We start from the raw sequence: 57,362 nt of genomic DNA on the forward strand, positions 1-57,362 counted from the left end.
GCGGCACGACAGTCACCCGCGACGCATTGAAATCCATGGCCTATTCCCGTGGCGCATCGGCGCTGGGTGTGGCGGTGGCCCTCGGCGAACTGGATCCGGACACGATTTCGGACAGTGATATCTGCACCCGGCTCGACCTCTTCTCCGGCCGTGCCTCGACATCCGCCGGCGTCGAACTCGATGACCACGAAATCATCGTGCTCGGCATGAGTCCGCGCTGGTCCGGCCCGCTCGCCATCGACCACGCCATCATGGGCGATGCGATCGACACAGCCGGTGTAAAGGAAGCACGCGACCGCCTCGGCGACGCCACTCTCGTGGCGGTACTCGCCAAGGCCGAAGCGGACCCTTCCGGTTCTGTCCGCGGTCGCCGGCATACCATGCTTGACGACAGCGATATCTCCTCCACCCGGCATGCGCGCGCCTTCGTCGGCGGCGTCCTTGCCGGACTGTTCGGGGCGACGGACCTCTATGTCTCCGGCGGCGCTGAACACCAGGGGCCTCCCGGCGGCGGACCCGTTGCCGTCATCGTTGAAAGGCAGGAACTGACATGATCCAGATCCGCGACACACCACTTCCGGCCCGTGGCAAGGCCGTCGGCATCCAGACGCACGACATGACCATGCGCTTCGGCAGCTTTACCGCGCTCGACCACGTCTCCATCGACGTTCCTGCCGGCTCCTTTCACGCGCTGCTCGGCGAAAACGGCGCCGGCAAATCGACACTCGTGAAATGCATCATGGGCTTTTACCACCAGACATCCGGCTCGCTGTCCGTCGGGGACAGGGAGGTCGCCATTGGCTCGCCCAAGGATGCGGCAAGCTACGGGCTCGGCATGGTCTACCAGCACTTCACGCTGGTGCCATCGCTGACGGGGGCGGAAAATCTGGTGATCAGCCGCGCCCACGTGCCGGCCGTGATCAATTGGGCCAGGGAGAACCGGGATCTGGCAGAGTTCATGGAGACAATGCCTTTCAAGATCCCCCTCGACCGTCCGGTTCAGGAACTGGCCGCCGGCGAGAAGCAGAAGCTGGAAATCGTCAAGCAACTCTATCTCGGCCGCTCCTTCCTGGTGCTCGATGAACCGACATCGGTGCTGACACCGGCAGAAGCCGATGAGATGCTCGCCGTCGTGCGCGGCATGACGGAGCGCGGCGAACTCACCGTGCTGATGATCAGCCACAAATTTCACGAGGTAACCAAGTTTGCCGATTCCGTCACCGTCCTCAGGCGCGGCAAGATGGCAGGGGGCGGCAAGGTGGCAGATCTTACCACACAGGACATGGCTGCGATGATGATCGGCGACGTCAAGCTGGTTGAACTCGACTCGCGATTGCCGGTCGCCGATACGGCAGACCCGGTTCTGGCCGTCAGCGGCATCCGGGCACGGGATCGCTCCGGGTTGAAGAGCATCGACATCGAAAATCTCGACGTTCGCGCCGGGGAGATCGTCGGCATCGCTGGCATCTCAGGGAACGGACAGAAGGAACTGGCCGAAGTGCTCGCCGGACAAAGACCGCTCGAGGCCGGCACGATCACAGTCAAGGGGAGGCCATACGGTGCCACGCGGAAGGAAGCGCGCGCCAACAATGTCCGCTTCATTCCCGAGGAACCGCTGACGAATGCCTGCGCGCCCAGAATGACAGTGACGGAAAACCTCGCGTTCCGCACGTTCGATGTCAAGCAGAAGACCGGGCGCAAGGTCTCTTGGCTCGACAAGACATCGATGCGCCGGCGCGCTGAGGCGCTGATCGCCGATTTCAAGGTGAAAACCGCCTCGGCTTCCTCGCCGATCGCCTCGCTCTCCGGTGGAAATATCCAGCGCGCGGTGCTCGCCCGCGAACTGACGGGCGAGGTCGATCTGCTGATCGTCTCCAATCCCTGCTTTGGCCTCGACTTCTCGGCTGTCGCCGAAATCCGGGCACGGATCATGAGGGCGCGCAACGCTGGCACCGCCGTGTTGCTGCTGTCCGAGGATCTCGACGAACTCCTGGAGATGTCGGACCGCATCATGGTGATGTCAGACGGCAAGCTCGTCTACGAAACACCGATCCGCAACGCGGATGTCGGCGTCATCGGCGCGCATATGGCGGGACACCACTGATGGCCGGGATCAAAGCACAGCCATTCGCCTTTCCACTCAAACGAGACAGGATTGCGCTCGTCGTCATCGACATGCAGCGTGATTTTGCAGAGCCCGGCGGCTTCGGCGAGAGCCTTGGCAACGATGTCGGCCGCATCACCCGCATCGTCCCCGATGTCGCAAGGCTGATCGCGGGCTTCCGCGCGGCCGGGCTGCCTGTCGTTCACACCATGGAATGTCATCGGCCTGATCTCTCCGATCTGCCGGCTGCCAAGCGCAATCGCGGTAATCCGGCACTGCGTATCGGCGACGAAGGACCGATGGGACGGGTTCTTATATCGGGCGAACCCGGCACTGCGATCCTCGAGGCGGTCGCGCCGGTGGCCGGTGAGGTGGTGATCGAAAAGCCCGGCAAAGGCGCTTTTTACGCCACGCCCCTCGGCGACATCCTGAAGAGCAGGGGCATCGAGCAGCTGGTGTTTGCCGGCGTAACGACAGAGGTTTGCGTCCAGACGACGATGCGCGAGGCAAACGATCGCGGCTACGAATGTCTTCTCTGCGAAGAAGCGACGGAAAGCTATTTCGAGGACTTCAAGCGCGCAGCCATTGCCATGATCCGCGCGCAAGGGGCGATCGTCGGCTGGACCGCGCATCTCGACGATATTCTGGAGGGACTGGCCGATGCCTGAGACGACGCGCGAAAACCTGACATCGGGAGGCTGGAAGAGCCTCGAATTCGGCCCTTTCCGGCCCGGCGTCACCCTACACTGGCTCCAGAATTTCGAAGACGACCAGCCGGGCGTCGCCCTGCTGAAATACGAACCCGGCGCCGCCGTGCCCCGCCATCGGCATATGGGGCTCGAAACCATCCTCGTGCTCGATGGCGTCCAGTCGGACGAGGCCGGAGACTATGGTCCGGGCACCGTGGTGATCAACAGGATAGGGTCCGAGCACTCCGTCTGGACAAAAACAGGGTGTGTCGTTCTCATCCAGTGGGACCGGCCGGTAATGATTTTGGAAGAGAGTAACAATGACTGACGGACAAACATTCGACATCGCCTCCCTGCACCGGGCCTACGCTGGCGGCTGGACCGTCGCCGAGATGGTCGACACGGTTTTTGCCCGCATTGCCGATGTCGACGACCCCGGCATTTTCCTGCATCTGGCGGACCGTATTGCGCTGCTGGCGCAGGCGGCAACCCTCGGGCCATTCGACCCGGTGGCAAAGCCGCTCTGGGGCATCCCCTTCGCCGTCAAGGACAACATCGATGTCGCCGGCATGCCGACCACGGCGGCCTGCCCGGATTTTGCCTTCCACCCGGATGTAGACGCAACCGTCGTTCGCCTGTTAAAGGAGGCCGGCGCACTGGTTATCGGCAAGACCAATCTCGACCAGTTCGCCACCGGCCTCGTCGGCGTCCGCACACCCTTTCCAGTGCCCCGTAATGCCATCGATCCGACACTCGTGCCGGGCGGATCGAGCTCCGGTTCGGCCGTTGTTACGTCACACGGCATCGTTAGCTTTGCACTCGGGACCGATACCGCTGGTTCCGGCCGCATCCCGGCCGGCCTCAACAACATCGTTGGCCTGAAGCCGAGCGTCGGTGCGCTTTCGACAACCGGCGTGCTGCCGGCCTGCCGCACGCTCGACTGTGTTTCGATCTTCGCCCTGACGGCTGACGACGCCTTCAAGGTATTTTCGGTCGCCGCCAGATACGATGCAGCGGACGCCTATTCGCGAGCGATCCAGGTCACAGGATACGGCCCACTGCCGCCGGTGCTCACCATCGGTGTGCTTGCACCGGAAGACAGAAAATTCTTCGGCGATGCGGCAATGGAGGCATCCTATGAGGATGCGCTTTCGATGCTGTCAGCGCTCGGGCACAAGCTTGTCCAAGTGCCGTTTGCAGACTTCTACAAGACGGCCGATCTTCTCTACGAGGGTGCCTGGGTGGCGGAACGCTATGCTGCCGTGAAGGATTTCTTCGATGCCCACCTGGAGAGTTTCCACCCCGTGACTGCCAAGATCTACGGTGGCGCCAAATCGCTGTCGGCGGCGGATGCCTTCAACGGGCTCTACGCATTGCAGGCTCTGAAGAGATCGGTCGCACCGCTGATCGCATCGGTAGATCTTATCTGTGTCCCAACAGCGCCGCGTCACTATACCCGCACCGAGCTTGAGGCAGAGCCGATCCGGGAGAACAGCCGGCTTGGAACCTACACCAACTTCGTTAATTTGCTAGACATGTGCGGCGTCGCGGTGCCGACAGGCACCCGGAGCGATGGCTTGCCGGCTAGCATCACGCTGCTGGCGCCAGCCGGAAAGGACGGGTTGACCGCAGCACTGGCGGCCGTCCTCCACGAGCGGAGCGGATCGACACTCGGGGCAACCGGCTGGAAACAGCCAGCGCCACCTTTGCTGCCGGAGACAGACGAACCCGGCCAGATCGACCTCGTCGTTGTCGGCGCCCACCTATCGGGCATGCCTTTGAACATCCAGCTTCGCGATCTCGACGCACGTTTTGTTCGCGCCACGACCACGGCCGCCGACTACCAGCTGTTCAGCCTTGCCAACCAGACACCAGCTAAGCCCGGTCTGATCCGATGCGCGGAAAATACCGGCGCCAGGATCGAGGTGGAAGTCTGGCGTCTCTCTGCCGCCGGCTTTGGAAAATTCGTCGCCGCCATTCCCCCCCCGCTCGGCATCGGGACCATCATGCTGAGCGACGGCAGCCGGGCAAAAGGCTTTCTGGCCGAGCCGGTGGGTCTCGAAGGCGCAGAGGATATATCCTCCTTCGGCGGATGGCGGGCTTTCGTCAACAGGTCGACGACGACTTGAAAAATTGCCGTCCTTCCGGCTGCTTGCCTAATCTTCGGCAGGCTTGACGGGTGGCATCGATTTCACGTCACCGCAAAACTGGGTTTCCCAGAAGGAGGTGGCGTGAAACCTCCAGTCGAACTGCGGGGAGAAACGACGATCCGGCGTCCCGATCACCCTGTCGATGAGGCGCAGGGCATCCTGAAGCTTGGGATTGACGGCATTGGCACGCAAATGCGCCAAGACCGTTGACGCTCTTTCGACATCCGAAATGGCGTCCCGCACCAGCTGCCGATAGGTCCTATTTTTGAAGAAGGTCTCCTCGGCAGTCCTTTGCAGGCGGGCTTCCTCCTCGAGCGTGACGAGGGCCAGATGCCGGCACTGCGCAAGTGTCGCCCTCGCATTGACGAGTGGGACACTGAGCGGCAGGTAACCGAGATCGGCCGGCGCGTGCGATTGCGCCACGTCAGCATCCTCCTCCAGCAGGCCGCTGGCATATCCCTCGTAGATTTTGCCGATGCCGACCATGCCGAATGGCGCACACTCGGCCGCCCTCAGCGCGCCGATGCTTGCGGCACCGAACATGTGAACGCCCTGAGACAGGCCATACAGGATTTCTTTATGCCATACTGCGGGGACGGCATCATAGACACCGTCGATCAGCCCGATCACCGTGGCGCCGTCTTCCACAGCCCTGTGGACATCGCCTTGGCCGGCAGGTGGCCGAAGCTCGTAAGCACCGTCCGTTCGCAGATCTGCACCGTGGACCGTGGGGCCCGCAAAAATCACCCGCATCTCGATCTCGCCTTTTGCCACTGGCACTGTGCATTGCCGACGGCGTGGCGCCTGCGCTCTTTTGGCATCGAAGCACCGCTTGCAACCCATGACAGATGGCGTAGATTTACAACAGTGCCTGGACATCATTCCTTCCGCCCTATCTTCGTTCTTCCCCGATCTAAAGGATGAGCAGATGTTTCGCGACCTCAATGCCTATCAGCCGAGACGAGAGCCTCCGCCCGAAAGAAAATACAAGCAGCTCACGCCGAAGCAGGAGCGTATCCTCCTCATGGCCATTGCCTTCAATCTCGTAATGGCGCTGTTCGCGCCGTTTTGTGGCTCGACGCTTTTAGACGGCGTCGTTTCCCTCTTCCGTCTTCTCTAGCGCCAGCAGCTCTAGGCCGACCTAAAGTCGGTGTTCAATTGATACGACTGGTTTGCGCCAATTGCAGCGATTGACCCTGTTCATTCGGTAAAGTCGCCGGTCCATTCGGCATGATCATCGCGCAGTCCGATTGACGCCCACCTATCCAGGGATGCGTAAACGGCAGTCTCAGGCCATCGTGCATCACCTTCCTCCGCTTGCGTCCACGTGAGATGAACTTTTGCCATGCTTCGTCAGACAGCTGAATAAGAGCATCGTCGCAGTCATAGCGGCGGGCAATGAGCCTCACTCTCAGACCATATAGCTCAGGGGCCGGTACCGGCTCCTTGTGCAACTCCATCTCCCAGCCTTGCCAAAAAGAAGCCGTGCCGTCTTCGATTTCCTCTAGCGGTTCCCCAAGGCTCAAGCCAATTCATGGATAACACCCTGCCATCAATGGGACGCACACCGGGCCCATTGTCGCTAAACCGATGTCGACAAGTGGTAGCAAACGAATTCGAACCGATGATTCTCCTTTTTGCCCGGCAGCGCTGTTTTCCTTGCTCATTGTGCAAGTGTGACAGACGGCCCTGAAAGCGACTGCCGTCACCTTAATGGCAATGCACGAGCCACCAAGGCGGCTATGTGGGTGTCGCAGCACTAACCTCTGCTTTGAGCGGCGTGACTTCCTGGTGAGACATCCTGCGACCCGCAAACGTATACACCATCGGTACGACGAAAAGCGTCAGCAACGTGCCCAGCGTCATGCCGCCGACGATGACATAGCCGATTTGGTGGCGACTTTCGGCACCGGCGCCCTGGGCGATGGCGAGCGGCACGGCACCCAGCACCATGGCACCTGTCGTCATCAGGATCGGCCGCAGGCGCATGACAGCGGCATCGATCACTGCCGAAAGCCGGTCGTGCCCTGCCTCCTGCCGCTGGTTTGCAAATTCGACGATGAGAATGCCGTGCTTGGTGATGAGGCCGACCAGCGTGACAAGTCCGATCTGCGAATAAACGTTCAACGAGCCGCCGCCGAGCGAAAGCGCGGCCAGCGCGCCGGTCATCGACAGCGGTACCGTCACCATGATGATCAGCGGATCGCGGAAGCTTTCGAACTGTGCGGCAAGCGCTAGGTAGATGAAGCCGAGCGCGAGGACGAACACCACGAGCAGGCTCTGGCCGGAAGCGCGGAATTCGCGGCTTGGGCCGGATACGTCGGTCTGTACTGTGTCCGGCAGGACCTCCCTGGCTGCCGTCTCCATGAAGAAAAGCGCTTCGCCGGTGGATACGCCAGCGGCAAGGTTTGCCGACACCGTCACCGACCGCAGCTGGTTGAAACGCTTCAGCTCCTGCGGCGCGACGGTTTCCTTGACGCCCACGAGGTTCGACAATTGCACCATCTGGTCGGTCGGCGACTTCAGGAAGATCGTCGAGAGGGTCGATGGTGCAGTGCGGTCCTCCGCTGCCAGCTGGACATAGACATCGTACTGCTCACCGTCATTTTCGAAACGGGTAACCTGCCTGCCGCCGAGCAACGTCTCGAGGGTCCTGCCGATCACAGATATGTCGATACCTAGGTCGGACGCCTTTTCGCGATCGATATTAATGGTCATTTCCGGCTTGTTGAGCTTCAGGTCGCTATCGATGTTGGTGAGACCGGGAAATTCAGAGATTCGCTCCATGAAACGACGGGTCACCTGGTCGAGCTCCTCATAGGTGCCTGAACTCTGCAACACGAATTCGATCGGGCGGGCATTGTTGGAGGTGCCGAGCGAGGGGGGATTGCTGGCAAAAGCAGTGACGCCGGCGATGCGGCGCAGGGCCGGGAGCAACTCTGCCACCAGCTCTTGCTGGCGACGGTCGCGGGCATCCCAATCGCTGAGGCGGCCGATAACCTGGAAGCGGTTCACCTCGGGCATGCCGTTGATCGTCTGGACGCTGCCGACTTCAGAGATCGGCTTGAGAAGGGCTTCCACCTGCTTGGAATAGCGTTCGGTATAGGCAAGCGTCGAGCCCTCCGGCGCCGTGCCGACCACGCGGATGATGCCGCGGTCCTCAACGGGTGCCAGCTCCTGCGGCAAGCCGACATAGAGGAAGGCGCTGCAGGCGGCGACGACGACAGCCGCCAGCGCGACAAAGCGGCGCATGCCGAGCGAGGTCGCCAGCAGGCGACGATAGCCGTTCTCAAGGCCGCTCAGCCCCCGCTCGATGAACGCCGATATTCGCCCCGGTTCCTTCTCGTGTTTCAGGAGCCTGGAGCACATCATCGGCGTCAGCGTCAGGGCGACGAAGCCCGACACGATCACCGCGCTTGCAAGCGTCAGCGAGAATTCGAGGAACAGCTTGCCCGTTCTGCCGGTGGCAAAGGCCACGGGCGCATAGACGGCGGCGAGCGTCAGCGTCATGGCGATCACCGCAAAGCCGATTTCCCGCGTTCCCTTGATGGCCGCCGGTATCGGCGCCATGCCGTCCTCGATGTGGCGGAAAATGTTCTCGAGCACGACGATGGCATCATCGACCACCAGACCGATGGCGAGAACGATGGCGAGCAAGGTCAGGGTGTTCACGCTGAAACCGAGCGCATACATGATCGCGAAGGTGGCGATCAGCGAAATCGGGATGGTAACGATCGGAATGATGGAGGCCCGCCACGAGCGCAGAAAGACGACGATGACGATCAGCACGAGGACGATGGCCTCGACGATTGTCGCGTAGACGGCCCCCAGCGCCCTGTCGATGAATACTGAGTTGTCGTTGCCGACAGCACCCGTCATGCCTTCCGGCAGATTGGCGTTGATGTCTGGTAGGATGGCATTGATGCCGGCGGAGACATCGAGCGGATTGGCGACCGCCTGCTTGATAATGCCGACCACGATGGCGTTTTCGCCGTTGAAGCGACCGGCGCGACGCTCGTCGGCAGCGCCGAGCTCAACCCGGGCAACCTCGCTCAGGCGCACCAGCACGCCATTGCCACGCTTGACGATGATGTTTTCGAACTCGCTGACCGTGCCGATCGCCGACTTGGAAAGGACCGTAAACTCGCGGTCGTTGCTCTCCAGTCGGCCGGCGGGGATCTCGACGTTCTGAGCCCGCAGCGAATCCTCGATTTCCTGCACCGTGAGGTTCAGGGCAGCAAGCCTCTGGCGATCGATCCAGATCCGCATGGCGTATCGCCGCTCGCCGTATATCTGCACGTCGGCAACGCCGGTCACATTCTTGAAGCGGTCGACGACATTGCGATCGACATAATCGGTGAGTTCGAGGGGGCTCATCCGGTCGTTGCGAAAGACAACGAAGACCACCGGCTGGGCATCGGCCTCGACCTTGGAAATAACCGGCTCGGTGATTTCGTCCGGCAGACGCTGACGCACCCGGCTTACCCGGTCGCGCACATCGCTTGCGGCCACGTCCGGCTGGATCTCCAGGCGGAAGCGGACGGTGATGCGGCTCGATTCCGAGCGGCTGGTCGATTCCAGCACGTCGATGCCTTCAATGCCGGCGATCGATCCTTCGAGAATCTGGGTGACCTGGCTTTCAATGATACTGGCGGAAGCACCGGGATAGGTCGTGACGACGGAAACCACGGGCTCGTCGATACTGGGATACTCGCGCACCGCCAGTCGGTCATAGGAGACGATACCGACCAGCAGCATCAGCAGGCTGAGGACGGTCGCAAACACCGGCCGGCGGATGCACAGTTCCGAAAAACCCATCAGCCTCTCCTCATATCGCCGGCTCGGCTGCCGCGCTTTCAACGATATCGACGACAGATCCGTTTCGCAGGCGATTGTGTCCGGCGGTCACCACCGTCATGTCGCCGGAGATTCCTTCGAGTTCGGCCATGCCTGCCTTGCGCGCTCCAAGGCTCACCTTGGTTTCCTGGGCCTTGCCGTCGACCACGGTCCAAACAAACCGCTCCTGGCCGCGCGCCACGATCGCAGCCTCCGGCACGGTGACAACCTGGCGCTCCTTTAGACCCTTGACGACGACGCGGGCAAAAAGGCCCGGCCGCAACACAAGATCGGCGTTCGGAAGCGTGGCCCGGATACTGATCGCCCGCCCGTTGACGTCGAGCCTCGGATCGATCGCATAGATCGTGCCCGTGAATTGCCGGCCGGGGATGGCATCGACGACAACCTCGATATTCTGTCCGACGCGGACCTTCTGCAGGTTTGCCTCAGGGATTTTGAAGTCGACCTTGAGCACGTCGATCTTTTCGAGATTGACCAGCGTCGTACCGGCACCGACATAGCTGCCGGTCGAGATGCGGCGAAGGCCGACCGTTCCGGTAAAGGGTGCCAGGATATCGAGCTTGGCAAGCTGGGCGCGCTGGGAATTCAACAACGCCTCGGCCGTGCTCCGCTCGGCAAGCGCGACGTCGAGTTCGCGGCCGGTGCCGCTTCCCGTTCCGGCGAGACGTTTCGCACGATCGTAGCTGGTTGTCGCAAGGTCGAGGCGAACCCTCATTTCCTCTTCGGCTGCTCTGGCCAGTGTATCGTCAAGCCGGACGAGGACCTCGCCAGCCTTGACCGGCCTGCCTTCCTCGAATTTGATTTCGACGATGCGCCCTGCAATTTCGGGGGCAAGCTGGACGGACTCGTCGGATTGCAGCGTGCCAATCGCGTTGATGTCGCTGGTCGACAGGACCTGTTTGGCCTTCGCCACTTCCACGGCTACAGGCCCTGCCGCGCGGGCAACGGGTTTGTTTTCGGATCGTTGGATAAAAGCCAGACCGGGTGGTGCATCAATCCACCGCCAGTTTATCGCCGCCACACCGACTGCGGCGACGGCGACAACCCCCAATGCTGCTGCTGCAAACTTGTTCATGACATGCCCCACCAATCTCTGTCGCGCCAGGAGACCCCGTCTAGCCTTACGTCTCGATCGGTCGAACGGATGTTTTCCAGCCGATGCCGGTTTGGGACGGCGGATAGTCGGCAGAGACCATCGGTCCGTCATGAGACCGGCCTGCAGGGTGCGGTGGGAAAAGAGACATGTCCCTCGGTCCTAGTCCGGCATCGTCTGTCGGGAGGGTCCGACATCACAGACGCGCCGGAAGCGACTGCCAGAGGGGCCCGGACCATGGGTTGATCCTTATATGAGGCAGTGCTCACCAAGCTTCAAGGGCGTGGCATTGCGTTCTTGCACCTCTTTTTACGACCGATGGCGCGCGCGCCCTCGCATGCCGGCGCACACTCAGTCGATCAACCTTGGGGGGACACCAGCATCAGACTGCCGCGACGTCTCGGTCTCGGCGGTCCCCGTCCCCGGTGCAGGCAGCCTTGGTCAGGGCTCCTCCAGCACAATCAGGAGGTCTCCGGCCTTCACCGTACGCCCCGGAGCCGCCCGGAGTTCACGCACCCGCCCAGCCACGTGGGACGTGACGTTGATCTCCATCTTCATCGACTCGATGATAGCAACGGTATCGCCCGCCGACACATGGGAACCGGGCTCTACCAGCAGTTTCCAGATATTGCCGGGTACACTGCTGGCAACGCCGAAGCAGCCCTCGGGCACATCTCCATCGAAGCTCTCTCTGCCGCCATCGTCTGTCACGAAGCTGTCGAGACCTTCGGCTTTCCAGCGCTGCCTCTCGGTCTCGAATGCCGCCTGCTGCCGGTGCTTGAATGCTTCGATGGACTGGGCGTTCTTGCTCAGTTCGAGCGCGTAGTCGGCATAGGAGAATTCGGTCTCCTCAATGCGGATCGGGTAGCCGCCGTGAGGGAAGGCGGCTCTCGCCTCGGCCAGTTCCTCGTGGCTGACGGGGAAGAAGCGGATCTGGTCGAAGAAGTTCAGAAGCCATGGCTTGCCCGTGTCAAAGACAGGCGTCTGCCGCCAGGTATTCCAGACCTGTATCGTGCGGCCGAAGAGCTGGTAGCCGCCCGGCCCCTCCATGCCGTAGATGCACATGTAGGCGCCGCCGATGCCGACGGCATTTTCCGGCGTCCAGGTGCGCGCCGGATTGTACTTTGTGGTCACGAGGCGGTGCCTTGGATCGACCGGCGTTGCCACCGGCGCGCCGAGATAGACATCGCCCAGCCCCAGTACGAGATAGCTGGCATCGAAGACGATGTCCTTGACCGCCTGCTCGTCCGCCAGCCCATTTATCCGGCGAATGAACTCGATGTTGGAGGGGCACCAGGGCGCATCCGGCCGCACGAGCTCCTGATATTTGCGCATCGCCAGCTCGGCGTCCGGGTCATTCCACGAAAGTGGCAGATGGACGATCCGGCTTGGAACCGTGACCTGTTCGGCCGGAAGAAGCCCGGCTTCGAGATTCGCCAGCAGGCCCAGCAATCGTCGACGCGTCAGCGTCGAGCCGTCATAATGGATCTGCAGGGATCGAATGCCCGGCGTGAGATCGATCAGGCCGGGAAGGCGCGCGTCCCTGACGGCGTTGATCAACAGATGGACGCGCAGGCGAAGCGCGATGTCCAGCTCCATGGGCCCGTATTCGACAAGGAGATTGTCGTCCCCCTGCCGGCGATAGACGACCGTCACCGGCGCTTTGTCGAACGTACCGACGATGGCCGATCCCCTTTCGGTCGCGCCGGCCAGCGCGGCCGGTGCCGTCAGGGGATCGTCAGGACGCACCACCGGATGGAAACGGATGGTGTCGCCCGGCTTGAACTGGCCCATCTTCCATTGTTCGTCGCGCGCGATCACGGCGGGGCATACGAAGCCGCCGAGGCTCGGTCCATCCGGACCAAGGATGATCGGCATGTCGCCGGTAAAGTCTATGGCGCCGATAGCATAGGCGTTGTCATGCAGGTTGGAGGGATGCAACCCTGCCTGTCCGCCATCGGTCCGTGCCCATTTTGGCGTGGGGCCGAGGAGCCGGACCCCCGTTCTGGCGCTGTTGAAATGCACCTCGTAGGGCAGGGAAAAGAGCGCGTCGATATCGCCCGGCTGGAAGAAATCCGGCGCCCCGTGCGGGCCGTAGACCACCCCGACATTCCAGGCGTTCGTCAGCTCCGCCGGCGCCTCCGCACGCTTGGGCGCCTGCGTCTTTTCATGGCGGGCGAGATGCAGGACATGCCCGGTCTTCAGCGCGCCGGTCGCATTGCCACCGAACTGGCCGAGCGTGAAGGTTGCGCGCGAGCCAAGCACTGTGGGCGCCGCAAAGCCTCCGGCGACGGCCAGGTAGGCGCGCTGACCGGGGCCGCTGATGTTGCCGACGGTCAGGACGGCGCCTGCAGGAATGACGACCCGCTCACCATGCGGCAAGGGCGTGCCGTCGCAGCTCATGGCCATTTCTGCACCGGCCAGGGCTATCGACGTCTGCGTAAAAAAGCGCAATGTCGGTCCCGAGACCGTCAACTCCAGCGCGGCCGTGTCGTTATGGTTGCCGACAAGCCGGTTTGCATGCCGGAACGAGCGCTCGTCCATCGGTCCGCTCGGCGGCACCCCGACATGCCAGAGGCCAAGGCGGCCCGGCAATTCTTGAATACTGGACTGGGCGCCGGGCACCAGCACCTCGATGATATCGGGGATGAAGGCGAAGTCACGCAATGCGGTTGTCGCGACATTGCCGCTGGCCAGCAATTCGGAGGCGGCGATTTTTCGCAGATAGTCGAGATTGGTCTCGATGCCCCAAATCGCGGTTTCCGAAAGCGCGGCCTTGAGCTTTTCGATGGCCGTCTCCCTGTCATCGGCGGCAATGATGAGTTTTGCCAGCATTGGGTCGTAGAAGGGGGTGACGTCCGTTCCGGTCTCGATCCAGCTGTCAACGCGCGCATTGGCGGGGAATGCCACCTCGGTCAAAAGGCCGGCGCTCGGGCGGAAATCCGCATGCGGCATTTCGGCGTAGATCCGCACCTCGATGGCCGCCCCCTTCGGGCGCAGATCCATCGCCTTTGACAGAACATCTTCGCCGGCTGCCTGCCGGATCATCCATTCGACGAGGTCGATGCCGAAGACGGCTTCGGTCACGGGATGTTCCACCTGCAGGCGGGTGTTCACCTCGAGAAAATAGAATTCCTGGCGGCGTGGATCGTAGATGAACTCCACGGTGCCGGCGGAAGAATAGGAAATGGAAGCACCGAGGTCGACAGCGGCCTTGTGGAGGCGCGCGCGGACATCTGCGGAAATGCCGGGGGCAGGGGTCTCCTCGACGACCTTCTGGTTTCGCCGCTGCAAAGAGCAATCGCGCTCTCCGAGAGCGACGACGTTCCCCTTGCCGTCGCCGAAGATCTGCACCTCGATATGTCGAGCGTTGGCAACGAAGCGTTCGATATAGACGCGGGCATCGCCAAAGCTGGCATTGGCGGTACGACGCACCCCTTCGAAGGCTGCCTTCAGTGCGGCCTCGTCGTGGCAGAGCTGCATGCCGATACCGCCGCCACCCGCCGTGCTTTTCAGCATGACGGGATAGCCGATCTCGGCTGCCTTGGCGCATGCCTCTTGCAGGCTTTCCAGCAATCCGCTGCCGGGCAGCAGCGGGACCCCGCTTGCCTGCGCGAGCGCTCTTGCCGTGTGTTTCAGGCCAAAAGCCGACAGGTGCTCCGGCCTCGGCCCGATAAACGCGATGCCTTCTGCTGCCAAGCGCTCGGCAAAGCCGATATTCTCCGAGAGAAAGCCGTAGCCCGGGTGGACAGCCTCAGCACCGGTCTGCCTGCAGGCCGCAATGACGGCGTCGATGTTGAGGTAGCTGTCCGTGGCCACGGCCGGCCCGAGCCTGACGGCTTCGTCGGCGACACGCGCGGCCAGGGAGAACCTGTCCGCATCGGAATAAACGGCGACGGATGCTATTCCCATTTGCTTGAGTGTCCGGATGATCCGGACGGCGATTTCGCCCCTGTTGGCGATCAGGACTTTCTTGAACATGCGTCAGACCTCGGGATCCCAGACGAGGACACGGATGGGCGTCGGGTCGAAGCCGTTGCAGGGATTGTTGACCTGAGGGCAGTTTGAGATGACGCAAAGGACGTCCATCTCGGCCACTAGCTCGACATAATCCCCTGGCGCCGAAATGCCGTCGACGATGGTCATCTTGCCATCGGGCGATATCGGCACGTTCATGAAGAAGTTGATGTTCGGGACGATGTCGCGCTTGTCCATGCCATGCTTCGTCACCTCCAGAATGAAGTTGTCGCGGCAGGCGTGGAGGTATTTGGTGCCGTGACCGAAACGGACCGTATTGCTTTCGCAGGAACACGCACCGGCGGACGTATCGTGACGACCACAGCTGTCAGCCGTCATCGTCAGCATCACGTTGCCTTCGCTGGAAACGATCCGGGTTCCGACGCTGACATAGGCGGCACCCTGGGTGCGCATCGTATCCTGGTTGGAATAGCGCTCAGAAAAATCATCGGCACGATAGAACAGGGTGTCGATGGCCTGCTGCCCGTAGCTGTCCTCGATGCGAATTGTCTGTCCCTTGCGCACGATGCCCGACCAGGGTGCCTCGGCGGGGATGCGATGATCGGCGACGGCGTTGTCGATCGTGCGGGCGATGGAGGTCTGGATAAAGTCTGTCATGGTCGCGCTCCCTCAAGCCTGCATCATGGCGTTGTTCTCGAAGCCACGGATGGCCTCGGCAGTTGCCGTTCTTGCCAGAACCTCACCGGCCGGTGCGGGGGCGCGAAACCGGGTGATGGTCACGGGTGTGGGCGCATAGGTGGGGTTTGGGTCGAGCGGATGGGGGCAGTTGGAAAAGCCGACGAGAAGGTCCATTTCCGCCCGCAACTCGGCATAGTCGCCGCTGTTTGAAAGCTTCTTCTGCCAATGGACCCCCCCGTCCTCGTCGAGCCTGACCGGTGCGAACAGGTTCAGCATGCCGGGAATGTCGCGGCGCTGGAGGCCGAGCTTGCCAGCCAGCAGAACGAGGTTGTCTCTGGTGTTGCGTGTCTTGACGCCCGAATATTTCATCGCATTCGAGGCGGCGTTCGAGCCGCCCATCAGGCAATCATGGGTACCGGCGCTATCTTCGGTGATCGAAAACATCACACGGCCCATGTCGGAAAACAGCACGCGGCCTTTGCTAAGTGCCGTCGTCCACTGGATTTTGGCTGTGTCGACAAGGTTCAGGCGCTCGCTGGTGTCGGCAGCATTCCAGGCAACGAGGGCGACTGTCGACGTGCCCTCCTTCTGGTCGATCCTCAGCCCCTCACCACGCTTGAGCAACGTGGACCAGTACCATCCGCCCGGAATGACCTCCTGATGGATGATCGTGTTAGCGGGAATTTCCGGGGCCGGCACCGGGCTTGGCGCCGGCAGGGTCTTTGGCGCAAAGTCGAGGCCGCGGCGCTGGTGCTCTTCGTAGCGCGCCCGGTCTGCTGCTATCTCGTCAGTCGTGCGATGGATGTGCATGGCTATTTCTCCTCTGTCTCACGGATTGCCAGGTCGTCCTGGCGAGGGCCCAGAGAGGGAACCGGGCCGTCCCGGTCAGGGCTGGATGCTATCGATGATCCGGCGCGCCGCGGCGGCCAGATCGAGATGTCGTTGGTGATCGTCGCGCCGTAGCGGATTTTCTCCTCCGGCCGATCGCGCGGCCGCTCGAAGGCAATGACTCGCGTGGCGAGCGTGAAGGCCTCCCGCATGTCGTGGGTCACCATGACGACGGTCATCTGCGTCTCATGCCAGAGGCGCTTCATCAGCGTGTGGATTTCCGCGCGGATGCCGGGATCGAGCGCGCCGAAGGGCTCGTCGAGAAGCAGCACCTTCGGTGTCATGATCAGCGCCTGCGCAAGGGCGAGGCGTTGCTGCATGCCGCCGGACAGCTGGGCTGGATATTTGGTTTCCGATGTGGAAAGCCCGACTTCCGCGATCAGCGCCCGTGCCTCCTCTATCGCCCGCCGGCGCGAGGCGCCCCTGAGCTTTGCCGTGAGCGGCGAGGCGGTCATTTCCTTGCCGAGGAGCACGTTTCCGAGCACGGTTAGATGCGGGAAGACCGAATAGCGCTGGAAGACGACGCCGCGATCGCGTCCGGGTTCAGACGGCAGCGGCGTTCCATCCAGCAAGATGCGTCCGCGCGTCGGCTGCTCCTGTCCGAGCAGCATGCGCAGGAACGTGCTCTTGCCGCAGCCGGACGGGCCGACAAGGGCCACGAAGGCGCGCGGCTCGACCGTCAGCGAGACGTTCTCCAGGACGATCTGATCGCCGTATTCTTTCCAGACGTTTTCGATGACCAGTGCGCTCATCCCTGTTTCTCCAGTGCGGACCAGGGAAAGACGGCGATGCGGATCTGATCGAGCAGGACATTGGCGATGACGGCCAAAAGCGTGATCCAGACGACATAGGGAAAGATCACGTCCATCGAGAGATAACGGCGCACCAGAAATATCCGGTAGCCGAGCCCGGCATCGGACGAAATCGCCTCGGCAGCGATGAGGAACAGCCAGGCCGGGCCGAGCTGCAGCCTGATGCTGATGATCAGGCGTGGCAGGATCTGCGGCAGCACGACGCGCAGGGCGATCTGCCAGGACGAGCCCCCGAGCGTCTCCGCCTTGACGATCTGCTCGCGGGGCAGCTCGAGCGCATGGAGGGCGAGGTCACGGATCATCGTCGGCGCGATCCCGATCACGATGAGGGCAATCTTCGACGTTTCGCCAAGCCCCAGCACAATAAACAGGATCGGAAGCAGCGCCAATGGCGGCACCATGGAGATGACGGCGACGAAGGGCGAAAGCAATGCGCGGAGATAAGGCAGCATGCCGATCGCCATGCCGATTGCTAGCGCAATCCCCGTCGCGATCCCCAGGCCGGCCAGAAGACGCTCAAGGCTTGCGGCGGTATCGCCCCAGAAGAGATAGTCGCCGGTGCGCGTATCCGGCAGAAAGGCGATCCGGTTTATCGCATCGGCAAATTGCGTAAGGCCGGGCAAGAGCTTGTCATTGGCATTCTCGGCGAGCCGCGTAACCGACCCTACGGTATAGGCGACCGCAAGCAGGGCGAATGGCAGCAGTGTCAATGCCAGCCGGGCACCCGGGCTGGGCTTGGTGTTGATCCATCGCAAGGCGTTGGCTCCGCGTTTCGAGTGGACGGGAGCGGCACGGGCGCGCCGCTCCTGCATGGCGGTCAGAGCGCGCCGTCGGCCGCGGCCTTCATGTAGGTTTCGGTGAAGCGGAGCTTGACGTTGCCCTTGTCGCCGAGCACCTTGCCGTCCGGCATTTCAATGCCGATGACATCGGCGGATGCCGCACCGCTGCCCAGCAGGCCCTTGGTGAAGAGGAAGTTGCGGACGAGATCCATGGTCTTCGGCAGGGTGGCCGAAGCCGTAAAGGTCACCGCGTCGGAAGGCTTGGAAAAGAGCTTGGTGGCGGCGAGTTGTGATTCGAAGCCCTTGAGATCGGTGCCGGACGCTGTTCCCATCGCGAGACGGGCTGCCTTTCCTTCGTCGTTTTCGGCCGTCATCAAGGCTGCCGTTTCGTACCAGATGCCAGCAAGAGCCTTGCCGAAATTCGGGTTTTCCTTCAGCACGGTGGAGTTGGCGACCATGAGATCCATGATCTCGCCCGGGATCTGCGAGCTGTCGAAAACCTTCTTGGCCGTCGGGTCTTCGAGAATGGTCGAGACCAGTGGGTTCCAGGTGACAACTGCCGAGACGTCGGCTGTCTTGTAGGCGGCAACCATATCGGCGTCGGAGGTGTTGACGACCTTGATGTCCGCTTCCGTCAGGTTGAGGCTCTGCAATGCGCGAGCCAGCAGATATTCGGAGACCGAGTACTGGACGAGATTGACGGGCTGCCCCTTGATGTCGGCGAGCTTGTCCTTGCTTTTGAGGATAACCGCGTCATTGCCGTTGGAGAAGTCGCCGACGATGACAGCCGTAGTGTCCACGCCGCCGGCGGCCGGGATCGACAGGCCGTCCATATTGGTGAGGGTGACCGCATCGAAGGCGCCTGCGGTGTACTGGTTCATCGATTCGACATAGTCGTTGAACTGCGTGACATCGATCTTGATGCGGTATTTGTCGGCCCATTTCTTGACAATGCCGTGATCTGCCGCATAGCCCCACGGCATCCAGCCGACATAGATCGACCAGGCGACCTTGAATTCTGTTTTCGGAGCGGCAGCCGCACCCTGTGCAAGGCCGATGGCCAGAGAGGCAGCCAAGGCCGCGACGGAAAATGCTTTCGAAATGCTCTGCATGACAATTCCCCTTTTGCTTTAACTCAAAAAGGGATTGGCACAGACTCACGCAGCCAATCCCTTGGCTAACGAGGTCTCCCGGGCTTTTCTCCCGCCGTGCACCCGGCGGGATTTCTCTCCCGACCGGTGGTAGCTCTCGGACCAGCACGCCATGATAGCGCCGGAACCCTAGCCACCAACTCTGAAATAAGACAAGCAAACCCCGTGCCAGTTTTTTGGGGTTGAAATCTCTGGGTTATTTGGATCAGCAGTCAAAACTGCACACAGTTTCGGTGGCAGATGACGATTATATGGGCAGGCGAGACGATCAGGCGTCAGCCGAGGGCATTGAAGGCTTGGAAGGATCGAACGATCAGAGAAGGGTCGATGCCGTCGACGATGAAGACAACGGCCGAATGACGGTCCTGCGAGGGCCAGGCCTGCATATGTGTTGGCGGATGCACGAGATACTGGACGCCGTGGATGGCGACGGGCCGGGGCTCGCCGGCGACATTGAGGATGCCTTTTACCCGGAGGATCCTGTCCCCATGGCGATTGAGCAGCATCGTCAGCCATATGCCGAAGGCGGTCCAATCGACTGCGGTCTCTGCCTTAAGAACGAAGGATTGGATTTTTCCCGTGTGGATCGAACCATCGCCGACCAGCGGCTCGTCGCAGCGGAACAGGCTCATCTCTCCGCTGGCATCATCGACCAGCAGACGTCGTAGATCGAGATCGTCACCAGCGCCGCGCAGGATCGTCGCATCCGGATTGAGCGCGCGGATGGCCGCAACCGCACTGTCTTCCTGTGACAGTGATGAAAGGTCGGTCTTGGTGAGCACGATACGGTCGGCAACCGACACTTGGCGCGCGAATTCCGCACGGCTGCGCTGCACAGTCGCGTTAACGGCATCGACCGTTGCGATGGTGGTCGCTGCCTTGAAGTGATGGCGCAGAACCGGGTCGGCCTTCAGAGTCGACAATACGGGAAAGGGATCGGCAAGGCCGGTGCTTTCGATGACGACGCGGTCGAAGGCGGGCACGAGACCCTCGTCTCGCTTGGCGTGGAGGTCGCGCAGTGCCTCGGCCAGTTCGCCGCGCACGGTGCAGCAGAGACAGCCCGATTGCAGCAGCACCATGGTCTCGTCGATCCGCTCGAGCAGGTGATGATCAAGGCCGATTTCCCCGAATTCGTTGATCAAAACGGCGGTGTTGGCCATGGCCGGATCCCCCAGCATACGGCGAAGCAGTGTGGTCTTGCCCGAGCCCAGAAAGCCGGTCAGGAGATTGACCGGCGTGAAGGCGGGGTAATCATCAGCCATTCGCCTCCGCCTCCAGCCTGTCGAGCAACGGTAGCGCCAGCGGATCGAGCGGCCTGCCCGCCAGCGTCTCGGCTGCCGGCCACAAATGGCCGAGATCCTCGATGATCTCGGTTTTGCCGGTCCGGGTGGACAGCAGAAACGATGTGCCCTGCCAGTCCGAGAGGGAAAGGCCGAAGGCCGCCAGCACGCGGTTGGCGATGCGCACGCGCGCCGCCCTTTCCCGCCGCCGATCGATGCGCTCGGTGTTGCGCGTGTAGACGCCGGGACGGGCAATGGCATCGGCCCAATGCTCGTTGCCCCCGAGAATGCCGCAAAGCGAGCACATCGATCTGTCCGCCTTCTAGGATTTGCGCGGAAAGCGGGCCGCGAAATCGTCGGCGATCTCGTTCATGGTGACGAATTTGACGCCGGGGTGCTTGCTCATATGGGCAAACAGGCGCTCCAGCATCATCAGCACCTGAGGGCGCCCGGCGACATCGGGGTGAATGGTGATCGGAAAGACCGCATAGTCCATCTCGCGGTAGACCCAGTCGAACTGGTCGCGCCACATTTGCTCGATGTCGTGCGGGTTGACGAAGCCGTGGCTGTTGGGCGACTTCTTGATGAACATCATCGGCGGCAGGTCGTCGAGATACCAGGAGGCGGGGATCTCGATGAGGTCGGTTTCCTGGCCGCGCTTCAATGGTACCATCCACTCCGACGGCTTCTTCGAGTAATCGATCTTCGTCCAGCTGTCGCCGACGCGGACGCGATAGGGTGTAAAGTCGTTGTGCATCAGGGAGTGGTCATACTTGATACCGCGCTCCAGCAGCAATTCGTTGGTGACGTTGGAGAATTCCCACCATGGTGCGACATAGCCGGTCGGTCGCTTGCCGGAGAGCTTGGTAACGAGATCGATGCAGTGGTCGAGCACCTCGACCTCCTGCTCGCGCGTCATGGCGATCGGATTTTCATGGGTGTAGCCGTGGATGCCGATCTCGTGGCCGGCATCCGCGACGGCCTTCATCTGCTCTGGAAAGGTTTCGATGGAATGGCCGGGAATGAACCAGGTCGTCTTGATGCCGAACCGGTCGAACAGCTTCACAAGCCGTGGGCTGCCAACTTCACCGGCGAAAAGCCCGCGCGAAATATCGTCCGGCGAATCCTCGCCCCCGTAGGAGCCGAGCCAGCCGGCGACCGCATCGACATCGATGCCGAAGCTGCAGAAAATTTCCTTTGCCATTTTATAACTCCTTGTCTTCAGACTTTTACGGCGCGAGGCCATCGGGAATTGCCAGTCGCTCAGATGTTCACTCCGGCGCGGCTCACAGGGAGGCAAGCCATTCGGAGAGTTCCGTCTCTGCGCGCTCCAGGGCACTGTAGTTCAACAATTTGCGCAACATTGCGACGGTCACCGCCCTGGCCCTCAGATTGAAGCGACCGTCCTCATGATCCTCGGCGGAATTTTGGTAAACCTCAAGCTTTTCGTAGAGTTGCTGCAGCCTGTTCTGGACGCTGCGCAGCGATAGGTTTCGCCGGCGGGCGATCGTGCGGTCGGTCAGCCCCAAAGCTATGTCCACCAGGATTTCGTATTCCGTATCGCTGAACCCCTTTGCTTGGCCGAGGCTCTTCTGCTGCATGCCGCGAACCTCGCGGTCGATGACGCATTGCGCCTCGATGAAGATGCTGCGCAACGCCAGCCTCAGACGTTCGTCGGAGGCCGACTTGAGAACGTAGCCATAGGCGGCTCCATCCGGCACGATACGCGATACGCCGCGCACATAGGCCTCGTCGGAATAGTTCGACCAAAAGAGGATGCGCGTGTCCGGCCGCTCGTTCCAGATCGTTCGCGCGGCTTCGATGCCGTTGCGGTTGTTCATTTGCAGATCCATGACGACATGGGCGGATTTGTTTTCCCGCGCCAGCTTCTCGCCCTCCTTGCCGTTCTGCGCCTCCAGGATTGTTTCGCATTCCGGCAGGGAGGCGCCGATTGCCTCGTGGAGATAGGAGCGATGCAGGGGATCGTCCTCGACAATCAGAACTTTCATGCGTGCAGCCTCGATTTGCCGTCACGAGGGGACGGCTGTTCTGCGATGGGCAGGTGGATGGACACGACGGAGCCGCGGGCTTGGCGCCCGTCGCCGACGGAAAATCCAGCGGAAATCAGCTGCGCGCGCGTCTGCATATTGTCGATGCCGGCGCCACGGCGGCGGCCCGGCCTGTCGATACCGATGCCGTCATCGCGTACCTCGATGGAAATGCCGTCCGCCCGGCCCGTCAGCGTTACGGTGATGTGGTCGGCCTGCGCGTGACGCACAGCATTGTTGATGGCTTCCTGCACGATCCTGAACAGCGCTATGCTAACCGTCGGCTCCAGTCTGTCGATTACCCCGCCGGTGTTGTCGACGAGCTTTTGGGCTATTGACAACCCGCTATCCCGGATCGAACGATCCAGCTCGTTTTCGACTGCCTGCGCAAAACCGAACAGCTGCAGCACGGAGGGCTTGGCCTCCTCGATGATCTGGCGAAGGTCCTGCATGCAATGCTGCAGACTGCGGGCCAGCGGCTCCAGCGCCTCGCCGGAGATCTTCTGCTCGTGGGTCAACCTCTCCAGGCGCCGCGACAGTCGGGTCAGGTCCGCCAATGTCTGGTCGTGAAGATCCATGCCGATCCGCTGGCGCTCCAGTTCCAGCGCCTCGGTCAACTTGAGCGCGCCGAGCCGCAGGCCCTCTTCGCGGGCTCGCGCTTCCGCCTCGACGATCGCCCATTGCTGGGCCTGCTCGGCGGCGCGCAAGGCGAAAAAATAGGGCGACAGCAGGTCTGCGATCGACCGTGCATTGGCCACGTCGTCGAGGCCATAAAGTGCAACGGCGTGCGCCGAGCAGCTGAGCGCGCCGATCACGTCACCCTCGACCTTGAGCGGAACATGCAGGCGGCTGCGCAGGGCTTGGTCGAAGATTGGGCGCACGAAGGCACCGTCGAAGTTGAAGCGCGGATCGACGCAGGCATCGTCGGTCAGGAGGTAGCCGACCTCGCCCCAGAGAAGGCTGCGGATGGGGCTTCCCGACACCAGCGCCGGCGGGTTGTTGCCCCATGCGGTTTCAATGCCGGTCTCGTAGGCGGTGTGATACTTGCCGCCATGCATGATGATGCAGACGTCCAGATGATCGTGGGGAATGATATGGGAGATCTCCGCTGCCACCGCGCGAATGGCAGAGCGGAACTCCAGCTGTCCCGCCAGCACGCGGGAAATTCCGAGATAATGGTCGAGAAGCGCCGAGGGCGCCAACTTGAGCATGGTTCCTCCTCCAGCCGTTCCCTCCCAGGTCGCGGCTCAGTCCGTTCTGCCCAGTAAGCGCCAGGTGGTGGCACCCCGTCCTGCAGGATCCCGCAGCAATTACAGGAATTGCCGCAAATGCAATGCCGCATTGTTACTATACAACCCCGCCAATCTATAACATCCTGATGGGGTCGAGAGGAGGAACTCGACGTTTGACACAAACTATCCGCCCGGGAGGGGATTTCGGGTCAACAGGGAGAGAGACAATGAATTTCAGAAATCTGCTTCTGACGTCGGTAACGCTTGCCTGCGTGGCGCTGCCCGCAGCTGCCATGGCCGACACGTCCGCCAAGAAGATTGCGCTGTCCAACAATTACGCCGGAAACTCGTGGCGCCAGGCCATGCTGACCAGCTGGGAAAAGGTCACCGGCGAAGCCGTCAAGTCCGGCGTCGTCGCTGCCGCAGACCCATTCACCACGTCTGAAAACCAGGCGACCGAGCAGGCAGCCCAGATCCAGAACATGATCCTTCAGGGTTACAACGCCATCGTCATCGATGCGGCGTCGCCGACGGCGCTGAATGGCGCCATCAAGGAGGCCTGCGATGCCGGCATCGTCGTCGTCTCGTTCGACGGCATCGTGACCGAACCCTGTGCCTGGCGCATCGCCGTCGACTTCAACGGCATGGGCGAAAGCCAGGTCGACTACCTCGCCAAGAAGATCCCCGCCGGTGGTAACCTGCTTGAGATCCGCGGCCTTGCCGGCGTCTCCGTCGACGATGAAATCTCCGCCGGTATCCATGCGGGCGTCGCCAAATTTCCGCAGTTCAAGATCGTCGGCTCGGTTCACGGCGACTGGGCGCAGGATGTTGCGCAGAAGGCCGTTGCCGGCATCCTGCCGAGCCTGCCGGAAGTGGCAGCCGTCGTGACACAGGGTGGCGACGGTTATGGCGCGGCCCAGGCCTTCGAGGCGGCAAAACGTCCCATCCCGACCATCGTCATGGGCAATCGCCAGGATGAACTCGTCTGGTGGAAGAAGCAGAAGGACGCCACCAAGTACGAAACCATGTCGGTGTCCATCGCTCCCGGCGTTTCGACGCTGGCCTTCTGGGTCGCGCAACAGATCCTCGACGGAAAGACCGTGAAGAAGGACCTGGTGGTGCCGTTCCTGACAATCAACCAGGACAATCTCGAGGCCAACCTTGCGACCACCCCCTCGGGGGGTGTCGCCAATGTCGAGTACTCGCTGGCCGATACGCAGAAAGTCATCGCCGACAGCAAGTAAAACCCATCCTCCCACCGCCTTGCGCCGCCCGATTGACCTCGGGCGGCCGGTCCTTCAGAGGGAGATCCAGTCATGGACGTGAAAACGCACGGCCCGGCCGTCGTTGAGGTGAGCGACGCCAAGGTGCATTTCGGCGCAGTCAAGGCGCTGGACGGCGTAACCATCCGTATTGCCGCCGGCGAATGCGTCGGCCTCGTCGGTCACAACGGCGCGGGGAAATCGACAATCGTCAACATCATCAACGGCGGGCTGACACTGCATTCCGGTAGCGTCAGTTGCGGTGGCGAGAAGATCGAGCGCTACGGTATCGCTGCCGCGCGAAGCCACGGCGTGCGATGCGTTTTCCAGGAATTGTCGCTTTGTCCCAACCTGACCGTCATCGAGAACACCCGCGTCATGCATCGCGGCTTGACCGGCTGGGGTTGGCGCAGGCGTGCCGCCGCCATCATCAGCCAGTCTCTGGATGCGATTTTCCCAGGCCATGGCATCAAGCCGGAAGCCACCATCGGCGACCTCTCGATTGCCGAACGGCAGATGGTCGAGATCGCCACGGCATTCTCCACTATCTCCACTCCGGTCAAGCTGGTGATCCTCGATGAGCCCACCTCGTCACTGGACGCAAGCCTTGCGGCGCAATTGCTCGCCTATGTGCGTGTCTTCGTGAAAAACGGCGGGTCGATCATCCTGATCTCCCATATCCTCGGTGAAATCCTGTCGGCAACCGACCGGGTCATCGTCATGAAGGACGGCAAGGTCGTCGCCGAGAAACCGTCCGCTGCATTCGATCATCACAGCCTGGTGGCCGTCATGGGCAGTGTCGTCAAGGCACGCGACGCCGCGCCGGCGCGCGCCCGGGCACACCAAGCCCCGCCTCTGCTGTCAGCTCCCCCACGCAAAGGCAAGGGATTGCCGTTCAGCGCGTTCCCGGGCGAACTCGTCGGACTGGCAGGGCTCGGGGGCCATGGACAGACGGATATCCTCCTCGAGCTTTATCTGGCGCGCACCGGCAACTGGATGCGGCGGCGCGATGCCGAGGTGACCTTCGTTGCCGGCGACCGCGCTCTCAACGGTGTCTTTCCGCTATGGAGCATTCTGAAGAACCTCACCATTGCCAATCTCAACGACCTGTCTCCGGGCGGAATGCTGCGAGACGCTAAGGAAGAGACGCTCGGCATGTCGTGGAAGGAAAGGATCGAGATCCGCACCAAGGACATGGACAATCGCATTCTGTCGCTCTCAGGCGGCAACCAGCAGAAGGTGCTTTTCGCCCGCGCGCTGGCAACGACTGCGCCCGTCGTGCTCATGGACGATCCGATGCGCGGTGTCGATGTCGGCACCAAGCAGGAAGTCTACGCCATCATCAGGGCTGAAGCGGCCAAGGGACGGACCTTCGTGTGGTATTCGACGGAGATGGAAGAGGTCAGTCTTTGCGACCGCGTTTTCGTTTTTAACGAAGGCGTCATCGTCCGCGAACTCGTCGGCCCCGAAGTGACCGAGGAAAACATTCTATCAGCCTCCTTCACGGGAGTGGCGGCATGAAGCTTCGCCTGTCTTCGGATACCATCCGCCTCGTCATTCCCGCCCTGTCGCTGACAATCCTGCTCATTTCAGTCTTCTATCTGCAGCCACGTGCGATGAGCTACATCGGCCTGAACCTGCTGTTCAATCTGGCGGTTCCGATTGCACTCGCGACAATCGCCCAGATGCTGGTCATGACCGTCAACGATCTCGATCTCTCCATGGGCTCGTTCGTCAGCTTCATCGCCTGCGTCACGGCGACCTTCCTGCAATCCGATCCGGCACTGGGCATCGCCATTCTGCTGGCCGCCGTCGCTGTCTATGCCGGTCTCGGCGTGCTCATCCACATCCGCGACCTGCCATCCATCGTCGTCACGCTCGGCATGAGCTTCGTCTGGAGCGGACTGGCCATCCTGCTGCTGCCGGCACCGGGAGGGCATGCGCCGGACTGGGCGAGGGCGGTTATGACGTCAAAGCCGCCGCTGGTGCCGATGGCCATCGTCGCCAGCGTCATCATCGCGCTGTTCTCGCATTTCCTCATTATGCGCTCCTCGTTCGGCGTCATCCTGCGCGGCGTCGGCGGCAACGCACGTTCTGTCGAGCGCGCCGGCTGGTCGATCCTAGCGGCAAGGGCAGCGACCTATGCGCTGGCCGCCTTTTTCGCCATTCTGGCCGGAATTGCCCTTGTCGGCCTGGCGACGTCGGCCGATGCCAACATTGCGTTGCGCTACACGCTGTTGTCGATTGCCGGTGTCATCCTCGGCGGCGGGGAGTTCGTCGGCGGCCGCGTTTCGCCCATCGGTGCAGTCATCGGCGCGCTGACCTTGACACTTGCGGGCTCGTTCCTGTCGTTCCTGCGCATTTCGTCGGATTGGCAGATCGGCGCGCAGGGGGCGATCCTTATCGTCGTGCTCGGGCTGCGACTGCTGCTCAACCGCATGGAAAAAAGGGAGAAGCGCGCATGACAATCCTCACCTCGCTCATGCGCAAGCCATGGATCTGGTCCTTCGTCGCTGCCTTCGTCGTCTGGTTCGTCACCATCCTGTTTACCGGCGGCGCCAGCACATTGGGTCTCAGCCAGGCAGCGCTGACCTTCGCCGCGTTCTCGATCGTGGTCGGCGTCGGTCAGATGTTCGTCATCACCCTCGGCCCGGGCAATATCGATCTGTGCGTGCCCGCAACGATGACGCTGTCGGGCACAGTCGCGCTGAAATTCATGGCGGGCGAAAACGCGCTGATCGCCATGGGCCTGCTGGTGGCTGTCGCCGTCGGCCTAGCAGTGGGGCTCGGCAATTACGCGCTGATCAAGCTCCTAAGGATCCCGCCAATCATCGCCACCCTGTCAATGAGCTTCATCGTGCAGTCGACCGCCATCTGGACGAACCGCGGCCTGCGGATCAAACCGCCGGAGGCGCTGGCAAGCTTTTCGACAGGAACGACGCTGGGCCTGCCGAACGTCGCGCTCCTCGCGCTCGTTCTATCGCTCCTCGCTTATGTGCTGCTGCAAAGAACCGTCTATGGGCGCTGGGCCGCCGCAATCGGCCAGAGCATCAATGCTGCGCGCATGGCCGGCATACCGGTCGATGGCGTCCGGCTGACAACCTACGTGCTCTGTGCCGTGCTCGCCGCCGTCTGCGGCTATCTGCTGGCGAGCTTCTCCGGCGGTGCCGCGCTCAACATGGGCCAGGAATATCTTTTGATGTCGATTGCCGTCGTCGTCATTGGCGGCACGGCGGTTGCCGGTGGGGACAGCAATGTCGCCGGCATATGGGGCGCGTCGCTGTTCATGTTCCTCGTCGTCTCCATGCTCAACACCTACGGCTTTGGCGCGGGCATCCGCCTCGTCATGACCGGTCTCATCATCATCGGCGTCATCGTCGTCGCCGGTGGACGCAGTCTTCGAAATCACTGAACGCGGAATATCCTCATGACCGACGCATCCCCATTCGAAGTTCACGACCCACGCTTTACGGCGCTGTTTGTCGGCAGTGCCCGGCTGGAAGAGCTCTACAGTGGTTGCCGCTGGGCGGAAGGCCCGGTCTGGTTCGACGATGCGCAACATCTTCTGTGGAGCGATATTCCGAACCAGAAGATGATGCGCTGGGTGCCGGATGGCGGCGTCTCGGTTTTCCGTCACGCTTCGAACTTCAGCAACGGAAATACGCGCGACCGAGAGGGCCGGCTGATCTCCTGCGAGCACGGCACACGCCGCGTCACTCGCACGGAGGTGGATGGCAGCATCACTGTTCTTGCCCACAGCTTCGAAGGCAGACGCCTGAACTCCCCCAACGATGTGATCGTCCGCTCGGACGGGACGATCTGGTTCACCGACCCGACCTACGGGATCCTGTCGGACTACGAGGGCTACAAGTCCGATCCAGAGCAGGGCCAGCGCAACGTGTTTCGGCTGGATCCCGAAACCGGCGATCTCACCGCTGTCGTCAGCGACTTCCTGCAGCCAAATGGGCTCGCCTTTTCGCCGGATGAGACAAAGCTCTACATTGCCGATAGCGGGGCCAGCCACGAGCCGTCAGCGCCACGCCACATCCGGGTCTTCGACGTCGTCGACGGCCGCAGCCTTGCGAACCCGAAGGTGTTCTGCCACATCGATGCAGGCATACCGGATGGCATCCGGTTCGATAACCAGGGCAACCTTTGGTCGAGTGCTGCGGACGGTGTGCATTGCTTCTCGCCAGAGGGTGTCTTGTTCGGCAAGATCAAGGTGCCGCAAACCGTTGCCAACCTCACCTTCGGCGGACCACGCCGCAACCGCCTCTTCATAACAGCGACGACCTCTGTCTACGCCGTCTATCTCACGACAAACGGCGCGCAGCGCCCGTAGGGCGAGCCGCTGGCTGATCACCCAGCGGTCAGCCTGTCCAACCCGTCGACCCACACGGCCGAGACGTTTGCCCGTGAGGCCGTGTAGATGATCTTCTGGAGGATCTGCTCACCGTGGTCGAACTCGTCCCAAAGGCGCACCGTCCCGCCTTCGGCCTCGACATCGATGACGACGGCGTCGAATTTGTAGCCGGGCGTGAACTGGCCGATGGGCAGGTCGAGGGCCACCCCACCCCCTGTGGTCGCGATGTAGAATGCATCGCGAAAATCGATCTGTGCGGGACCGAAGGTCGATCGGACACCCGCAGCCAGTGTCGGATCCACACCGCTCTGCAACATGCGCGAGGCAAGGACGGCGCCTCGGCAATTTTCAAGCATCGACGCGCTCGGACCGCCGGAAATATCGGTGCCCAAGCCAACATGAACGCCTTTTTCGAGCGCTGCCAGGAGTGGGAAGACGGCGTTGGCGAAATAGGCGTTGGACAGAGGGCAATGGGCGATGGCGGCCTTGCGGACGCGGATTGTTTCGATGTCGTCGGCCGTCAGGAAATTGGCATGGGCGAGAACCGTCTTGCGCCCGAGCAGGCCGAACCGGTCGAGCATGTCGGTGTCGGTAGACCCGTAGCGGTCGAGCACGTAGCCATGCGCCCAGTCGCTCTCCGAACAATGGGTCTGGACATGGCAACCGCATTCACTGGCGATGGCACCGAGCCCCTCGAGCGTCGCATCCGTGCAGGACGGAATGAAGCGTGGCGTCACCACCGGCAGAACGCGATCGGCGCCATTGTCCGGATGGCTGCGGATATGGTCCACCAGCGCCCGCGTGCCCTCCAAAGCCGCCTCGGTCGATGCGTCGCGATAATAGTCCGGGCACTCGTCGGCATTGTCCATTGCGACTTTGCCGATCAATGCCCGCTGGCCTTTCTCGAGGCAGAGATCCACCAGCAGGCGCGTCGCCTCCTGGTGGACTGTCGCGAAATAGAGGGCGGTGGTCGTGCCGTTCGCCAGCAGGTCGTCGACCAGCAGTCCATAGCTGCGCCTTGCAAAGGCCAGGTTCTGGTAGCGGGCCTCGAGCGGGAAGGTATAGGTCTGTAACCAGACCTCGAGCGGCACGTCGAGCGCGCTTCCCAGTTGCGGGTATTGCGGCGCATGTACGTGCAGGTCGACGAAGCCCGGCAGGAGGTAGGCGGTGCGGGAAAGGGTGACGAGCCGCCCGTCGGTCTCGCGGACCCGGCGGATTTCGTCATAACTGGGTTCGCCTGGCCGGACTATGGCTTCGATCCGGCCGTCACCGTCGATGTCGATCAAGACGTCCTGCAGGATATCGATGGTGCCGCGTTCCGGCGTGTGAAAACCGCTGGCGCTCAGTGTCCGGTTGCAAAGATCCATGGGTTATGCGCTACGCTGCCATCGCGGAAGTGCCGTAGGTGATGCCCTTCTCCTTCAGCCAGCGACGATAGGCGATGGAGCTGGCATCGGCCCGCGTCGGGATCTCCGAGCGCGCCTCCATCGGCAACAGCACCGGGCGCTGGTTTTCGAGAATGATGCGGTCCTGCAAGAAGATCAGTTGCTGGAAATGCACCAGCTCGGTGGTCGTCGAGACATCGTCGATTAGGAACATGACGGGATGGGCGCGGCAGCGGCCGGGATCGAGCGGCTGGACGAACAGGCATATGACATCCCATCGGTTGGCCGCGTTCGGGCATGTCTTGTAGAGCAGCGTCGCAAACGGGGTCATGACGCGGTAGATATAGTCGGTCATGATGCCGCCAGTAGCGGATAGGGCGGCCTGCGGCTGGAAGAATTGGCAGTTCGTTGCCCAGACCTCGTCGACATCCCGGCGGATCTCGGCATTGTAGTGCATGACTTCGGTGTGGGGCTCGGCGCCCAGAATGTCGGTGTGCACAAACGGAAAATGCGCCATGTCGAGAAAGTTCTCGACAATCCGTAGCCCGGATGCGCGAACCATCACGGAACCGCAGTTGACGACACGACGGTCTTCCTCGTCAGCCTCCGGCAGCGCAAAGAGGCCGCCGGCCGGTTGCCCCAACGTCGTCCAGACAAGGCCGAAGCGTTTGATGATCTGAAGAGCACCCTCTTCTGCCGTAACCGCGATTGAACCGTCCGTCTCTCTCGTTACCACAAGATCGCTGCCAAGCAGGCGGCTCGACGATGTCCCGAAGGGAATCTCCGTCTCCGTATCGAGCGGATACCATTGATCAAGGGCTGCCTGGTCCGAACATCTGCTCATGGAGCGCTCCCGTTTCTCGATCGACTGCCTGCCGCCTCATCTTGATGATCTGCGGGCCATTGGTCCATCGCTAAATCGACAAATACCCGCGTAGCGCATGCCTCCTGCATCAGCGCACATCCCTGTAATAGGGCACGCCGATAGCCGCCGGTGCCGCCATGATCCGGCGCATCCGCTGCCAGGTGAGCACCGGCACGATGATGAAGGCCATGGTGCCGAGATAGGGCAGCATCGACAGAAAGGCCGGCGCAATCGGCCAGCCACGCGCCTGGCCGACGAAGCCGAGTGCCGTGATGAAGCCGAACAGGAGCCCGGACAGGACGGCTGGGATCGGCCGGTAGCCGGCAAAGATTACCAGTGCGACGGCAATCCAGCCGCGACCGGCGACGACGCCATCTGACCACGAGGGCACGAAGGTCAGCGTCAGATAGGCACCGGAACCGGCCGCCAGTGCAGAGCCGGCCGTCACGTAGACGAAGCGGATGAGATTGACGGAAATGCCCGCAGCATCTGCCGCAGCCGGATTTTCGCCGACAGCCCGCATGTTGAGGCCGTGGCGGGTCCGGAACATAAGGTAGCTGAGCCCGACCGGCAGGATGATATAGATGAGATAGACGAGGATGTTCTGCGAAAAGAAGGCCTTCCCGAAGATCGGGATGCTACTGAGAAGCGGTACCTCGATACCGGCAAACACCGCACGGGCGGGCATGCCGGAATAGGCGCGGCCGATCGTGGAGGCGAGACCATTGCCCATCAGTGTCAAGGCAAGGCCGCAGAGCACCTGATTTGCCCTGAGGATCACGGTGGCAAACGCGAACATCATGCCGAAGACAGCGCCGACGCCGAGCGCCGCGAGAAAACCGACCGTTGGCGACGGGAATGACGCGACGGTGGCAATTGCCGTCAGCGCCCCCATGGCCATCAGGCCTTCGACACCGAGATTGACGACGCCGACGCGTTCCGCCAGCACCTCGCCGAGGGCGGCTAGCGCCAGCACGCCGCCGGCAAGAAACGCCGTGGTGAAAAGCCCGGTCAGAAGGTCCATGCTCTGTCTCCTCAAGCCTTGTCGCGGGCGATGCGGTAATGGGCGAGTTCGTCGCCGATCGCGGTCAGAAACAGGATCAATCCGGTGATTGCCAGCACGGTCGACGTCGTCAGCCCCTGCGTCTGCAGGATAATTCCGGAATTGAGGATGAAGGCCATCAGCGCTGCGGAAAAAATGACGCCGATGGCCGAACTGCGGGCGAGAACCGCGACCATGATACCGAGATAGCCGTAATTGTTGGAGATGCCGCCTTGCAGGCGATGAACCGTGCCAGCGATCTCCAACATGCCGGCGAGACCGGCGATGGCACCGGAGAGCAGCATGACGGTAATCAGATGCCTGCGGACCGGCATGCCCGCATAGCGCGCCGCCGATGGGTTCGAGCCGACGAGGCGCACTTCATAGCCCCAGCGCGAGAACGCCAGCAAGGCCGCGACGGCCAGCGCGACGATCACGGCAATCGGCAGGCCCCAGTGGACTGAGCCCCAGAAGTCCGGGATTTCAGCGGAAAGTCGTTTGGTGGCGGAATTCGCCATCTTGTCGCGCCAGGCGTTCGTCGAGACATAGTAGACGAGCAGGATCGCGACGAAATTGAGCAGTAGCGTCGTGATCAGCTCGTTGACACCGGCATAGGCGCGCGCAAGCGTCGGCACGAGGATCCAGGCGGCGCCGCCGACAAGTCCGGCGACGAACATCATCGGCAGGATGATGACCGGCGGTCCTGGCACGAAGAGACCGACAGCGGCGGCACCGAAGGCCCCCGCGTAGAACTGGCCTTCCGCCCCGATATTCCAGGCGCCGATCTGCTGAGCGACAGCGACCGACAGCCCGGTGAGGATCAGGGGAATGAGCAGCAGCGCCAGATCCTCCAATCCAAAACTCGATCCGAAGCTGGCGCTCAGCACCTGCAGGCCGAGATTGAGAGGATCGGCCCCGGTGAGCGACAGGACGATACCGGCAAAGACGAGGGCAATGACAATGGCTGCGGCGCGCGCCGCAAAGGCTATGACGGGCGACGCGGACGGCAGACGCTGAAGGCGAAGTGATGCAGCCATCTCAGGCGGCCTCGTGGGTTGGTGCGCGGCCGCCCATGAGCAGGCCGATCTCGTCGAGGTCGGCGTTGTCGGTATCGACGATGCCCATGATCCGGCCTTCATAGAGAACGGCGATCCGGTCTGAGACGTTCAACAGTTCCTCAAGTTCTTCGGAAATGAGGATGATACCGGCGCCGGCGTCGCGCAGCTCGACGATATAGCGCAGCATCGTGTTGATGGCGCCGACGTCGAGGCCGCGGCTGGGATAGGCGGCCACTAGCACGCGGTGGGCGATCCGCATTTCGCGACGCGCCACCAGCCGCTGCTGGTTGCCGCCCGACAGGTTGCGGACCGGCATGGCGAAATCCGGAATGGCCACCTCGGCAGCGGCGGCAATTTCCTTGGCCAGCGCCGCTGCCGGGGCCGGGCGGTAGATGCCTCCTGCCGAGATCCGCGGTGTCTTGTATTCGCGCATGACGGCATTGACGGTGATGCTCAGCGCCGGCGCCAGGCCGCTGTGCAGTCGGTCTTCCGGAATGTGGCCGATGCCGCTATCTGCAAAAAATGCCGCATTGCCATTCTCCACCGTGCTGCCATCGATCAGGATGCGGCCTGCGCTGAGCGGGCGAATGCCTGTCAGCACCTGGCTAAACTCGCGCTGCCCATTGCCAGCGACGCCCGCAATGCCGACGATCTCGCCGGCCCGGACGTCGAGCGAGACATCGAACAATGCCTGATTGCCGTTGTCGCCCGAAGCCGAGACGTGCTCAAGGCTGAGCGCCGGTGTCGCCGACATGGCAGCCGCGGTCGGCGAGCGCTGGCGCATGTCGGCAAGCACGATATCGCGACCGACCATGAGCTTTGCAAGCATGCGCGGATTGCACTCGGCCGCCTCGACCGTCGCCATCTTGCGGCCGCCGCGCAGGATGCTGATGCGATCGGAGATTTCCAGCACTTCGTCGAGCTTATGGCTGATGAAGATGACGGCATTGCCGTTGGCGACGAAGTTGCGCAAGGCCTTGAAGAGCTCGCGGGCTTCGGCAGGAGTCAGCACTGCCGTCGGCTCGTCGAGGATCAGCACGCGCGCCTGGCGGGCAAGCACGCGCAGGATTTCGACGCGCTGCTGCTCACCCGTCGACAGGTCGCTCACCCGCGCGCCCGGTCGGGTCTGGAGATTGAATTTTTCGGCAAGCGCCTCAGTCCGGGCTTCCAGAACAGGCGCCGAGGCACGGCGGGGTGTCTCAGACCAGCCGAGATGGATGTTTTCGGCAACAGTGAACGCCTGCACGAGCTTGAAATGCTGATGCACCATGCCGATGCCCGCAGCGATGGCCTGCAGCGGGGTGGCGAACTGCTTGGCGTAGCCGTCGATAATAATTTCGCCCGCGTCTGGCTGGTAGATACCGGTCAGGATGTTCATCAGGGTCGACTTGCCGGCGCCGTTTTCGCCCAAGAGGGCGTGGATCTCACCGGGCATGACATCGAGGTCGACATTCTCGTTGGCGACGACGCCTGGAAAATACTTGGCGATACCCTTCAGCTGGACCAAAGGCGGCGCACCGGCAGGAGCTTTGAAACGGATCGCGTTTTCAGTCATCAATTATGCACCGGAAGGGAAGCAGCGAACCCGGCCGCAAGGCCGGGTCCCGGATTGGCGGTCGTCGACCGGGATCAGCCGGAAAGGCCCGAGACGCCCTCGACCGACCAGTCCCAGTTGTAGAGTTCCAGGTCGGTCATCGTCTGGCCGGCAGCAACCCGTACCTTTCCGCTTGCATCCTTGATCTCTCCGGTAAACGGCGACCAGCCGCCAACCATCTTCTGGCGGACTGCGTCGGCCGCCGCCGCGACGTCGGTCGGAACCTTTTCGCCCCATTTGTCGCGATCGACGCCAGCACCCATAGCAAACAGCTGCTCGGTCGGCGTCCAGGTGCCGGCGAGACGCTTGCCGACCTGGTCGACATAGAATTTGGTGAAGTCGATCAGCACGGACGAGACATAGGAGTTCGGGCCGTAGCGGCGGATGTCGGTGTTCCACATGGCCGCCCAGACGCCACGCTTTTCCGCGACCTGGAGATATCCGGCTTCGTCCATGATGCCGAAGAGGAAGTCGCAGCCGTTGTCGATCAATGCCGTGCCGGCCTGCGTCGCTGCCTGCGGGTCGAACCACGAGTTGATGACGATGGTCTGCAACACGGCGTTCGGGTTGACGCTGCGAGCGCCCATCAGGAACGCGTTGGTCGATGCATAGACGGAAGCGACCGGGAAAGAGGCGATGTAGCCGAGCTTGCCGGTTTTAGACAGATGGCCGGCGGCCACACCGATCACATAAGTCGGATACCAGTGAGCGAGGTAATACCAGCCGAGATTGTCCATCGTCACGCGGCCGTCGCATTCCATGAAGGCGACGTCGGTGGCGCGCTTGACCACCTCATGCAGGAAATCGCCGTTGGACGACGTATCGAAGATGATGTTGGCGCCCTCGCTGACGAACTGGCGATAGGTGCGTGTGGCGTCGGCCGAGTAGGGAATGTTCTCGACCTCGAGAACCTTCTTGAGTTTGGGATAGGCCTTCTTGACGGCCAGCAGACCCTGATGGTGGGACCAGGTCCATCCCTCGTCGGAGATCGGGCCGACATGGCCGAAACCGACGACAGCGTCTTCTTCCTTGATCGGGGGAAATGCCGAGGCGGCCAATGCCTGGCGGGCAAAGCCTGTCGGCAGCATCACCGAGGCGGCGCCAGCGGCACTCATGTTCAAAAATCCGCGCCTTGAAAGCGTACGCAAGTCCAGCATGGTATCCCCCTTTATAGCCGGCTTCGGCCAGCGTTGATTTATGCGACGCAACAACTGTGCCAGATGACGAGGACCAATTTCCCGGTCGAAAACGGCTCTGGAGCGGCGTAGATCTGCGCGGTTTCGTCCATCTCAAGCTTGCAAGAAGCTATCGGCAATCACAGTGTCAGACGGCATTTGTTCGGAATAGTGCCAATTTTTCGAAGGCACTCAGGCGCAAAAGGCAACAACTCCGTCACCAAACTGGCTTGAACTCTCCGGCAAAAACCGGATAGGATGCACAAAACTAAGGCGCGATTAAAATTTATGCAAAACGGGTCATTTTCATGCAGGTCAAGGCTACTGGGAGACCGCAGAACGGCACTTGCCCGAGCGAGGTTGAGCGATGATCGAAGCGGCTAGCTTTACCTTTCGCGGTCAGATGATCTGCGACAGCTTCACGGAGTTTGCCACGCATCGCGCCCGCAAGCTGGATCTGCAAATCGACTTCGGCGCCTGCGACAGTGCAGCTGCCAGCCTTTCGGTGCGCGGTCATGGCGATCTCGTCGATGCGTTCGAGATGGCCTGCAGCCTGGGCCCTTACGATTGTATCATCCTGGATATCGAGCGGCGTGCTGCGGCATGAAGAGGAGCGGATCATGAGACTGGAAGCAGGGTGGGTGCCGGTCGGGCTTTCGTCCTCGATCGAGCCCGGAACCTCGGCGGGTGCCGTCGTCGACGAGCAGGAGATCGTCGTCTGGCGCGACAGCAGCGGCATCGTCCATGTCTGGGAGGATCGCTGTCCGCATCGCGGCATGCGGATGAGCTTCGGCTTCGTGCGCGGCGACCATATTGCCTGCCTCTACCACGGCTGGCAGTATGATGCTGCCGGTCAGTGCCGCTACATCCCGGCCCATCCTGCGCTGGACGTGCCTTCGACGATCAAGGTGCCGACATATCTTGCGCGGGAGGACTACGGGATCATCTGGGCGACGGCATCCAGCGAGGCCGTTTTGCCAGATGCCGTGGGTGCCGCAGAATTCGCGCCCGTCCGCAGCCTCTATGTCGATTGTCCGATCAGCGATGTGCTCGCGGCGCTCGATCAGGCAGGAATGAAACATCTGGATGCCAACACCGGACTGCTGGCGGCGGATGGCGACCGGCTGCTCATGGCCGTCCAGCAAGTCTCCCCCGACAAGACCGCCATTCACGGTGTCATTCTCGGCCCTCATTCCCCGCAGGCAAGCGGCAGGCAGGCGCACCACGCCCGCCTGATGGAAAAGATGCGGTTCGAACTCGAGCAAACGGCGGAGATGGCCTGATGCCGGAAATCACCCTCTACGGCTACGAACTCGACGAAAACAGCTACCGCGCTCGCCTTTTGCTATCCATGCTCGGGCTGGATTGGCAGACCGTGGCCATCGACATGTTTCCGGGGCAGGAGCACGGGAAGCCGGCCATGCTGGCTCTCAATCCGCTCGGGACGCTTCCCGTCGTCAAGGATGGCGATCTCGTCGTTTACGGCATGGCGCCCGTTCTTCTTTATCTTGCCCGGGCGCACGACGCGGCGCAACAGTGGCTGCCGCACGACCCGAAGGCCTTCGCCGACGTCGTCCGATGGGTCGGCTTTGGCGACACTGCCCTTGGCCCGGCGGTGGCGGCCCGGCTGCAGGCGCTGTTCGATACGCCCGGTGACGAAACAACGCTTCGCGCCTCGGCCCGCAAAGCCTTCCGGATCATGGACGACCACATGACAATCCGCCATTTCGATGGGCTGGAGTGGTTTTGCGGCAGCGGTCCGACGCTTGGCGACCTCATGCTTTTCCCATCCTTCGCCCTCAGCCGCGATTTCGGCATCGATCACGCGGAGTTCCCGGCGCTGCGACGCTGGATCCGGCATTTCCGCTCGCTCAAGGGCTTCCTGACCATGCCCGGCATTCCCGATTATCACTGAGAGCGGAAAGGCGCGGCTTATGGGCATGTTGGCATGATGGATCCGTTTCGGCTCGGGCTTGTGGCCACCCGTCTCCACTACTTTCAGCTCGTGGCGCGTCTTGGCTCCATTCGCCAGGCAGCCCAGGCCCTGAACGTCGCACCGTCCTCGATCAGCCGTATCCTGAAGCAGCTCGAGGAAGAGCTCGGCACGCCTCTCTTCGAGCGTGTCCGCCAGCGGCTGAAGCTCACCAGCGCCGGTGAACTGATGCTCTATCACGCCCGTCTCAGCCTGTCGGAACTGAAGCGCGCCTGCACCGAGATCAACGATCTCAACGGACTGCATCGCGGTACCGTCTCCGTCGCCATCATCGAAAGCGTCTCGCGGGGATTGATGCCGGACGCCCTGCAGGAATTCTGGAAGCGGCACCCGGAGATCTCCGTCGATGTCAGGGTGATGGGATCGCAGCAGGCCGCCGATGCCGTGGCCGCTGGCGAATGCGATCTTGCTGTCGTGTTCGACGTCAAAGTGGCGCGCAATGTGCGGCGCATTTCGACTGTGCTGTTGCCGCTCGGCGTACTGGCGCTCCCGGATAGCCGTCATGCGCAGAAGAAGGAACTGAAGCTGTTCGACCTTGCCGGCGAACGGGTCATCCTGTCTGACGCCAGCCTGACGCTCGGCGCCTGGGTCAAGGATGCCTTCAGCCGATCTTTCGTCGACCTCACGCCCCGCGCGCGCACCAACTCCATCGGGCTCATGATCGATCTTGCCAAGCGCGACCTCGGCACGGTGCTGCAGACCCGTGTCGGCATCGAACAGGAGATTGCCGATGGGACGCTGACGTTCGTCCCCTTGCACGACGCCAAGGTCAATCCGCGCAAGCTGATGCTTCTCTCGCGCTCGGAGAAGGAAATGTCGGACGCCGCCTCGGCGATGGGCAGGCTTCTGGCGCAGTCGCTTGATGGATCGGAAGATCGAACATGATGACATGTTGCTTTTGGCGCATTGCATGGATCGAAAATAAGACCCTATTCGGAACATCCGGCATTTGTCACCCTGACCGGGAAGAGAGGATGCCCGATGAAAAAATCTGCTGTTGACGCTGTCATCCGTGGCCTGAAAAAGGCCGGCGTGAGCGTCGTTTGCTACCTGCCGGACTCGCTGTTCAAGGAGCTCTACCCGGCGCTTGATGCCGATCCCGATATCCGCACGATCCGCGTCACGAACGAGGGAGAGGGCGCCGCGATCTGTGGCGGGGTTTTTTTGTCCGGCAAACGGGCAGCATTGGTGATGGAAAATTCCGGGCTCAGGGCGTCTGTCGAACCCCTGGCGCGCATGGGCCTTGGTGCCGGCATCCCGGTCGTCATGCTGATGAGCTATCGCGGCGAGCTCGGCGAGAACAACTGGTGGGCGATCCCCCATGGCATAACCATGGAGCCGGTGCTCGACGCGCTGCGCATTCCGTACCGGATCGTGCGCGAGGAAGAGGCGATCGAGCGGGCCATCACCGACGCCTTCAAGTGGTCCTATGCGGCCTATTACCATTCGGCAATCGCGCTTGGCGGGGAGATCGTCCGATGAAACGCTTCGATTGCATGAAAGCCCTTTCGGCCCGGCTGAAGGATGAGCTCGTCATCCTCTCCCTCGGTGGCAGCGTCGACGAATGGTACAACGCGGCGCCGCATATGCGGGAAGCGAGCCTTTTCCAGCAGCAACTCGGCTGCGTCACCCCCCAGGCCTTCGGACTTGCCGCCGGCCTGCCACACAGGCGCATCGTCTCGCTGGACACGGACGGCGGCATGATGTTCAACCTCGGCATTCTCGCGACGCTCGGCAACGAGCAACCGAAGAACCTCCTTGTCGTCGTCTGGGACAACGAGATCTACCAGTCGATCGGCGGCCCGCCGACGCATACGGCCTTCGGACGTGTCGATATCGCTGCCATCGCGCGCGGCTGCGGCATCGAAAATGCCTTCACGGCACGCAACGTGGAAGAGTTCGACGCCCATTGCGCCGCAGGGCTTGCAGCCGACGTCCCCTATGTCATCGTCGCCAAGGTTGCCGGCACGGTGCAGCCGGACATCAAACGCAAGCACAGCGATGGCCGGGAAGACAAATACATCTTCGTCCGCCATGTCGAGGCGAGCGAAGGCATCGTCATCATGGGCCCCAGCGAGCACAACTGAACAGGAACTATCGTTCGATGTCCGCCGTCGCCATTCCCCAGAAGCCGCTTTCCAGGGCCTACGACTATATCGTCGTCGGATCGGGGTCGGGCGGCTGCGCGGTGGCACGGCGTCTGATCGACGGCAGCGACGCGAGCGTGCTCTTGATCGAAGCCGGAAGCTCGGGCTTCGGCATTCCCGAAATCGAAGACCCGGCGGCCTGGGTGCCGCTCGGCCGCAGCCGCTACGACTGGGGCTACGACTATGCGCCGACGCCTGCCGTCAACAATCGCGTCATCGGCATTCCGCGCGGCAAGGTGCTCGGCGGCTCCAGCAGCATCAATGCGATGATGTGGTATCGCGGCCATCCGATGGACTACGATGCCTGGGAAACTGCCGGCGCAAAGGGCTGGTCTTTCAAGGATGTGCTCCCGTTCTTCAAGCGCTCGGAAGACTGGCAGGACGGCGCATCGGACCTGCGCGGTGCAGGCGGCCCGTTGCGCATCGAGCGATGTGCGACACTGCACCCGACAGCCGCGGCGATGCTCGACGGCGCCCGGGCGCTCGGCATTCCCGTCATCGACGATCCCAACGGCCCCGACAACGAGGGTGCTGCCGTTTCCAATTTCAACATATCCGGTGGCAAGCGTTGGAGTTCGGCGAAAGGCTATCTCGAGCCGGTGCTCGACAACGAGCGGCTGACGGTGGCGACAAATTCGTTCGCGATCCGCCTCGGGATCGCAAACGGCCGGTGCGTTTCCGTTACCCATCTGGTCGACGGCCGTCCGCACGAGACCGAAGCAACGACCGGCATCGTTCTCGCCCTTGGAGCGATCGACACGCCGCGCCTGCTGATGATGTCCGGCATCGGCGATCCCGCCGAGTTGAGGCGGCTTGGGATAGACGTCCGTGCCGCACTTGCAGGCGTCGGCCGCAATCTCCAGGATCATCCGCTGGTGCAGGCCTGCGTCTTTCGCGCCAGGCAGCCGCTTGGGCCGACGATCGGCAATGGCGGCGGCACGATGATGAACTGGAAGTCGAGCACTCATCTGCCGCAAGCTGACCTGCATGCCTTTCCCGTCCAGGGCAACAGCGCCGAGCCGCGCATTCGTGAACTCTATGATCTTCCCAGTGACGTCTTTTCGATCGGCTGCGGGCTGATGCGCTCGAAGAGCGTCGGCTATTTGAGGCTGCTGAGCCCGGAGCCGGGCGGCGCGCTGGAAATCCAGCCCAATTACCTTGCTGAACCGAGCGATCTCGACGCCCTCGTCACCTCGGTGGAAATGATTATGGCGCTCGCGGCAACGCCCGCCTATGCGGACTGGTTCGGCGGATACGCAGCCCCGCCGGCGATGCTCGGCCGAAAGGACATCATCGCCTACATCCGCAACGCCTGCTCGACCTTTTTCCATGTCTGCGGAACCTGCGCGATGGGCAGCGGGGAAATGGCTGTGGTCGACAGCAGGCTGAGGGTCATGGGCGTCGCCGGGCTGACGATTGCCGACGCCTCCGTGATCCCCATCATTCCGACATGCAATACCCACGCGCCGGTAACGATGATCGGCGAGCGGGCGGCCGACTTCCTGCTCACCGCAACCGGGACCTGAGCCCTCGGCGCGGGACCGGATAAACGAAATTGGAACCATCATGGCAAGTGCAAGACAGATCATCGCCGGCGACCATCTCCTGACCATGGATCCGGCAAATCGCGTCGTGACGGGTGGTGCCGTGCTGATCGACGGCGGACGCATCGAGGCGGTGGCGCCGCTTGCCGAACTCGTGGCCGAACATCCGGAGGTGTCCGTCAGAAAGATCGAGAATTCCGTCCTGATGCCCGGGCTCATCAATGCCCACGCCCATTCCGGTTTCCTGCGCGGCACAGCGGAGCACCTGCCCGTCTGGGACTGGCTGACCCTGCATATCAACCCGATGCACCGCATGCTGCAGCCGCACGAGGCGGAGGCGGCGTCTTGGCTCTGTTACGCGGAATCTGTCGTCGGCGGCACGACGACTGTCGTCGACATGTGGCGATACATGGACGGCAGCGCAAAGGCTGCGGCCGCCATCGGCAACCGGCTGGTGGCCGTGCCCTATGTTGGCGAGCACCCGGAATATAATTATTTCGACACGCTCGACATGAACGAGGCGATGATCGAGACCTGGCATCGCAAGGCGGATGGCCGCATCAACGTCTGGGTCGGGCTTGAACACCTCTTTTATGCCGACGAGGCAGGCCAGCAACGCGCCATCGCCCTTGCCCAAAAATATGACACCGGCTTTCACACCCATTGCAGCGAAGCAGAGATCGAGCTGGCGGAGTTCGCCAAGCGCTATGGCAAGCGGCCGATGTTTGCGCTCGAAGAGCTCGGTTTCTTCGAAGCACCGCGCACCATGATCGCCCACGGGGTCTGGCTCGATTCGGCAGAGATCGAGCTCATCTCGAGGTACAAGGTCTCCATCGCCCATAACCCGGTGAGCAACATGAAGCTTGCAAGCGGCATCGCCCTCGTTGGCGAGATGCTGGCAGCCGGCGTACCGGTGGGGATCGGCACGGATGGCGAGAAGGAAAACAACAACTTCGACATGTTCGAGGAAATGAAGGTCGCCTCCCTGCTCGGCAAGCTGAAGGATCTCGATGCGGCCGCGATGGATAGCTGGGACGTCCTGCGCATGGCGACGATATCAGGTGCACGCGCCATCGGGCTCGATCACGAGATCGGCTCGCTGGAAGCGGGCAAGCGGGCGGATCTGATCGCCGTGCGCACCGATACGCCGCGCATGACGCCGGTTTTCGGCGAAGGCCCCTATTTCAACCTCCAGCACAACCTCGTCCACGCCGTTCGCGGCGGCGATGTCAGCATGACGATGGTCGACGGGAAGATCCTAGTCGAGGACGGCATGCTGAAGACCGGCGACATGAAGGCAATCATCGCCGAGATCCACCGCATCGCACCGCCGCATTTTGCTCGCCGTGCGGCATGGCTGGCAGAGAACGCCGGCGGCACGGCGCAGTGGACGAAGGCTGAATAGGAGCCTCCATGGCAAAGACATCCGACAGGGCTGCACTGGACGAATGGTACGCTGTCGAGACCGCAGCGGACGTCACCGGAGTGCCCGTGCGGACACGGTTGCTCGGACAGGACATCGAGATCGTGCGCCAGCAAGGCGGGCGGATTGTCATTTGCGAAGTGCATTCCGGCGTGGCGTCTGGCGCACCCTTGCCTGCGCAGGAGAAATACGGTTGCGTCTGGACGACGCTCGGCCATCCGAACAGGGACATCTTCACCATCTCGCAAGCCTCGGAGACCGATCGCCGGTTTGTACCCTGCGGCTGGGTGAGGATGCGGGCATCAGGCCTTCGCGTCGTCGAAAATTTCCTCGACATGGCACATTTCCCGTTCGTTCACACGGACATCCTCGGCTCGGAGCCGCACACCGAAGTGCCGGGCTATCTGAGTGAGGTCCGCCGCGATGTCGACGAGGTCTGGGCGACCAACTGTACCTTCTTCCAGCCGCGCATTGCTGCCACCGAGAGCGAAGGCGCCTTCGTACAACTGACCTACCGCGTGCCCACGCCTTTCTGCGTCATGCTCTATCGCGTCTGCCCGACAGCGCCGGATCGGCTCGACGCCATTGCGCTGTTCATCCAGCCGATGGAAGAGGGTCTCTGTCGGGCACAGCCCGTCATGTATCTGGTCGACAACGCCTCGACGCATACCTCGCTGCTACACTTCGAGCAGATCATTTTCCTGCAGGACCGCATCGTCGTCGAGAACCAGCGGCCGCTTCTGTTGCCACTGGAACCGCGCCAGGAAATCCCGACCCGCGCAGACAGCTCCTCCGTCGCCTACCGCCGCTGGCTAAAGGAAAAGGGTATCCGTTTCGGCACAACGATGGAGGCCGGCTGACGATGACCCGCGCCGCCTTCACCGTGCTCCATCCGTCGTCCGTCGGGAATGCCCTCGGCATGATGCGGGATATCGAGGATGCGCGTCTCGTCGCCGGCGGAACGGCGCTGCAACTCGAGTGGGCAAAAGGTGCGGCGAAACCGGTAAGACTGATCGATCTCGGGGGCATAGGCGGGATGACCGGTATCTCGCTCGACGACAAGATCATCCGCATCGGAGCCCTTACGCCGCTGTCGGCGCTCTTGAGGGATCCGCTGGTTGCCGAGCGATTGGCGATGCTCGCGGTATCGGCAGCATCGGTGGCGGGCCCCGCAGTGCGCAATATCGGCACAATCGGTGGCAATATCGCCGGCCGCAGTGGCTGCCTGCTGCCGGCCCTGCTAGCGCTTGATGCTTGCCTGGAAATCGCCCGCACAGGCGGCACCGGGCGCGAAAGCCTCCGCCATTGGCTATCGCAGCCCGCCACTCCGCATGAAGTAATCAAGGCCGTCATCCTTCCCAAGACGTTCCCTGTCTTTCGCTGGACCACGCGAAAAATCGGATTGCGCGCCGCCTTCACTCCGAGTGTCATCGGCATTTCCGGCCTCATCGGACTAACGGATGGCAGGATCGAAACCGTGCGGCTTGCTGTCGGCGGTGGCATCGTGGCAGCGACACGCCTGGTTGCAACAGAGGCGAGCCTCGGGGGTCTCGCTTGGGCCGATGTCGACTGGGACGCGCTGCACGCCCGGTTGATAGACGAAATATCTGCTTCCGATGATATGTTTCGATCTGGCCGCTACCGCCGCCACGTCGCTGCCAATGCCTTGGTCCATGGCCTGGCCGGGCTGCCCGAATTGCCCGCACGATCCCGCAGATGCCGGCTGGAAGCGCCGCCGCTCGCAGCAGAAATTCGGCTGAGCCGGAGGGACCAGCCGCAGCGCTGGCACACGCGCCCGGACGTGGAGGCCAAGATCGCTGGCCAGCTGGCCTACCTTACCGACCGAAGAATGTCCGGCATGCTGGTCGGGCGGATCTTGCGCGCTGGCGTCGGCCACGCCCGGATCGTCTCGATCGACACGCGCGATGCGCAGGCTCTGCCGGGGGTTGCTGCAGTCGTCACCCATCGCGACATCAATGGTGTCAACGCCTTCGGTATCGTCGTGCAGGATCAACCGGCACTATGTTTCGACAAGGTGCGGTACAAGGGCGATGCGGTCGCGGCTGTCGCCGCCGTCGACGAAAGGACGGCACAGGCAGCGCTTGATCTCATCAAGGTCGAATATGCCGCACTTCCACTCGTCACCGATCCGCTGCAGGCTCTAGCCGATGATGCGGCCGCCGTGCACGAGGGCGGCAATCTCCAGCGAAGCTTGCATTTTTCACGCGGCAACGTGGTGCAAGGCTTTGCCACTGCGGCCCACATCGTCGAGCGCGTCTATACGACGCCACGGCAGATGCATGGATTCATGGAAACAGAAGGCGGCTATGCGCAGGTGGAGGCGGGCGGCGTTCTGTCGATCTTCGCCGGCGGCCAGCACGGTGCCCGCGACCGGCAGCAACTTGCGCGAATTCTGGGGCGGCCGGAGGAGACGATCCGCGTCGTCACCAGCCCGACGGGCGGCGCGTTCGGTGGCAAGGACGAACTGACGGTGCAGCCGGCACTGGCGCTTCTTGCCGAGAAAACAGGGAAGCCGGTTCGCATCCAGCTGTCGCGCGCAGAATCGGTCGTTGCCGGCATCAAGCGCAATCCGATGACGATCCGCATGCGCACCGCCTGTGATGCCGATGGCCGGCTGCTCGCCCAGGAGGTCGATGTCCTCTCCGACGCCGGTGCCTACGCATCGCTCGGTCCCGGCGTTCTTGAGACCGCGCTCGAACATGTGGCCGGACCCTACATCTTAGAGAACGTCGAGACCCGGGGTCGCCTTGCCTATACGAACAATGGTGTTTGCGGCGCATTCCGAGGTTTTGGCGCCAACCAGATGACCTATGCGATCGAGTGTCAGATGGATCTGCTGGCAGACCTCTGCGGCCTGACGCCGGTCGAGATTCGTCGCCGCAATCTGCGCCAGCCCGGCGCGCCCGGCTATCTCGGGCAGATTGTGTCTACCTCAGAGCGGTTGTCCGAGATGCTGGATGCCGCTGCCGCAAGTTCTCTGTGGCAGGAGGCGGACGGGACAGGGCCCGAGGAGATCGTTGGGGTCGGCATGGCGTTGAACTATCAGGGCAATGGTCTCGGCTCGCTGGTTCCCGACCCGGCCGGCGGCAGGCTTGCTCTCTCCAAAGACGGCTTTATCGAAGCGGCCTATGGCCTCGATGAAATGGGGCAGGGCCTGCTGACATCGATCAAGGCAGCCGTTGCCGACCGGCTTGGCTGCGGGCGTGACGATGTCCTGCCGGTGACGGGGGATACCCACCTTGCGCCCGATTCCGGCTCGACCACGGCATCGCGCGGCGGCTATGTCGTCTGGCAGGTGGCCAAGTCCGCCGGCGCGCTGCTGGCGCCACAGTTGCTCGAGGCCGCCGGACTAAAAATCGGACGTCCGGCAATGAGTTTGCGGCTTGCACCCGGTGGCTTTGCCGACGCCGGCAGCAACAGCGGGGACCTTCTCCTCACCTACCGCGAGCTGGCCCGCTCGCTGGGGCCGGACGCGCTGCCCAGCGCGACGGTCGCCTTCGACTTTCCGAAGACGGACTATGAGGCAGGCAACGCCCGCTACATCTTCGCCTTCGGGGCATGTCTGGTGCGGGTTGCCGTCAACCGCGTGACCGGCAGCGTGCGCGTCATGGACATCAGGCAGCACACGGCGGCAGGCCCGGTCATCGACGTCGCCGCCTATCTCGGTCAGATGGAGGGTGGCGCCATCCAGGGGCTCGGGTTTACGCTGACGGAAGACGCCATGATGCACGACGCCACCAACATGAACGGCAATTTTGACAGCTACATGATGCCCGGCATCAGGGACAGTGCTTCAGCAATGTCGGTCTATGCCCTGGAAGATCTGGACGCGGGCGACGAGCTTGGGCCGCGCGGGGCCGGCGAACTCGGCATCGGCGCCATCGCGCCGGCGATTGCCAATGCCGTTGCCGGTGCCATCGGCCACCGGCCGCTCAGCCTGCCGCTTTCCCCGGAGGCAATCCTCGATGCGATGGCGGGGCGGGCATGAGCACCGTGGCGACGACGCACGTCAACTTCCGCCTCAACGGCGAAACGGTCGCCCTTGAAGTGCTGCCGGATATGCGGCTGGCCGAACTGTTGCGCGACGAACTCGGTCTCACCGCCACCAAGATCGCCTGCGGCATCGGCCGATGTGGCGCCTGCACCGTTTTGATGAACGGCCTTGCCGTCAATGGTTGCTTGGTCATGGCATGGCAGTTGCCGGATGCAGACATCGTCACGCCGGAGGGGATCGATGCCTTCGAGATCGCGCGGGTCGTGAAGGCAGCGCTGGCCGAAGAAAACGCCTTCCAGTGCGGCTACTGCGCGCCCGGCTTCCTGATGGCCCTGACGGCGCTGTTCATCGACCTGCCGGCCGCTGGCGAAGCGGAGATTCTTTCTGCGCTCGAAGGCAATATTTGCCGCTGCACCGGCTATCATTCGATCATTCGCGGTGCGCTCAACGCATCGGCGCGGCTTGAAGCTGCTCAATTGGCCTGCGGGCCGGGAGATCCACACCCATGACCATCCCAATCCGCATCTTCGAGCCCGCCAGCGAAGGCGCGCGACGCTTTCTGGCACAAACAGACAAGAAACTGCTGATCGATGGCGCGTGGGTCGCGGCCGCCTCCGGCGCCACGTTCACGACGTTCGACCCAGCCACCGGCAAGTCTCTCGCCGAACTGGCGGCGGCAGGAGCAGCGGATATCGATGCCGCCGTCTCGTCGGCACGGCAAGCATTCGAGGGAGATGCCTGGCGCGGCATGACGCCTTCGGCGCGGGGCAAATTGCTGTGGCGCATCGCCGATCTCATCGATGCCCATGTCGATGAACTTGCCGAACTCGAGACTCTCGACCAGGGAAAATCTCTCAAGACCGGACGCTTCGGCGAGATCCCCGCCTCGGCCGAGCAGTTTCGCTATTACGCCGGCTTTACCACCAAGATCCTCGGCACGACGATCCCGACCTCCATCGGCTACCAGCCGCCGGGCAAGAAGATATTCGCCTACACGACGCGCGAGCCGATCGGGGTCGTCGCTGCCATCACGCCGTGGAACTCGCCGATGCTAATGGCAGCCATGAAGCTGGCGCCGGCGCTGGCGGCTGGCTGCACGGTCGTGTTGAAGCCAGCCGAGGAGACGTCGCTGACGACACTGCGGCTTGCAGAACTGATGCTCGAGGCCGGGCTTCCGCGCGGTGTCGTCAATATCGTCACCGGGATGGGCGAGACCGTCGGTGCGGCCTTGACCGCCCATCCCGGGGTCGACAAGGTCGCCTTTACGGGCTCGACCGAGGTGGGCAAGCTGATCGTCGGCGCTGCACGCGGCAACCTCAAGAAGCTGACGCTGGAGCTCGGCGGCAAGTCGCCGGCCATTGTCATGCCGGATGCCGACATGATGCTTGCCATCCCCGGCATCGCGCGCGGCATCTTTGCCAATGGCGGCCAGGTCTGCGTCGCCGGGTCGCGTGTCTATGCCCATCGGTCGATCTATCAGCGGCTGGTCGAAGGACTGGCGCAAGAGGCGGCCAAGCTGCGGCTCGGCCATGGGCTCGATCCGGATGTGGACCTCGGCCCCCTCGTCGATCGCCGGCAGGCCGATCATGTCGCGCGCTACGTGGCAGAGGGCGCCAAAGAAGGCGCCGAGATCGTCACAGGTGGCGCGCAGGACGGGGAGCTAAAGACCTTCTATCGGCCAACAGTCATGACCGGCGTCCGTCAGGACATGCGAATGATGCGGGAGGAGATCTTCGGCCCCGTGGTGGCTGTCACACCGTTCGATGATGCCGACGAGGCCATTTTGTTTGCCAATGATTCGCCCTATGGGCTTGCGGCCAGCGTCTGGACACAGGACCTTAGTTCTGCCCATCGGCTTTCCGCCCGTATTCGTTCAGGCACCGTCTGGATCAACTGCCATTCGTATTTCTCACCCGAATTGCCGAAGGGCGGCCACAAGCAATCCGGCTGGGGATATGAAAACGGAGCGCCGGGCCTCGAGAACTATCTCGAAACCAAGACGGTCTGCGCCGTGGTCTGAGCGCGCGTCAGCCGGAGTGTCGGGCGTCTCTCCGGCCGGCGACGCGGTGCTCACTTCTTCGGAAGATAATCGTTGGTGACGAAGGTCGAAAAGTCCGGCGCCGAGGTCAGGACCTTGCCGTCGCCATCGACGAGGATCTTGGCCTTCACCAGATATTGGCCAAAAGCATCGATCTTGACGAGATCCATATTGCCGATGACACCATCGGCGCTGCGCAGGTAATGGCCGGACACCAGTGCCTTCATCGACTGCGCCACAAGGGCGTGGTTGGTGAGCGTGTCCGGATTGGCGGCGATCAGGATGTCCCCGGCTTCCTCGGGATGATCTGCGGCAAAGGCGTATCCTTTCTGAACGGCGGCAAGAAACCCCTTGGCGGTGTCGCCATTGGCCTTCAGGTAGCCGTCGCTGGAGACGATGAAGGTGGTGTACTCGTCAGGCACGCCATAATCGCTGTAGGTGAATTCCTTGAGCTTGGCACCGCGCAGTTCGGCCTCGACGCCTTCCCAGGTGGCCACTTCCAGGGTAAAGTCGACGGAACCGTTGGCGAGCGCCTCATAGGCCGATGTGCCCAGCGTCACCGTCTTGATATCGCCCTTGCCACCATCATGCTTGATGATGTCGGTGATCAGCGCATTTTCCCAGGCACTGCCGAAACCGCCATAGGTGAGGCCGTCGAGATTTTTCGGCGACTGGATGTCGGTGCGCTTGGCATCGACGATCAGCCGACCGGTTTCCTTCTGGACGACAGCATAGACCCCCTTGAGGTCGGCTCCGGCGGCCCTCTGCGAATAGAAGCCGATGCCCGCAATGCCGAAATCCGCAACGTGGTTGCTGACCAGCGTGCCAGCCGCCGTATCGGTGTAGGGCAGGATCTTGACGTCGAGCCCGGCATCCCGGAAGTAGCCTTTTTGCTCGGCCACGAACAACCCGACATGGTTGGTGTTCGGCGTCCAGTCCAGCGCGATATTGACGGTTTTCAGATCTGCCGCCGCAACGGGGCCAATCGAGGCGAGGGCGGTGAAAACGGACAGCGCAAGCCCGAAGGCGCTGCGGCGAGGGAACGAGGGCATGGGAACTCCTGCTGTGATATTAAGAGATGGATTTGGGTGGCAAAAAGGGCGCATTTTCCGGACCGATCAGCGCCTCCAGCAGCGCTGCCTCGATACGGGAGGCAACGGGGGAGGCGAGGTCCGCCAAGGTCCTCGGACGCGGCAGCGGCACCTCGATTTCGGCAAGCACCCGGGCGGGTCGGGCCGAGAGGACGTAGATCCGGTCAGAGAGGAAAATCGCCTCCCTGATGTCATGGGTGATCAGCAGCGCGGTCCACCGGTTCTGGTCCCACATCTGCTCGAGACAACGCTGCATGGAAATCCGCGTGAGCGCGTCGAGCGCGCCGAAGGGTTCGTCGAGCAGTAGCATCTTTCGTTGCTGGACGACGGTGCGAAGCAGCGCCACGCGCTGTCGCATGCCGCCGGATAACTGGTTGGGGTAATGCCGCTCGAATCCCGCAAGCCCGAAGGTTTCCAGCAGAGGCTCGACCTGCGCACGGGCCATCCTTTTCGATAGTCCCTGCACCTCCAGTCCGAGCGTCGCGTTGTCGATGATCCGGCGCCACGGCATCAGGGCATCGCGCTGCGGCATGAAGGCGAACGTGTCGCTCGCCTGGTCCAACGGCGCGCCGTCGAAGACGATTTGGCCGGCATCGGCGACAATGGCCCCGGTCAGCACCTGGAACAGCGTGGATTTGCCGGCGCCGGAGGGCCCGAGCATCGACACGAATTCGCCGAGCCCGACATGCAGCGTCACGTCTGCGAGCACGTCGAGCGGACCGAAAGATTTGCGGATGCCGGCAAGCGACAGGCGGGCCGGTTGGCTCATGGCTGGCGATCCTTGCGATCCGTATTCCAGGGTGTGGCGAGACGCTCTGCGCCAACCGCCAATGCGAAAAGCAATAGTGTCAGGCAGGAACTGACAGTCACCGCCGCCAGCACCAGGTCCGGCCGAAAATTGTTCTTCGCCGATAGCATGTAGATGCCGAGCCCTTTTGCCGCGCCGGCATATTCCGCAAAGATGGCGCCGACGACGGCATAGGTGATGGAAATTCGTAACCCGGTAAAGAAGTAGGGAATGGCCGACGGCAGGCGCGCCAAAACGAAGACCCGCCATCGGGAGGCACCCATGGACGACAGCAGCCATTCCATTTCGCGGTCGGTGGACTCATACCCCTGAACGAGGGCCACCATCATCGGGAAAAACGTCACGAGCGCCACCAGCAGTATTTTCGGCAGCAGCCCGAAACCGAACCACAGCACCACCAGCGGCGCAATGGCGACCAGCGGCAACGTCTGGCTGACGATGAAGACCGGGACCAGCGCGCGGCGCGCCGGCTGGAAGAAATCGACCACGACAGACATCAGGAATGCCACGGTCAGCGAGAAGCCAAAGCCGGTAAACGTGGCCGCAACGGTCGGGATGGCATTTTCGAGAAGCACCTGCCAGTTGACGACGATCTGCTCGAACACCCGCGACGGCGCAGGCAGGGTCGTCGCCCGGATGCCGGAATAGCGGGCGTAGAGTTCCCAGGCGACGAGCAGACCCGTCATTAACGCCAAGGCCGGCCAGCTTCTTGTGAAGGCGCGAATGACCGGCAGCAGCGCAGGCAGGTTGTTCATCGATCTTATCTACGGGTGACACACTGGATTGAAATCGGGTCGAGGCTTGCAGCCCCGCCTTGGATCTTGATAGCGCCTTTGCATGACACGCTTAAAGCATTAGATCGCAAACATATGAACGTAAACAGGAATTTCGAAGTGTCGCGGACGGTTTCTAAGACAACGATGCGCCTTGCCGGAAATGCCAACGGGCTGCAGGGCGTCGCCCCCAATGATGCGCCCGGAAACACCCACGCTCTTGGCCCCTGGAGGGTGATGCGGGCTCTTGGAGACAGATCATCACTGAATGACGCGGAATTGAGAAAATTATTTGCAATTGCTCATTTCCTTCGCAGTTTCCTGTGCATATTTGAGAGACAGTTTCTGCGATCTTTCGCACTCGAACATCAACACCGGGATCGGTACCGACATGACACTGCTGAAATCCATCGCCGCCATCGCACTCGTTCAGGCCGCATTGCTGTTGCCGGCCCATGCTGGCGAAAACCTCGCTGCCATCAAATCCGCCGGTGTCTTCAAGGTCGGGACCGAAGGCACCTACGCGCCTTTCACCTTTCATGATGCCAGCGGCAAGCTCGCCGGCTTCGATGTCGAGATTGCCGAGGCGATCGCCGCCAAGCTGGGTGTCAAAGCCGAATTCGTCGAAGGCAAGTGGGATGGGCTGATCGCCGGCCTCGATGCCAAGCGCTATGACAGCGTCATCAACGAAGTCGGCATCACCGATGCTCGCAAGCAGAAATATGATTTCTCGGACCCATACATCGCATCGAAAGCCGCACTCATCGTCCGTGACAACGACGACAGCATCAAGGGCTTTGCCGATCTGAAGGGAAAGAAGGCAGCGCAGTCTTTGACGAGCAATTATGGCAAGCTGGCCGAGCAATCCGGTGCCGAGCTCGTTGGCACGGATGGCTTCGACCAGTCTATCCAGCTGGTCCTCACCCGCCGCGCCGATGCGACGATCAATGACAGCCTGTCCTTCCTCGATTTCAAGAAGCACAAGCCGGACGCGCCTGTGAAGGTCGTCGCAGAGGAGGCCGACGCCAACTATTCGGGCGTCATCATCCGCAAGCAGGAGCCCGAGTTGCTGGCTGCCATCAACAAGGCGTTGGCCGAGATCAAGGCCGACGGTACCTACAAGACGATCTCCGAAAAATATTTTGGCCAGGACGTCTCCAAGTAACGGAAGGCGAAAGCCGTTTCCAAATCCTGAAAACCACGATAGTGAACGAACGGGCGCTCAGTGATCTTTCGCTGGGCGCATCGCTTTTTAAGGGAGATACCCTTGCCGCACTGGCTTCAATTGATGGCGGATTCGCTCGCGCCTCTGCTCTGGGCAGGGCTAATCTTTACGATACCGCTGACCCTGATGTCCTTTGCCTTTGGGCTTATTCTCGGACTTGTCACGGCAATAGCGCGCCTGTTCGGCCCGGCTCCTGTGGCAGCGATCGCCCGCTTCTACGTCTGGATCATCCGTGGGACGCCACTATTGGTGCAGCTCTTCGTGATCTTCTACGGCCTGCCGAGCGTCGGGATCCTGCTCGATGCGTTTCCGGCAGCCCTGATCGGCTTCACGCTGAACATCGGCGCTTACAGCTCCGAGATCATCCGTGCCGTCATTTCATCGGTTCCGAAGGGACAGTGGGAGGCGGCCTATTCGATCGGCATGAGCTGGCGCCAGGCGATGATCCGGACGATCCTGCCCCAGGCTGCCCGCGTCGCGGTCCCGCCCTTGTCGAATACCTTCATCTCGTTGGTGAAAGACACGTCGCTCGCCGCAGCGATCACGGTGCCGGAACTGTTCCAGGCCGCACAGCGTGTCGTCGCCACCACCTACGAGCCGCTCATTCTCTATATCGAGGCTGCCCTGATCTACCTTGCACTGAGCTCGGTCTTGTCGACGCTGCAAGTGCGACTGGAGCGACGCTTCGCCCGGTATGGTGGCATGATGGAGGCCAACGCATGATCGAGCTTACAAACATCGAAAAGCGTTTCGGCGACATAGTCGTCCTCAAGGATATCAACATCACCATCCCGGAAGGCAGCGTGACTGCGCTTGTCGGCCCTTCCGGGGGCGGCAAGAGCACGCTGCTGCGGTGCATCAACCTGCTGGAAATCCCGACCTCCGGCGCGATCCGCCTCGGCGGGGAGACGCTGACCTTCGCACCGGGCAAAAAAACCAGCTGGCAGGCGATCCAGAAAATCCGCCGGCAGACCGGCATGGTCTTCCAGAATTTCCAGCTCTTTCCGCATCAGACCGCCATTGAAAACGTCATGGAAAGCCTGGTCACCGTGCTGAAATGGCCGCGTGACAAAGCGCGTGCCAGCGCTATGGATCTTCTGAAGAAGGTCGGTATGGAGCACAAGGCAGATGCGTGGCCCGCGACCCTGTCCGGCGGCCAGCAGCAGCGCATAGCAATCGCCCGTGCGCTCGCTCCGTCGCCCCGCGTCCTGCTTTGCGACGAACCGACATCGGCGCTCGATCCTGAACTTGCCGCCGAGGTTGTCGATGTCTTAAGCAAGCTTGCGTCTGAGGGGACGACCATGGTGATGGCGACGCACGACCTCCGGCTGGCGTCGAAGATCGCCAACAACGTGGTGTTTCTGGAGGCAGGCAGCGTCGTCGAGACCGGCGATGCAAGGCTCCTGTTCACTGCGCCACAGCGCGAGCGCACCAGGCAGTTCATCTCGACCATCAACGCCGCCAACACCTACGATATTTGAGGCGCGGCCGTCTGGCGGTCTACCAGAGGACATTTTCGACTGGTCGGATCGGCTTCGTGGCATTGCCTCCGCCGACCAGTTGCTCGAGGTCGATCTGTATTGTCCGGCAAAGCGAGGTCAGGGGCACGTCGTGGGCACGATTTTCGAACGGATCCTGCAGATCGGAGCCGATGCGATCCATGGCCAGCAGCATGAAACCGACGATGGTCGATGCAAGCGGTGTATAGATCGTTAGGCTATCGACAAGACCGATTGGCAGCAGAATGCAGAAAATGTGAACGAACAGCGTCGGGTAGTAGCCATATTCACGCGGCAGAGGCGTATTCTTGATCCGCTCCATTCCGCCCTGGGCATTGCTCATGTCGACAAGGACGCTTTCGATCTGGATACTGCGCATCGAATCGATCCAGCCTTGCTGGCGTGCGTCGGCCAGTAGCGCGGCAGTCTCGTTGAGGATTGCGTTCGGCACATTTGTCACCCCCTTCAACGACTCGAGTTCGTTGTCGCAGAGGAAGGCTCGGATCTCGTCCTCGTTCGGCTGCCGACGCAGATGACAGCGCAGGGCGTTCACGTAGGCGATCTGGCGTCGAACGAGGTCGTGGCGCAGATCGAAGCTTTCGCCGTTTTTGTCGATCAGGTGGAACACCTCTCGCCCATAGGAGCGCGACGCGTTCACCATCGCCCCCCAAAGCGTCCGCGCCTCCCACCAACGATTATAGGCGTTGTTGTTCCGGAAACCCAGAAACAGGGCCAGTGCCGATCCGAGCAGGCTCATCGGCAGCGCTGGCAGATCCAGCCAAGGGTGGGGAAGATAGACATAGGCCAGAGTGATGGCGATATCCCAGAGGAAGAGCAGGGCAAGAGGCCAGCCGATATAGCCGAGCATCCGGTGTAGACGAGCTGACTGGGGCAAAACCATGCAGCGGTTCCCGTTGTGAAAATCGAAGCGACGTCAAATCAGATAGTGTGCGTTGCAGCATTTTGCGAATGACACACGGCTGCTTTTTGACTGCAGCCAGCGCGCGATTTGCCGCCGAGCTGCTCGCGCGCGTGTCATAGGCGCGCGGAGGCGTCAGGGAATTGTCTGGAGATCGGTTTGACGAAACTCGTCATGCGTCGCGAGCATCGGCACTTGGTAATATTTGGCGCATGCATAATGGAGGCAATCGCCAAGGTTTAGTCTGTTGCGACCGCTACCGTATTTGTCGGCCGCCATCAGTGATAGGGTCGTGGCGCTCTTGCCGGGCGGCAGGTCGTATAATTCGATGCCGCGCGCCTCCAGGAATTCCATCAAGAATGGCTCGATGTCAGCAATCGACCGGTCGAACTTATCGGGCCTTGCCAAGGCCATTGCTGCTTCGAGGACAGCGACGGCGGATGTGATCCGCGTCTTTGCGGACAAAAGGGCATCTGCAACACGCTTGGCTTCAGGTTCGTCAGATGCAAGAGCAATGATGGCGCACGCGTCAACGTACATTATTTCCCGTCCCACATCTCGTCAAAAACCGACCTGGGAAGAGGCTCCTTGCCCCGGGCGGACAAAACGAGGCCGTGCTTGGCGCGCAGCCGCGCAGCCGTTTCCGTTGCGCTCTCCAGATTAAGACGTCGCTCCAGCGCCTCCTTCATGGCGATGACGATAGCATCGGTTATGCTCACACCGGCGACGCTTGCAAACTTGCGGGTCAGAGCATCGGCCTGCGGGTTGTTGACGTTGATGGCCATCGGTATCTCCTTGTAGATCCTCACACCAGAAGATATACATCTTTATACATCTTTCTATCTACATACAATGAGGCCACCTCGCCTCACGACCGCTGATAGGGCCATCACCCTCCCATCCGGGTCCTTTCCGATCTGGCGAAATTTGTATTCGTGCGGGCTGCTCCTATCTATCAATCATCATCAAGGAGGCAGTTGACTATGTTCGATGCGAAGAAACTTCTCGACCAGTTCCTGACGTCGCAGGTTCCCGGGCTCGGAGGGACAGTGCGGGACCGGGCGGGAGATGCGATCGGCAAAGCCCGGGAAAACCCGTTGGCAACAAGCGCGATCCTCGGCGTGTTGCTTGGCACCAAGACCGGGCGCAGCATCGCTGGAAATACGCTTGCCGTCGGCGGCCTTGCCGCCATCGCAGGGCTTGGCTACCAGGCCTACAAGAATTACCAGTCGGGCTCCGCGCCGGTGACATCGCCGCAGGTTTCTTCGCAGGGACAACAGCCTGTGCTGCCGCCGCCGGATAATTCCCCCTTCGCACCGTCTTCGCCTGCCAACAGCAACGAGTTCGTGCTGGTGCTTATCCGCGCCATGATTGCCGCTGCCAAGGCCGACGGCCATGTCGACG

54 protein-coding genes and 1 riboswitch (2 of these 55 cut by a window edge) are annotated in these 57,362 nt (G+C 62.1%); of the genes, 27 read left to right on the forward strand and 27 right to left on the reverse strand.

The genetic code is table 11. The features are described 5' to 3' along the window. The 5 genes in view from J5278_RS23115 to atzF are tightly spaced (each overlapping or abutting the next) and all read left to right on the forward strand, a layout consistent with a single transcriptional unit that may run on beyond the window. Positions 1-554 carry the 3' portion of a ring-opening amidohydrolase gene (locus tag J5278_RS23115; protein ID WP_219258494.1) on the forward strand. 505 nt of this gene lie to the left of the window's left edge, so 554 of the gene's 1,059 nt are visible here — the last part of the coding sequence; its start codon lies beyond the left edge, outside the window; it ends in the stop codon at positions 552-554. Further along, positions 551-2,104, forward strand: coding sequence for an ABC transporter ATP-binding protein (locus J5278_RS23120; RefSeq protein WP_219258496.1), 1,554 nt, complete (start codon positions 551-553; stop codon positions 2,102-2,104). The genes J5278_RS23115 and J5278_RS23120 overlap by 4 nt, the downstream gene beginning before the upstream one ends. Next, entirely contained in the window at positions 2,104-2,772 is a 669-nt protein-coding gene (locus J5278_RS23125) for a cysteine hydrolase family protein (RefSeq protein ID WP_209186254.1), read from the forward strand. The genes J5278_RS23120 and J5278_RS23125 overlap by 1 nt, the downstream gene beginning before the upstream one ends. After that, a complete protein-coding gene (locus J5278_RS23130) occupies positions 2,765-3,121 on the forward strand; it encodes a cupin domain-containing protein (protein ID WP_143123297.1) in 357 nt (118 codons plus the stop codon). Before J5278_RS23125 ends, J5278_RS23130 begins: the two co-directional genes overlap by 8 nt. Further along, on the forward strand, positions 3,114-4,922 hold the full coding sequence (gene atzF, locus J5278_RS23135; RefSeq protein ID WP_219258498.1) for an allophanate hydrolase: 1,809 nt from the start codon (positions 3,114-3,116) through the stop codon (positions 4,920-4,922). The genes J5278_RS23130 and atzF overlap by 8 nt, the downstream gene beginning before the upstream one ends. Positions 4,923-4,949: 27 nt before the next feature. On the opposite strand, the gene J5278_RS23140 is transcribed toward atzF, so the two are convergent. Beyond that, entirely contained in the window at positions 4,950-5,723 is a 774-nt protein-coding gene (locus J5278_RS23140; RefSeq protein WP_257623418.1) for a TfuA-like protein, read from the reverse strand. Positions 5,724-5,775: 52 nt separating this feature from the next. On the opposite strand from J5278_RS23140, the gene J5278_RS23145 reads away from it, so the two are divergent. Continuing rightward, on the forward strand, positions 5,776-6,063 hold the full coding sequence (locus J5278_RS23145; RefSeq protein WP_142831359.1) for a hypothetical protein: 288 nt from the start codon (positions 5,776-5,778) through the stop codon (positions 6,061-6,063). A 34-nt stretch (positions 6,064-6,097) separates the two neighbouring features. Here J5278_RS23145 and J5278_RS23150 read toward each other — a convergent pair whose 3' ends face one another. From J5278_RS23150 to J5278_RS23215, 14 genes are all read right to left on the reverse strand, one after another. After that, positions 6,098-6,469: a hypothetical protein gene (locus tag J5278_RS23150; RefSeq protein ID WP_219258500.1), complete on the reverse strand. Its 372-nt coding sequence runs from the start codon at positions 6,467-6,469 to the stop codon at positions 6,098-6,100. Between the two features lie 214 nt (positions 6,470-6,683). Continuing rightward, complete coding sequence (locus J5278_RS23155; protein ID WP_219258501.1) at positions 6,684-9,761, reverse strand: efflux RND transporter permease subunit; 3,078 nt, start codon at positions 9,759-9,761, stop codon at positions 6,684-6,686. 10 nt (positions 9,762-9,771) lie between these two features. Further along, positions 9,772-10,875, reverse strand: coding sequence for an efflux RND transporter periplasmic adaptor subunit (locus J5278_RS23160; RefSeq protein ID WP_219258503.1), 1,104 nt, complete (start codon positions 10,873-10,875; stop codon positions 9,772-9,774). Between the two features lie 459 nt (positions 10,876-11,334). Continuing rightward, entirely contained in the window at positions 11,335-14,874 is a 3,540-nt protein-coding gene (uca, locus tag J5278_RS23165) for an urea carboxylase (protein WP_219258505.1), read from the reverse strand. A 3-nt stretch (positions 14,875-14,877) separates the two neighbouring features. After that, positions 14,878-15,528, reverse strand: a complete 651-nt coding sequence (locus tag J5278_RS23170) for an urea amidolyase associated protein UAAP2 (RefSeq protein ID WP_142831363.1) — start codon at positions 15,526-15,528, stop codon at positions 14,878-14,880. 12 nt (positions 15,529-15,540) lie between these two features. Continuing rightward, a complete protein-coding gene (locus J5278_RS23175; RefSeq protein ID WP_219258507.1) occupies positions 15,541-16,359 on the reverse strand; it encodes an urea amidolyase associated protein UAAP1 in 819 nt (272 codons plus the stop codon). A gap of 2 nt (positions 16,360-16,361) precedes the next feature. Further along, the gene (locus tag J5278_RS23180) at positions 16,362-17,189 is read right to left on the reverse strand and encodes an ABC transporter ATP-binding protein (RefSeq protein ID WP_142831365.1); all 828 of its coding nucleotides are present in this window, start codon (positions 17,187-17,189) and stop codon (positions 16,362-16,364) included. Beyond that, a complete protein-coding gene (locus J5278_RS23185; RefSeq protein WP_143123291.1) occupies positions 17,186-18,004 on the reverse strand; it encodes an ABC transporter permease in 819 nt (272 codons plus the stop codon). The genes J5278_RS23180 and J5278_RS23185 overlap by 4 nt, the downstream gene beginning before the upstream one ends. Positions 18,005-18,066: 62 nt before the next feature. Further along, positions 18,067-19,140, reverse strand: coding sequence for a putative urea ABC transporter substrate-binding protein (locus J5278_RS23190; protein WP_143123290.1), 1,074 nt, complete (start codon positions 19,138-19,140; stop codon positions 18,067-18,069). A 73-nt stretch (positions 19,141-19,213) separates the two neighbouring features. Further along, positions 19,214-19,323: riboswitch (guanidine-I (ykkC/yxkD leader) on the reverse strand. Positions 19,324-19,454: 131 nt separating this feature from the next. Beyond that, positions 19,455-20,441, reverse strand: a complete 987-nt coding sequence (locus tag J5278_RS23195) for a GTP-binding protein (protein ID WP_209188003.1) — start codon at positions 20,439-20,441, stop codon at positions 19,455-19,457. After that, a complete protein-coding gene (locus tag J5278_RS23200; RefSeq protein WP_142831369.1) occupies positions 20,434-20,766 on the reverse strand; it encodes a hypothetical protein in 333 nt (110 codons plus the stop codon). Before J5278_RS23200 ends, J5278_RS23195 begins: the two co-directional genes overlap by 8 nt. Positions 20,767-20,781: 15 nt before the next feature. Next, complete coding sequence (locus J5278_RS23205) at positions 20,782-21,663, reverse strand: polysaccharide deacetylase (RefSeq protein ID WP_142831370.1); 882 nt, start codon at positions 21,661-21,663, stop codon at positions 20,782-20,784. Positions 21,664-21,745: 82 nt separating this feature from the next. Beyond that, complete coding sequence (locus tag J5278_RS23210; RefSeq protein WP_111221423.1) at positions 21,746-22,468, reverse strand: response regulator transcription factor; 723 nt, start codon at positions 22,466-22,468, stop codon at positions 21,746-21,748. Next, positions 22,465-23,718, reverse strand: a complete 1,254-nt coding sequence (locus J5278_RS23215; RefSeq protein ID WP_142831371.1) for a sensor histidine kinase — start codon at positions 23,716-23,718, stop codon at positions 22,465-22,467. The genes J5278_RS23210 and J5278_RS23215 overlap by 4 nt, the downstream gene beginning before the upstream one ends. 248 nt (positions 23,719-23,966) lie before the next feature. Here J5278_RS23215 and J5278_RS23220 point away from each other — a divergent pair, with 248 nt between their 5' ends. The 5 genes from J5278_RS23220 to J5278_RS23240 all read left to right on the forward strand — a co-directional run bounded on the left by J5278_RS23220 (position 23,967) and on the right by J5278_RS23240 (position 29,343). Continuing rightward, positions 23,967-24,983: an ABC transporter substrate-binding protein gene (locus J5278_RS23220; RefSeq protein ID WP_219258509.1), complete on the forward strand. Its 1,017-nt coding sequence runs from the start codon at positions 23,967-23,969 to the stop codon at positions 24,981-24,983. Between the two features lie 72 nt (positions 24,984-25,055). Beyond that, positions 25,056-26,522 (forward strand): ATP-binding cassette domain-containing protein, encoded by a 1,467-nt coding sequence (locus tag J5278_RS23225; protein WP_219258511.1) that lies wholly within the window; start codon positions 25,056-25,058, stop codon positions 26,520-26,522. Then, positions 26,519-27,466, forward strand: a complete 948-nt coding sequence (locus J5278_RS23230) for an ABC transporter permease (RefSeq protein ID WP_219258513.1) — start codon at positions 26,519-26,521, stop codon at positions 27,464-27,466. Before J5278_RS23225 ends, J5278_RS23230 begins: the two co-directional genes overlap by 4 nt. Continuing rightward, entirely contained in the window at positions 27,463-28,413 is a 951-nt protein-coding gene (locus J5278_RS23235) for an ABC transporter permease (protein WP_142831375.1), read from the forward strand. Before J5278_RS23230 ends, J5278_RS23235 begins: the two co-directional genes overlap by 4 nt. A gap of 15 nt (positions 28,414-28,428) precedes the next feature. Beyond that, entirely contained in the window at positions 28,429-29,343 is a 915-nt protein-coding gene (locus tag J5278_RS23240; protein WP_142831376.1) for an SMP-30/gluconolactonase/LRE family protein, read from the forward strand. A 17-nt stretch (positions 29,344-29,360) separates the two neighbouring features. Here the strand turns inward: J5278_RS23240 and guaD are convergent, their stop codons facing one another. The 6 genes from guaD to J5278_RS23270 all read right to left on the reverse strand — a co-directional run bounded on the left by guaD (position 29,361) and on the right by J5278_RS23270 (position 36,465). Then, positions 29,361-30,731 (reverse strand): guanine deaminase, encoded by a 1,371-nt coding sequence (gene guaD / locus J5278_RS23245; protein ID WP_142831377.1) that lies wholly within the window; start codon positions 30,729-30,731, stop codon positions 29,361-29,363. Positions 30,732-30,741: 10 nt separating this feature from the next. Beyond that, positions 30,742-31,593: an aromatic ring-hydroxylating dioxygenase subunit alpha gene (locus J5278_RS23250; protein ID WP_219258514.1), complete on the reverse strand. Its 852-nt coding sequence runs from the start codon at positions 31,591-31,593 to the stop codon at positions 30,742-30,744. Positions 31,594-31,702: 109 nt separating this feature from the next. After that, on the reverse strand, positions 31,703-32,638 hold the full coding sequence (locus J5278_RS23255) for an ABC transporter permease (protein ID WP_142831379.1): 936 nt from the start codon (positions 32,636-32,638) through the stop codon (positions 31,703-31,705). 11 nt (positions 32,639-32,649) lie between these two features. Continuing rightward, a complete protein-coding gene (locus tag J5278_RS23260) occupies positions 32,650-33,693 on the reverse strand; it encodes an ABC transporter permease (RefSeq protein WP_209187999.1) in 1,044 nt (347 codons plus the stop codon). Between the two features lies 1 nt (position 33,694). Next, positions 33,695-35,269, reverse strand: a complete 1,575-nt coding sequence (locus J5278_RS23265; RefSeq protein WP_219258515.1) for an ABC transporter ATP-binding protein — start codon at positions 35,267-35,269, stop codon at positions 33,695-33,697. Positions 35,270-35,343: 74 nt separating this feature from the next. Further along, positions 35,344-36,465: a BMP family ABC transporter substrate-binding protein gene (locus J5278_RS23270; protein ID WP_209187998.1), complete on the reverse strand. Its 1,122-nt coding sequence runs from the start codon at positions 36,463-36,465 to the stop codon at positions 35,344-35,346. A gap of 385 nt (positions 36,466-36,850) precedes the next feature. On the opposite strand from J5278_RS23270, the gene J5278_RS23275 reads away from it, so the two are divergent. From J5278_RS23275 to J5278_RS23330, 12 genes are all read left to right on the forward strand, one after another. Continuing rightward, the gene (locus J5278_RS23275; protein ID WP_224128722.1) at positions 36,851-37,090 is read left to right on the forward strand and encodes a hypothetical protein; all 240 of its coding nucleotides are present in this window, start codon (positions 36,851-36,853) and stop codon (positions 37,088-37,090) included. 13 nt (positions 37,091-37,103) lie between these two features. After that, positions 37,104-37,766 (forward strand): Rieske (2Fe-2S) protein, encoded by a 663-nt coding sequence (locus J5278_RS23280; protein WP_142831383.1) that lies wholly within the window; start codon positions 37,104-37,106, stop codon positions 37,764-37,766. Next, entirely contained in the window at positions 37,766-38,398 is a 633-nt protein-coding gene (locus J5278_RS23285; protein WP_142831384.1) for a glutathione S-transferase family protein, read from the forward strand. Before J5278_RS23280 ends, J5278_RS23285 begins: the two co-directional genes overlap by 1 nt. Before the next feature lie 33 nt (positions 38,399-38,431). After that, entirely contained in the window at positions 38,432-39,361 is a 930-nt protein-coding gene (locus J5278_RS23290) for a LysR family transcriptional regulator (RefSeq protein ID WP_257623419.1), read from the forward strand. A gap of 96 nt (positions 39,362-39,457) precedes the next feature. After that, positions 39,458-39,958, forward strand: a complete 501-nt coding sequence (locus J5278_RS23295) for a thiamine pyrophosphate-binding protein (protein ID WP_111222304.1) — start codon at positions 39,458-39,460, stop codon at positions 39,956-39,958. Beyond that, a complete protein-coding gene (locus J5278_RS23300; RefSeq protein WP_142831385.1) occupies positions 39,955-40,563 on the forward strand; it encodes a thiamine pyrophosphate-dependent enzyme in 609 nt (202 codons plus the stop codon). Before J5278_RS23295 ends, J5278_RS23300 begins: the two co-directional genes overlap by 4 nt. Positions 40,564-40,580: 17 nt before the next feature. Further along, a complete protein-coding gene (locus J5278_RS23305) occupies positions 40,581-42,149 on the forward strand; it encodes a GMC family oxidoreductase (RefSeq protein WP_143123286.1) in 1,569 nt (522 codons plus the stop codon). A gap of 40 nt (positions 42,150-42,189) precedes the next feature. After that, positions 42,190-43,572, forward strand: coding sequence for an amidohydrolase family protein (locus J5278_RS23310; RefSeq protein ID WP_219258516.1), 1,383 nt, complete (start codon positions 42,190-42,192; stop codon positions 43,570-43,572). Between the two features lie 8 nt (positions 43,573-43,580). After that, positions 43,581-44,450 (forward strand): aromatic ring-hydroxylating dioxygenase subunit alpha, encoded by an 870-nt coding sequence (locus J5278_RS23315; RefSeq protein ID WP_219258517.1) that lies wholly within the window; start codon positions 43,581-43,583, stop codon positions 44,448-44,450. Between the two features lie 2 nt (positions 44,451-44,452). Then, entirely contained in the window at positions 44,453-47,599 is a 3,147-nt protein-coding gene (locus J5278_RS23320; RefSeq protein ID WP_219258518.1) for a molybdopterin cofactor-binding domain-containing protein, read from the forward strand. Next, positions 47,596-48,114 carry a (2Fe-2S)-binding protein gene (locus tag J5278_RS23325; protein WP_219258520.1) on the forward strand — a complete coding sequence of 173 codons (519 nt, stop codon included), beginning with the start codon at positions 47,596-47,598 and terminating at the stop codon, positions 48,112-48,114. Before J5278_RS23320 ends, J5278_RS23325 begins: the two co-directional genes overlap by 4 nt. Continuing rightward, complete coding sequence (locus tag J5278_RS23330; protein WP_209207206.1) at positions 48,111-49,625, forward strand: aldehyde dehydrogenase; 1,515 nt, start codon at positions 48,111-48,113, stop codon at positions 49,623-49,625. The genes J5278_RS23325 and J5278_RS23330 overlap by 4 nt, the downstream gene beginning before the upstream one ends. A 50-nt stretch (positions 49,626-49,675) precedes the next feature. Here J5278_RS23330 and J5278_RS23335 read toward each other — a convergent pair whose 3' ends face one another. From J5278_RS23335 to J5278_RS23345, 3 genes are read right to left on the reverse strand one after another with little or no spacing between them, the layout of a single operon-like run. Then, entirely contained in the window at positions 49,676-50,695 is a 1,020-nt protein-coding gene (locus tag J5278_RS23335) for an ABC transporter substrate-binding protein (protein ID WP_209207207.1), read from the reverse strand. 19 nt (positions 50,696-50,714) lie between these two features. Further along, positions 50,715-51,503, reverse strand: a complete 789-nt coding sequence (locus J5278_RS23340) for an ABC transporter ATP-binding protein (RefSeq protein ID WP_219258522.1) — start codon at positions 51,501-51,503, stop codon at positions 50,715-50,717. After that, the gene (locus J5278_RS23345) at positions 51,500-52,297 is read right to left on the reverse strand and encodes an ABC transporter permease (RefSeq protein WP_143123279.1); all 798 of its coding nucleotides are present in this window, start codon (positions 52,295-52,297) and stop codon (positions 51,500-51,502) included. Before J5278_RS23345 ends, J5278_RS23340 begins: the two co-directional genes overlap by 4 nt. A 409-nt stretch (positions 52,298-52,706) precedes the next feature. Between J5278_RS23345 and J5278_RS23350 the strand changes: the two genes are divergently transcribed. The 3 genes from J5278_RS23350 to J5278_RS23360 all read left to right on the forward strand — a co-directional run bounded on the left by J5278_RS23350 (position 52,707) and on the right by J5278_RS23360 (position 55,021). Continuing rightward, positions 52,707-53,480, forward strand: a complete 774-nt coding sequence (locus J5278_RS23350) for an amino acid ABC transporter substrate-binding protein (protein ID WP_142831395.1) — start codon at positions 52,707-52,709, stop codon at positions 53,478-53,480. A gap of 102 nt (positions 53,481-53,582) precedes the next feature. Continuing rightward, positions 53,583-54,263, forward strand: a complete 681-nt coding sequence (locus tag J5278_RS23355; protein WP_111221433.1) for an amino acid ABC transporter permease — start codon at positions 53,583-53,585, stop codon at positions 54,261-54,263. Beyond that, entirely contained in the window at positions 54,260-55,021 is a 762-nt protein-coding gene (locus tag J5278_RS23360; RefSeq protein WP_142831396.1) for an amino acid ABC transporter ATP-binding protein, read from the forward strand. The genes J5278_RS23355 and J5278_RS23360 overlap by 4 nt, the downstream gene beginning before the upstream one ends. A 19-nt stretch (positions 55,022-55,040) precedes the next feature. Here the strand turns inward: J5278_RS23360 and J5278_RS23365 are convergent, their stop codons facing one another. From J5278_RS23365 to J5278_RS23375, 3 genes are all read right to left on the reverse strand, one after another. Beyond that, positions 55,041-55,940, reverse strand: coding sequence for a bestrophin family protein (locus J5278_RS23365; protein WP_142831397.1), 900 nt, complete (start codon positions 55,938-55,940; stop codon positions 55,041-55,043). Positions 55,941-56,093: 153 nt separating this feature from the next. After that, complete coding sequence (locus tag J5278_RS23370; RefSeq protein ID WP_142831398.1) at positions 56,094-56,498, reverse strand: type II toxin-antitoxin system VapC family toxin; 405 nt, start codon at positions 56,496-56,498, stop codon at positions 56,094-56,096. Further along, positions 56,498-56,743 (reverse strand): type II toxin-antitoxin system VapB family antitoxin, encoded by a 246-nt coding sequence (locus J5278_RS23375; RefSeq protein WP_142831399.1) that lies wholly within the window; start codon positions 56,741-56,743, stop codon positions 56,498-56,500. The genes J5278_RS23370 and J5278_RS23375 overlap by 1 nt, the downstream gene beginning before the upstream one ends. Positions 56,744-56,941: 198 nt before the next feature. On the opposite strand from J5278_RS23375, the gene J5278_RS23380 reads away from it, so the two are divergent. Further along, positions 56,942-57,362, forward strand: partial view of a tellurite resistance TerB family protein gene (locus J5278_RS23380; protein WP_209207209.1) — the 5' portion only. It continues 299 nt past the right edge of the window; only the first 421 of its 720 coding nucleotides appear in the window; the start codon lies at positions 56,942-56,944; its stop codon lies off the right edge, out of view.

It is taken from the genome of Rhizobium sp. B21/90, from assembly GCF_019355815.1.
GTDB classification, from domain to species: Bacteria; Pseudomonadota; Alphaproteobacteria; order Rhizobiales; family Rhizobiaceae; genus Rhizobium; species Rhizobium rhododendri.

Excerpts from the sequence above, each read along its gene's own strand:
- J5278_RS23120 (WP_219258496.1), top strand. The coding sequence starts at position 551 with ATGATCCAGATCCGCGACACACCACTTCCGGCCCGTGGCAAGGCCGTC.
- J5278_RS23125 (WP_209186254.1), top strand. The coding sequence starts at position 2,104 with ATGGCCGGGATCAAAGCACAGCCATTCGCCTTTCCACTCAAACGAGAC.
- J5278_RS23130 (WP_143123297.1), top strand. The coding sequence starts at position 2,765 with ATGCCTGAGACGACGCGCGAAAACCTGACATCGGGAGGCTGGAAGAGC.
- atzF (WP_219258498.1), top strand. The coding sequence starts at position 3,114 with ATGACTGACGGACAAACATTCGACATCGCCTCCCTGCACCGGGCCTAC.
- J5278_RS23155 (WP_219258501.1), bottom strand. The coding sequence starts at position 9,761 with ATGGGTTTTTCGGAACTGTGCATCCGCCGGCCGGTGTTTGCGACCGTC.
- J5278_RS23160 (WP_219258503.1), bottom strand. The coding sequence starts at position 10,875 with ATGAACAAGTTTGCAGCAGCAGCATTGGGGGTTGTCGCCGTCGCCGCA.
- uca (WP_219258505.1), bottom strand. The coding sequence starts at position 14,874 with ATGTTCAAGAAAGTCCTGATCGCCAACAGGGGCGAAATCGCCGTCCGG.
- J5278_RS23170 (WP_142831363.1), bottom strand. The coding sequence starts at position 15,528 with ATGACAGACTTTATCCAGACCTCCATCGCCCGCACGATCGACAACGCC.
- J5278_RS23175 (WP_219258507.1), bottom strand. The coding sequence starts at position 16,359 with ATGCACATCCATCGCACGACTGACGAGATAGCAGCAGACCGGGCGCGC.
- J5278_RS23180 (WP_142831365.1), bottom strand. The coding sequence starts at position 17,189 with ATGAGCGCACTGGTCATCGAAAACGTCTGGAAAGAATACGGCGATCAG.
- J5278_RS23190 (WP_143123290.1), bottom strand. The coding sequence starts at position 19,140 with ATGCAGAGCATTTCGAAAGCATTTTCCGTCGCGGCCTTGGCTGCCTCT.
- J5278_RS23195 (WP_209188003.1), bottom strand. The coding sequence starts at position 20,441 with ATGGCTGATGATTACCCCGCCTTCACGCCGGTCAATCTCCTGACCGGC.
- J5278_RS23200 (WP_142831369.1), bottom strand. The coding sequence starts at position 20,766 with ATGTGCTCGCTTTGCGGCATTCTCGGGGGCAACGAGCATTGGGCCGAT.
- J5278_RS23205 (WP_142831370.1), bottom strand. The coding sequence starts at position 21,663 with ATGGCAAAGGAAATTTTCTGCAGCTTCGGCATCGATGTCGATGCGGTC.
- J5278_RS23210 (WP_111221423.1), bottom strand. The coding sequence starts at position 22,468 with ATGAAAGTTCTGATTGTCGAGGACGATCCCCTGCATCGCTCCTATCTC.
- J5278_RS23215 (WP_142831371.1), bottom strand. The coding sequence starts at position 23,718 with ATGCTCAAGTTGGCGCCCTCGGCGCTTCTCGACCATTATCTCGGAATT.
- J5278_RS23220 (WP_219258509.1), top strand. The coding sequence starts at position 23,967 with ATGAATTTCAGAAATCTGCTTCTGACGTCGGTAACGCTTGCCTGCGTG.
- J5278_RS23225 (WP_219258511.1), top strand. The coding sequence starts at position 25,056 with ATGGACGTGAAAACGCACGGCCCGGCCGTCGTTGAGGTGAGCGACGCC.
- J5278_RS23230 (WP_219258513.1), top strand. The coding sequence starts at position 26,519 with ATGAAGCTTCGCCTGTCTTCGGATACCATCCGCCTCGTCATTCCCGCC.
- J5278_RS23235 (WP_142831375.1), top strand. The coding sequence starts at position 27,463 with ATGACAATCCTCACCTCGCTCATGCGCAAGCCATGGATCTGGTCCTTC.
- J5278_RS23240 (WP_142831376.1), top strand. The coding sequence starts at position 28,429 with ATGACCGACGCATCCCCATTCGAAGTTCACGACCCACGCTTTACGGCG.
- guaD (WP_142831377.1), bottom strand. The coding sequence starts at position 30,731 with ATGGATCTTTGCAACCGGACACTGAGCGCCAGCGGTTTTCACACGCCG.
- J5278_RS23250 (WP_219258514.1), bottom strand. The coding sequence starts at position 31,593 with ATGAGCAGATGTTCGGACCAGGCAGCCCTTGATCAATGGTATCCGCTC.
- J5278_RS23255 (WP_142831379.1), bottom strand. The coding sequence starts at position 32,638 with ATGGACCTTCTGACCGGGCTTTTCACCACGGCGTTTCTTGCCGGCGGC.
- J5278_RS23260 (WP_209187999.1), bottom strand. The coding sequence starts at position 33,693 with ATGGCTGCATCACTTCGCCTTCAGCGTCTGCCGTCCGCGTCGCCCGTC.
- J5278_RS23265 (WP_219258515.1), bottom strand. The coding sequence starts at position 35,269 with ATGACTGAAAACGCGATCCGTTTCAAAGCTCCTGCCGGTGCGCCGCCT.
- J5278_RS23270 (WP_209187998.1), bottom strand. The coding sequence starts at position 36,465 with ATGCTGGACTTGCGTACGCTTTCAAGGCGCGGATTTTTGAACATGAGT.
- J5278_RS23275 (WP_224128722.1), top strand. The coding sequence starts at position 36,851 with ATGATCGAAGCGGCTAGCTTTACCTTTCGCGGTCAGATGATCTGCGAC.
- J5278_RS23280 (WP_142831383.1), top strand. The coding sequence starts at position 37,104 with ATGAGACTGGAAGCAGGGTGGGTGCCGGTCGGGCTTTCGTCCTCGATC.
- J5278_RS23285 (WP_142831384.1), top strand. The coding sequence starts at position 37,766 with ATGCCGGAAATCACCCTCTACGGCTACGAACTCGACGAAAACAGCTAC.
- J5278_RS23290 (WP_257623419.1), top strand. The coding sequence starts at position 38,432 with ATGATGGATCCGTTTCGGCTCGGGCTTGTGGCCACCCGTCTCCACTAC.
- J5278_RS23295 (WP_111222304.1), top strand. The coding sequence starts at position 39,458 with ATGAAAAAATCTGCTGTTGACGCTGTCATCCGTGGCCTGAAAAAGGCC.
- J5278_RS23300 (WP_142831385.1), top strand. The coding sequence starts at position 39,955 with ATGAAACGCTTCGATTGCATGAAAGCCCTTTCGGCCCGGCTGAAGGAT.
- J5278_RS23305 (WP_143123286.1), top strand. The coding sequence starts at position 40,581 with ATGTCCGCCGTCGCCATTCCCCAGAAGCCGCTTTCCAGGGCCTACGAC.
- J5278_RS23310 (WP_219258516.1), top strand. The coding sequence starts at position 42,190 with ATGGCAAGTGCAAGACAGATCATCGCCGGCGACCATCTCCTGACCATG.
- J5278_RS23315 (WP_219258517.1), top strand. The coding sequence starts at position 43,581 with ATGGCAAAGACATCCGACAGGGCTGCACTGGACGAATGGTACGCTGTC.
- J5278_RS23320 (WP_219258518.1), top strand. The coding sequence starts at position 44,453 with ATGACCCGCGCCGCCTTCACCGTGCTCCATCCGTCGTCCGTCGGGAAT.
- J5278_RS23325 (WP_219258520.1), top strand. The coding sequence starts at position 47,596 with ATGAGCACCGTGGCGACGACGCACGTCAACTTCCGCCTCAACGGCGAA.
- J5278_RS23330 (WP_209207206.1), top strand. The coding sequence starts at position 48,111 with ATGACCATCCCAATCCGCATCTTCGAGCCCGCCAGCGAAGGCGCGCGA.
- J5278_RS23335 (WP_209207207.1), bottom strand. The coding sequence starts at position 50,695 with ATGCCCTCGTTCCCTCGCCGCAGCGCCTTCGGGCTTGCGCTGTCCGTT.
- J5278_RS23340 (WP_219258522.1), bottom strand. The coding sequence starts at position 51,503 with ATGAGCCAACCGGCCCGCCTGTCGCTTGCCGGCATCCGCAAATCTTTC.
- J5278_RS23345 (WP_143123279.1), bottom strand. The coding sequence starts at position 52,297 with ATGAACAACCTGCCTGCGCTGCTGCCGGTCATTCGCGCCTTCACAAGA.
- J5278_RS23350 (WP_142831395.1), top strand. The coding sequence starts at position 52,707 with ATGACACTGCTGAAATCCATCGCCGCCATCGCACTCGTTCAGGCCGCA.
- J5278_RS23360 (WP_142831396.1), top strand. The coding sequence starts at position 54,260 with ATGATCGAGCTTACAAACATCGAAAAGCGTTTCGGCGACATAGTCGTC.
- J5278_RS23365 (WP_142831397.1), bottom strand. The coding sequence starts at position 55,940 with ATGGTTTTGCCCCAGTCAGCTCGTCTACACCGGATGCTCGGCTATATC.
- J5278_RS23370 (WP_142831398.1), bottom strand. The coding sequence starts at position 56,498 with ATGTACGTTGACGCGTGCGCCATCATTGCTCTTGCATCTGACGAACCT.
- J5278_RS23375 (WP_142831399.1), bottom strand. The coding sequence starts at position 56,743 with ATGGCCATCAACGTCAACAACCCGCAGGCCGATGCTCTGACCCGCAAG.